This is a genomic window from Paracoccus sp. (in: a-proteobacteria) (assembly GCF_030604785.1).
Lineage (GTDB): Bacteria > Pseudomonadota > Alphaproteobacteria > Rhodobacterales > Rhodobacteraceae > Paracoccus.
Genome location: NZ_JAUVVF010000031.1, coordinates 1 through 42,390 on the forward strand (window position 1 = coordinate 1; position 42,390 = coordinate 42,390).

The 42,390-nt window shown below is 68.0% G+C and carries 46 protein-coding genes and 1 tRNA gene; 28 read left to right on the plus strand and 19 right to left on the minus strand.

All coding sequences use genetic code 11. The features are described from left to right. From QAR72_RS10905 to QAR72_RS10915, 3 genes are all read left to right on the plus strand, one after another. On the plus strand, nucleotides 1–785 hold a 785-nt coding region (locus QAR72_RS10905; RefSeq protein WP_304617405.1), incomplete at its 5' end, for a LysR substrate-binding domain-containing protein. A gap of 72 nt (nucleotides 786–857) precedes the next feature. After that, a complete protein-coding gene (locus tag QAR72_RS10910; RefSeq protein WP_304617406.1) occupies nucleotides 858–1,649 on the plus strand; it encodes an inositol monophosphatase family protein in 792 nt (263 codons plus the stop codon). A 99-nt stretch (nucleotides 1,650–1,748) separates the two neighbouring features. Next, a complete protein-coding gene (locus QAR72_RS10915) occupies nucleotides 1,749–2,735 on the plus strand; it encodes a DMT family transporter (RefSeq protein ID WP_304617407.1) in 987 nt (328 codons plus the stop codon). On the opposite strand, the gene QAR72_RS10920 is transcribed toward QAR72_RS10915, so the two are convergent. Continuing rightward, nucleotides 2,671–4,743, minus strand: coding sequence for a lytic transglycosylase domain-containing protein (locus QAR72_RS10920; protein WP_304617408.1), 2,073 nt, complete (start codon nucleotides 4,741–4,743; stop codon nucleotides 2,671–2,673). The genes QAR72_RS10915 and QAR72_RS10920 overlap by 65 nt on opposite strands. A 117-nt stretch (nucleotides 4,744–4,860) precedes the next feature. On the opposite strand from QAR72_RS10920, the gene dapA reads away from it, so the two are divergent. Then, nucleotides 4,861–5,736, plus strand: a complete 876-nt coding sequence (dapA, locus tag QAR72_RS10925) for a 4-hydroxy-tetrahydrodipicolinate synthase (protein ID WP_304617409.1) — start codon at nucleotides 4,861–4,863, stop codon at nucleotides 5,734–5,736. A 92-nt stretch (nucleotides 5,737–5,828) separates the two neighbouring features. Next, nucleotides 5,829–6,002, plus strand: coding sequence for a hypothetical protein (locus QAR72_RS10930; RefSeq protein ID WP_304617410.1), 174 nt, complete (start codon nucleotides 5,829–5,831; stop codon nucleotides 6,000–6,002). On the opposite strand, the gene QAR72_RS10935 is transcribed toward QAR72_RS10930, so the two are convergent. The 4 genes from QAR72_RS10935 to QAR72_RS10950 all read right to left on the minus strand — a co-directional run bounded on the left by QAR72_RS10935 (nucleotide 6,003) and on the right by QAR72_RS10950 (nucleotide 8,746). Further along, a complete protein-coding gene (locus QAR72_RS10935) occupies nucleotides 6,003–6,602 on the minus strand; it encodes an HNH endonuclease (protein WP_304617411.1) in 600 nt (199 codons plus the stop codon). It lies immediately after the preceding gene. A gap of 237 nt (nucleotides 6,603–6,839) precedes the next feature. Further along, nucleotides 6,840–7,496, minus strand: a complete 657-nt coding sequence (locus QAR72_RS10940) for an alpha/beta hydrolase (RefSeq protein WP_304617412.1) — start codon at nucleotides 7,494–7,496, stop codon at nucleotides 6,840–6,842. Next, the gene (locus QAR72_RS10945) at nucleotides 7,493–8,116 is read right to left on the minus strand and encodes a DNA-3-methyladenine glycosylase family protein (RefSeq protein ID WP_304617447.1); all 624 of its coding nucleotides are present in this window, start codon (nucleotides 8,114–8,116) and stop codon (nucleotides 7,493–7,495) included. Before QAR72_RS10945 ends, QAR72_RS10940 begins: the two co-directional genes overlap by 4 nt. Nucleotides 8,117–8,122: 6 nt before the next feature. Then, complete coding sequence (locus QAR72_RS10950) at nucleotides 8,123–8,746, minus strand: GntR family transcriptional regulator (protein WP_304617413.1); 624 nt, start codon at nucleotides 8,744–8,746, stop codon at nucleotides 8,123–8,125. Between the two features lie 64 nt (nucleotides 8,747–8,810). Between QAR72_RS10950 and QAR72_RS10955 the strand changes: the two genes are divergently transcribed. The 4 genes from QAR72_RS10955 to ilvD all read left to right on the plus strand — a co-directional run bounded on the left by QAR72_RS10955 (nucleotide 8,811) and on the right by ilvD (nucleotide 12,969). Continuing rightward, on the plus strand, nucleotides 8,811–9,497 hold the full coding sequence (locus QAR72_RS10955; RefSeq protein ID WP_304617414.1) for a pyrimidine 5'-nucleotidase: 687 nt from the start codon (nucleotides 8,811–8,813) through the stop codon (nucleotides 9,495–9,497). Nucleotides 9,498–9,539: 42 nt separating this feature from the next. After that, a complete protein-coding gene (locus QAR72_RS10960; RefSeq protein WP_304617415.1) occupies nucleotides 9,540–9,731 on the plus strand; it encodes a hypothetical protein in 192 nt (63 codons plus the stop codon). A 15-nt stretch (nucleotides 9,732–9,746) separates the two neighbouring features. Then, nucleotides 9,747–10,946: a UbiH/UbiF family hydroxylase gene (locus tag QAR72_RS10965; protein ID WP_304617416.1), complete on the plus strand. Its 1,200-nt coding sequence runs from the start codon at nucleotides 9,747–9,749 to the stop codon at nucleotides 10,944–10,946. 184 nt (nucleotides 10,947–11,130) lie between these two features. Further along, nucleotides 11,131–12,969 (plus strand): dihydroxy-acid dehydratase, encoded by a 1,839-nt coding sequence (gene ilvD, locus QAR72_RS10970; protein ID WP_304617417.1) that lies wholly within the window; start codon nucleotides 11,131–11,133, stop codon nucleotides 12,967–12,969. A gap of 79 nt (nucleotides 12,970–13,048) precedes the next feature. On the opposite strand, the gene ettA is transcribed toward ilvD, so the two are convergent. Genes ettA through rimO form a run of 3 tightly spaced genes read right to left on the minus strand, consistent with a single transcriptional unit; the run spans nucleotide 13,049 to nucleotide 17,031 of the window. After that, the gene (gene ettA / locus QAR72_RS10975; RefSeq protein ID WP_304617418.1) at nucleotides 13,049–14,704 is read right to left on the minus strand and encodes an energy-dependent translational throttle protein EttA; all 1,656 of its coding nucleotides are present in this window, start codon (nucleotides 14,702–14,704) and stop codon (nucleotides 13,049–13,051) included. A 55-nt stretch (nucleotides 14,705–14,759) separates the two neighbouring features. Then, entirely contained in the window at nucleotides 14,760–15,689 is a 930-nt protein-coding gene (locus tag QAR72_RS10980; RefSeq protein WP_304617419.1) for a sulfotransferase family protein, read from the minus strand. Beyond that, complete coding sequence (gene rimO / locus QAR72_RS10985; protein ID WP_304617420.1) at nucleotides 15,664–17,031, minus strand: 30S ribosomal protein S12 methylthiotransferase RimO; 1,368 nt, start codon at nucleotides 17,029–17,031, stop codon at nucleotides 15,664–15,666. The genes QAR72_RS10980 and rimO overlap by 26 nt, the downstream gene beginning before the upstream one ends. A gap of 232 nt (nucleotides 17,032–17,263) precedes the next feature. Here rimO and QAR72_RS10990 point away from each other — a divergent pair, with 232 nt between their 5' ends. Beyond that, a complete protein-coding gene (locus QAR72_RS10990; protein WP_304617421.1) occupies nucleotides 17,264–17,746 on the plus strand; it encodes a hypothetical protein in 483 nt (160 codons plus the stop codon). On the opposite strand, the gene QAR72_RS10995 is transcribed toward QAR72_RS10990, so the two are convergent. From QAR72_RS10995 to QAR72_RS11005, 3 genes are all read right to left on the minus strand, one after another. Next, nucleotides 17,743–18,504, minus strand: a complete 762-nt coding sequence (locus QAR72_RS10995; RefSeq protein ID WP_304617448.1) for an ABC transporter permease — start codon at nucleotides 18,502–18,504, stop codon at nucleotides 17,743–17,745. The two genes, QAR72_RS10990 and QAR72_RS10995, sit on opposite strands and share 4 nt — an antisense overlap. 5 nt (nucleotides 18,505–18,509) lie before the next feature. Further along, entirely contained in the window at nucleotides 18,510–19,439 is a 930-nt protein-coding gene (locus QAR72_RS11000) for an ABC transporter ATP-binding protein (protein ID WP_304617422.1), read from the minus strand. A gap of 64 nt (nucleotides 19,440–19,503) precedes the next feature. Then, entirely contained in the window at nucleotides 19,504–20,772 is a 1,269-nt protein-coding gene (locus QAR72_RS11005) for a 4-aminobutyrate--2-oxoglutarate transaminase (RefSeq protein WP_304617423.1), read from the minus strand. A 125-nt stretch (nucleotides 20,773–20,897) separates the two neighbouring features. Between QAR72_RS11005 and QAR72_RS11010 the strand changes: the two genes are divergently transcribed. Then, on the plus strand, nucleotides 20,898–21,314 hold the full coding sequence (locus QAR72_RS11010; protein WP_304617424.1) for an META domain-containing protein: 417 nt from the start codon (nucleotides 20,898–20,900) through the stop codon (nucleotides 21,312–21,314). Between the two features lie 51 nt (nucleotides 21,315–21,365). Here QAR72_RS11010 and QAR72_RS11015 read toward each other — a convergent pair. After that, nucleotides 21,366–21,441: transfer RNA gene (locus QAR72_RS11015), tRNA-Lys, on the minus strand. 94 nt (nucleotides 21,442–21,535) lie between these two features. On the opposite strand from QAR72_RS11015, the gene dapF reads away from it, so the two are divergent. The 6 genes from dapF (at nucleotide 21,536) to dxs (ending at nucleotide 27,736) form a co-directional block, all read left to right on the plus strand. Beyond that, the gene (gene dapF / locus QAR72_RS11020) at nucleotides 21,536–22,366 is read left to right on the plus strand and encodes a diaminopimelate epimerase (RefSeq protein ID WP_304617425.1); all 831 of its coding nucleotides are present in this window, start codon (nucleotides 21,536–21,538) and stop codon (nucleotides 22,364–22,366) included. After that, nucleotides 22,363–23,628 carry a tRNA (N(6)-L-threonylcarbamoyladenosine(37)-C(2))-methylthiotransferase MtaB gene (gene mtaB / locus QAR72_RS11025; RefSeq protein ID WP_304617426.1) on the plus strand — a complete coding sequence of 422 codons (1,266 nt, stop codon included), beginning with the start codon at nucleotides 22,363–22,365 and terminating at the stop codon, nucleotides 23,626–23,628. The genes dapF and mtaB overlap by 4 nt, the downstream gene beginning before the upstream one ends. A 147-nt stretch (nucleotides 23,629–23,775) precedes the next feature. Then, nucleotides 23,776–24,696: a histone deacetylase family protein gene (locus QAR72_RS11030; RefSeq protein ID WP_304617449.1), complete on the plus strand. Its 921-nt coding sequence runs from the start codon at nucleotides 23,776–23,778 to the stop codon at nucleotides 24,694–24,696. Then, nucleotides 24,693–24,929: an exodeoxyribonuclease VII small subunit gene (locus QAR72_RS11035; protein WP_219829032.1), complete on the plus strand. Its 237-nt coding sequence runs from the start codon at nucleotides 24,693–24,695 to the stop codon at nucleotides 24,927–24,929. Before QAR72_RS11030 ends, QAR72_RS11035 begins: the two co-directional genes overlap by 4 nt. Further along, nucleotides 24,929–25,792: a polyprenyl synthetase family protein gene (locus QAR72_RS11040; protein ID WP_304617427.1), complete on the plus strand. Its 864-nt coding sequence runs from the start codon at nucleotides 24,929–24,931 to the stop codon at nucleotides 25,790–25,792. Before QAR72_RS11035 ends, QAR72_RS11040 begins: the two co-directional genes overlap by 1 nt. A 27-nt stretch (nucleotides 25,793–25,819) precedes the next feature. After that, on the plus strand, nucleotides 25,820–27,736 hold the full coding sequence (gene dxs, locus QAR72_RS11045; RefSeq protein WP_304617428.1) for a 1-deoxy-D-xylulose-5-phosphate synthase: 1,917 nt from the start codon (nucleotides 25,820–25,822) through the stop codon (nucleotides 27,734–27,736). 2 nt (nucleotides 27,737–27,738) lie between these two features. On the opposite strand, the gene fliP is transcribed toward dxs, so the two are convergent. Genes fliP through fliF form a run of 4 tightly spaced genes read right to left on the minus strand, consistent with a single transcriptional unit; the run spans nucleotide 27,739 to nucleotide 30,849 of the window. After that, the gene (gene fliP / locus QAR72_RS11050; protein ID WP_304617429.1) at nucleotides 27,739–28,452 is read right to left on the minus strand and encodes a flagellar type III secretion system pore protein FliP; all 714 of its coding nucleotides are present in this window, start codon (nucleotides 28,450–28,452) and stop codon (nucleotides 27,739–27,741) included. Beyond that, complete coding sequence (locus QAR72_RS11055; protein WP_304617430.1) at nucleotides 28,449–28,706, minus strand: FliM/FliN family flagellar motor switch protein; 258 nt, start codon at nucleotides 28,704–28,706, stop codon at nucleotides 28,449–28,451. Before QAR72_RS11055 ends, fliP begins: the two co-directional genes overlap by 4 nt. Beyond that, the gene (locus QAR72_RS11060) at nucleotides 28,694–29,260 is read right to left on the minus strand and encodes a hypothetical protein (RefSeq protein ID WP_304617431.1); all 567 of its coding nucleotides are present in this window, start codon (nucleotides 29,258–29,260) and stop codon (nucleotides 28,694–28,696) included. The genes QAR72_RS11055 and QAR72_RS11060 overlap by 13 nt, the downstream gene beginning before the upstream one ends. Before the next feature lie 8 nt (nucleotides 29,261–29,268). Further along, nucleotides 29,269–30,849, minus strand: a complete 1,581-nt coding sequence (fliF, locus tag QAR72_RS11065) for a flagellar basal-body MS-ring/collar protein FliF (protein ID WP_304617432.1) — start codon at nucleotides 30,847–30,849, stop codon at nucleotides 29,269–29,271. A gap of 116 nt (nucleotides 30,850–30,965) precedes the next feature. Here fliF and QAR72_RS11070 point away from each other — a divergent pair, with 116 nt between their 5' ends. Genes QAR72_RS11070 through QAR72_RS11110 form a run of 9 tightly spaced genes read left to right on the plus strand, consistent with a single transcriptional unit; the run spans nucleotide 30,966 to nucleotide 37,805 of the window. Next, nucleotides 30,966–31,439 (plus strand): flagellar basal body-associated FliL family protein, encoded by a 474-nt coding sequence (locus tag QAR72_RS11070; RefSeq protein ID WP_304617433.1) that lies wholly within the window; start codon nucleotides 30,966–30,968, stop codon nucleotides 31,437–31,439. Continuing rightward, nucleotides 31,436–31,825, plus strand: coding sequence for a hypothetical protein (locus QAR72_RS11075; protein WP_304617434.1), 390 nt, complete (start codon nucleotides 31,436–31,438; stop codon nucleotides 31,823–31,825). Before QAR72_RS11070 ends, QAR72_RS11075 begins: the two co-directional genes overlap by 4 nt. Continuing rightward, a complete protein-coding gene (locus QAR72_RS11080) occupies nucleotides 31,818–32,360 on the plus strand; it encodes a MotE family protein (protein ID WP_304617435.1) in 543 nt (180 codons plus the stop codon). Before QAR72_RS11075 ends, QAR72_RS11080 begins: the two co-directional genes overlap by 8 nt. A gap of 11 nt (nucleotides 32,361–32,371) precedes the next feature. Continuing rightward, nucleotides 32,372–33,238: a flagellar motor stator protein MotA gene (gene motA / locus QAR72_RS11085; protein WP_304617436.1), complete on the plus strand. Its 867-nt coding sequence runs from the start codon at nucleotides 32,372–32,374 to the stop codon at nucleotides 33,236–33,238. Beyond that, complete coding sequence (locus tag QAR72_RS11090) at nucleotides 33,235–33,516, plus strand: hypothetical protein (RefSeq protein ID WP_304617437.1); 282 nt, start codon at nucleotides 33,235–33,237, stop codon at nucleotides 33,514–33,516. Before motA ends, QAR72_RS11090 begins: the two co-directional genes overlap by 4 nt. Next, a complete protein-coding gene (locus QAR72_RS11095; RefSeq protein WP_304617438.1) occupies nucleotides 33,513–35,615 on the plus strand; it encodes a flagellar biosynthesis protein FlhA in 2,103 nt (700 codons plus the stop codon). The genes QAR72_RS11090 and QAR72_RS11095 overlap by 4 nt, the downstream gene beginning before the upstream one ends. Then, nucleotides 35,612–36,367, plus strand: a complete 756-nt coding sequence (locus QAR72_RS11100) for a flagellar biosynthetic protein FliR (protein WP_304617439.1) — start codon at nucleotides 35,612–35,614, stop codon at nucleotides 36,365–36,367. The genes QAR72_RS11095 and QAR72_RS11100 overlap by 4 nt, the downstream gene beginning before the upstream one ends. Further along, the gene (gene flhB, locus QAR72_RS11105; RefSeq protein ID WP_304617440.1) at nucleotides 36,364–37,425 is read left to right on the plus strand and encodes a flagellar type III secretion system protein FlhB; all 1,062 of its coding nucleotides are present in this window, start codon (nucleotides 36,364–36,366) and stop codon (nucleotides 37,423–37,425) included. The genes QAR72_RS11100 and flhB overlap by 4 nt, the downstream gene beginning before the upstream one ends. Then, entirely contained in the window at nucleotides 37,419–37,805 is a 387-nt protein-coding gene (locus QAR72_RS11110; protein WP_304617441.1) for a hypothetical protein, read from the plus strand. The genes flhB and QAR72_RS11110 overlap by 7 nt, the downstream gene beginning before the upstream one ends. Nucleotides 37,806–37,979: 174 nt before the next feature. On the opposite strand, the gene QAR72_RS11115 is transcribed toward QAR72_RS11110, so the two are convergent. The 3 genes from QAR72_RS11115 to leuC are packed head-to-tail and all read right to left on the minus strand — an operon-like array spanning nucleotide 37,980 to nucleotide 41,038. Next, a complete protein-coding gene (locus QAR72_RS11115; protein ID WP_304617442.1) occupies nucleotides 37,980–38,999 on the minus strand; it encodes an endonuclease/exonuclease/phosphatase family protein in 1,020 nt (339 codons plus the stop codon). Further along, complete coding sequence (leuD, locus tag QAR72_RS11120; protein ID WP_304617443.1) at nucleotides 38,990–39,595, minus strand: 3-isopropylmalate dehydratase small subunit; 606 nt, start codon at nucleotides 39,593–39,595, stop codon at nucleotides 38,990–38,992. The genes QAR72_RS11115 and leuD overlap by 10 nt, the downstream gene beginning before the upstream one ends. 9 nt (nucleotides 39,596–39,604) lie before the next feature. Beyond that, nucleotides 39,605–41,038 (minus strand): 3-isopropylmalate dehydratase large subunit, encoded by a 1,434-nt coding sequence (gene leuC, locus QAR72_RS11125; protein WP_304617444.1) that lies wholly within the window; start codon nucleotides 41,036–41,038, stop codon nucleotides 39,605–39,607. 390 nt (nucleotides 41,039–41,428) lie between these two features. Here leuC and rsfS point away from each other — a divergent pair, with 390 nt between their 5' ends. Further along, nucleotides 41,429–41,779 (plus strand): ribosome silencing factor, encoded by a 351-nt coding sequence (gene rsfS, locus QAR72_RS11130; protein WP_304617445.1) that lies wholly within the window; start codon nucleotides 41,429–41,431, stop codon nucleotides 41,777–41,779. A gap of 10 nt (nucleotides 41,780–41,789) precedes the next feature. Beyond that, nucleotides 41,790–42,257 (plus strand): 23S rRNA (pseudouridine(1915)-N(3))-methyltransferase RlmH, encoded by a 468-nt coding sequence (rlmH, locus tag QAR72_RS11135; protein WP_304617446.1) that lies wholly within the window; start codon nucleotides 41,790–41,792, stop codon nucleotides 42,255–42,257. Nucleotides 42,258–42,390 lie beyond the last annotated feature (133 nt).

The window sequence follows — 42,390 nt, forward strand, 5'->3', positions numbered from 1 at the left end:
AGGCCGGGGTCGAGCTGTTCGTCCGCCGCGCCAAGCCCATGCGGCTGTCGGCGGCGGGGATGCGCCTTCTGCGGCTGGCCGAGCAGGTGCTGCCCATGGTCGCCGCCACCGAGGCCGAGTTCAAGGGTGTCGAGGCGGGCCGGATCGGTCGTCTGCACATCGCGATGGAGTGTCATGCCTGTTTCGACTGGCTTCTGCCGGTTCTGGACATCTTCCGCCGCGCCTGGCCGGATGTGGATGTCGACATCCGCCAGCGCCTGGCCTTTGGCGCGCTGCCCGCCCTGGTGCGCGAAGAGGTCGATCTGGTCATCTCGTCCGATCCCGAGGATCTGCCTGACGTGACCTTCCAGGCGCTATTCGATTACGCGCCGACGCTGGTCGTGCCGACGGGGCATCCGCTGGTCGCCAAGGGCTACGCCGACCCGGCCGATCTGGCGGCCGAGACGCTGATCACCTATCCGATGGACCGCGCGCGGCTGGACGTGTTCAGCCAATTCCTGACCCCCGCAGGGATCGAGCCCGCCCGCCAGCGCACGGTCGAGCTGACCGCCGTGGCGCTGATGCTGGTCGCCTCGGGGCGCGGGGTGGCGGTGATGCCCGACTGGGTGCTGCGGCGCGAGGCGGCGAACCCGGAACTGGCGCTGCTGCCGCTTGGGCCGCAGGGCATCCGGCGCAGGCTTTACGCAGCGGTGCGGAGTGGCGATCTGGCGCAGCCCTATATGGCGCATGTCCTGCGACTGTCGCGGACCGAGCCGTTGCGGATGCTGCGCGGCGCCGCCAGCTAGGGCCGGACGCCTGCCGCTTGGCTTTCCGGCGCGCCTGCCCTATGACGCGCCCAACCCCTATTCCCGGAGCATGTGATGGCAAGCGCCAATCTGAACGTCATGATCAAGGCCGCCCGCAAGGCCGGGCGCGCGCTGGTCAAGGATTTCCGCGAGGTCGAGAACCTGCAGGTCAGCGTCAAGGGTGCGGGCGATTTCGTCACCCGCGCCGACCGCGAGGCCGAGCGTCTGATCAAGGAAGAACTGCGCGGCGCACGCCCCAGCTATGGCTGGCTGGGCGAGGAGACCGGCGCAGAGGATGGCGATGACCCCACCCGCCGCTGGCTGGTCGATCCGCTGGACGGCACGACGAACTTCCTGCACGGCCTGCCGCATTGGGCCGTCAGCATCGCGCTGGAACACAAGGGCGAGATCGTCGCCGCCGTCATCTTCGACGCGGCCAAGGACGAATTGTTCGTGGCCGAAAAGGGCGGGGGTGCCTTCATGAACGATCAGCGGCTGCGCGTCTCGGGGCGCACGCGGCTGGCCGATTCGGTGTTTGCCACGGGCATTCCCCATTCCGGCACCGGCCCGCTGCCCGCCATGATCCAGGACCTGGCACAGCTGATGCCGACGGCGGCGGGCGTGCGGGGCTTCGGTTCTGCGGCGCTGAACCTGGCCTATGTCGCCTCGGGGCGGTTCGACGGTTACTGGGAACGCGGCACCAAGCCCTGGGACGTGGCCGCAGGCATCCTGATGGTGCGCGAGGCGGGCGGTTTCGTCCAGGGCATCCGCGACGGCGACAACCCGCTGGAATCGGGCCGCATCATCGCCGCGAACCCGACCCTGCTCGAGCCTTTCGCCAAGATCATCCGCGCCCGCGACTAGGCCGCAACAGGCGCGGCCTTGCAGGACGTGCAAGGCGGCGCGTGGCTTGACCTTGGGACAGGCGGGGCGCAGACCGGGCGCGACCCGAAAGGCGCGCCCATGTCCGACGACCGATCCCACCCGCCCTATGCCGCATCGGCCGCCACGGCGTCGGCACCGCCTCCGATCCCGCCGGTGACGCCGCCTCCGCCGCGCGACCGCCCCGGGCTGGCGATCATCCTGATGTGCGCGGTCAGCTTCATCTTCGCGCTGCAGGACCTGTTCTCGCGCATTCTGGGGGGCGAATATCCGCCCGTCCTGATCGTGATGATCCGCTACTGGGTCTTTGCGGTCTTCGTGATCGCGCTGGTCTCGCGCCAGCCGGGCGGGCTGCGCCGGGCGATCCGCACCAAGCGCCCGCTGACCCAGATCGCGCGCGGCGTGATCCTGGCCTTCGAGGTGATGATCATGGTCGAGGCCTTCGTGCGGCTGGGCCTGATCGAGACCCATGCCGTCTTTGCCGTCTATCCCTTGCTGGTCGCGGCGCTGAGCGGCCCGGTTCTGGGCGAGCGCGTCGGCTGGCGCCGGTGGAGCGCCATCGGCATCGGCTTCGCGGGGATCCTGGTGATCCTGAATCCCGGCGGCGGCGTCCTGACAATCGAGGCGCTGCTGCCTTTGATCGCCGCGCTGCTCTTCGCGCTATATGGCCTGCTGACGCGGCATGTCTCGCGCGATGATCCGGCGATGGTCAGCTTCTTCTGGACGGGCATTGCGGGGGCGGTGGCGATCACGCTGGCCGGGATCTGGGAATGGCAGTGGCTGGCCCCGATGGACTGGGTCTGGATGGGGCTGCTCTGTGTCTGCGGGATGACCTCGCATTACCTGATGATCCGCAGCTACGAGATGGCCGAGGCCTCGGTCCTGCAGCCCTTCGCCTATACGCAGCTTGTCTGGGTCAGCATCATCGGCGTGCTGGTCTTTGCCGAAAGCCTGCGCCCGAATGTCGTCGTTGGCACGGTGATCGTGGTCGCGGCGGGGATCTTCACTCTGCTTCGGCAGCGGCTGAGATCACGGCAGGCCAGTCGGGCGGCAGGACCGGACCGATAAACCGCGCCGGGTTCGGGGCGGGCCGCGCCGACAAGGCCAGCGTCAGCCGCAGCGGAGGCGGCGGCATCATCCCCCCTCCCGACAGGTCCCAACGCGGCACGATCGGCGCCGGCCGGCCATGGATGCGCGAGCGATAGACCGGCAGCGCCTCGGCCACGCGCATGACATAGTTGCGCGTCTCGTCGAAGGGGATCAGTTCGACCCACTCGACCGGGTCGGCACCCCTGCGGATATCGCCGAAGTCCCCGATCCAGCGCGCCGGGCGGCCCGGCCCGGCATTGTAGCCCGCCGCGATCAGCGCGACCGAGGGGCCGAAGCGGTCCGTCAGGTCCAGCAGGTATTGCGAACCGATCCGGGCGTTGTAGGCCGCGTCCCCGGACAGCCGCGCGGGATCGTAGGGCAGGCCGATCTGGCGCGCGACCTGTTCGGCGGTCGCGGGCATGACCTGCATCAGACCTTGCGCGCCTACGGGACTGGAGGCCGTGTGGTTGAATTCCGATTCCTGCCGCGCAATAGCCATGACCAGTTCCGGGGGCGGGCCCAGATCCTCGGTCTCTAGCCCGGTCAGGGGGAAATGTGCGACGGGCCAGATCACGCCCTGATTGGCCGATTGCTTGGCCAGCCGCAGCCCGTGCCAAGGATAGCCCGCCTCGTACATCAGGCGCGACATGCGGGCGATATCCTCGGGGGCGGCATCCTGCGCCAGATGCAGGAAGAAGCGCTGCGCCTCGGCGGCGCGGCCTGTCGCCAGCAGCCACAGGCCCGCGCGATAGACCGCATTGTCGGCCAGGGCCGCGCCGCGCCAATCGGGCAAGGTGTCATGGGCGGGGCCGGGGATGGCGTAATCCGCGGGCAGAGGGACGCCCGCGCGTTCGGCGGCCAATTGGCCGTAATAGACGCCCGGCCAAGCGGCGGCGCGGCGGAAGGCGGCTTCGGCCTCTGCCGGGTCGTCCAGCGCCTCATGCGCGCGGCCCTGCCAGTAATGCGCCCGCGCCAGGCTGATCGCGCTGCCGACCACGGTTTCAAGATGGCGGAAATGATCCAGCGCACGGGCCGGATCGCCGGTCCGCAGCGCGGCCCAGCCCGCCAGCCATTCCAGATCGGCATAGTGGCGGTTGTCGGGGGTCAGGAAATGCGGCGTGGCCAGTTCCAGCGCCCGTTGCCAGTCGCCGTTCCGCATCGCCAGCCGAGTGTAATCGACCCGCATCGAGGCCCATTGTGCCGGATCGCGCAGCGCCTCGGCGCTGGTCGAGGCTTCCAGCATCAGCGCCTGCGCCCCGTCATGCATCCGCGCGCCGACGCGCCACAGATAGCGGTCCATCGTCAGGCCGGGATCGGCCCGCGCCTCGTCGGACAGGGCCAGGATCAGCGCGTCCACCCCCTCGCGCCCGGCTTGCAGGGCAATGCGGGCGGCGGGCAGGGCGCGGTCCTCTTCGGGCAGCCGGTCCAGCAGGCGTTCGGCCTGTTCCCATTGGCGGCGGTCCAGCATCCGCGTGATCCGCTCGGGGATCAGGGGAACCAGCGCATCGGGATGGGCGGCCAGCAACGCGGCCTCGTCGGCGGGCTCCAGCGGCGTCTCGATGACGAAGCGCGCGAGTTCGGCCTCGGCTTCGGCGGGGGGCAGGGCGGCGATCAGCGCCTCGTGGGCGCGCAGGGTGGCGGGCCGGCGATCGGCGAACCAGATCGCGGCCTCGTCCGGGGTCAGCGGGCGAAGCTTGCCGTCGCCGCGCTGCCGGATCTGGTCAAGGCCGGGCCAGTCGGGATTGCGGGCCACGAAATCCAGGAAATCGGTGAAGTCGCCATGGCCCGCGCGCAGGGCCTGCCAGCCGATCAGCGCCTCGGCCAGGGGGCCTGCGCGCTGCGCGGCGGCGCGCGCGGTCGTCCAGTCGCGGGCATCGGCGGCGGCCAGCGCCAGCGCCATTGCGCCGGGTTCCTCGGCCCGCACGGGGGCGGCCAGCGGCAGGGTCGCCAGCATCGCGGCCAGCATCATGTCACGCAGAAGTCGCATCACCACCCTGTGTCGCGGCCAAAGCCCGCCGATGCAATACACATCCTTGGCAAGTGCCGCGCCCCCCGCTAGTGAGAGCGGCGCAACCAACCCCGATATACCACCAAGGAGCGTGTCATGTTCAAAGGGTCTATGCCAGCCCTCGTCACGCCGTTCACCCCGGACGGCGAGCTGGATCTGGACGCGCTCAAGAAGCTGGTCGAATGGCATCTGGACCAGGGCAGCCACGGCATCGTGCCGGTCGGCACCACCGGCGAAAGCCCGACCCTGACCCATGACGAACACCGCCTGGTCATCGAGGAAGTCGTGCGCGCGGTCGATGGCCGCATTCCGGTGATCGCGGGGGCGGGGTCGAACTCGACCCGCGAGGGGATCGGGCTGCTGCAGCACGCCGCCAGCGTCGGCGCGGATGCCGGGCTGGTCGTCACGCCCTATTACAACAAGCCCACCCAGGCCGGCCTGATCGCGCATTACACCGCCCTGACCGAAGCCTGCGACCTGCCGATCGTGATCTACAACATTCCCGGCCGTTCGGTCGTGGACATGACTCCCGAGACGATGGGCATTCTGGCGCAGCTGCCCACGATCATCGGCGTCAAGGACGCGACCGGCAAGCTGGAGCGCGTGAGCCTGCAGCGCATGACCTGCGGTCCGGATTTCGTGCAGCTGTCGGGCGAGGATGCGACCGCGCTTGGCTTCAACGCGCATGGCGGCGTGGGCTGCATCAGCGTCACCGCGAATGTCGCGCCGCGTCTCTGCGCGCTGTTCCAGGAGGCGACCTTGCGCGGCGATTACCGCACCGCGCTGGAATATCAGGACCGTCTGATGCCGCTGCATCACGCGATCTTTCTTGAACCGGGGCTGGTCGGCGCGAAATACGCGATGTCGCGGCTGGGCCTGTGCAATGAACGGGTGCGCCTGCCGTTGACGCCGCTCAGCGACGGGGTGCGCCGCCAGATTGATGCCGCGATGGAGCATGCGGGTCTGCTCTGATCATCTTTCGGGCAGGATATCGCGCATTTGTCGCATGGTCTTTTCAAACCCCTCGGCGAAGCTCATATTGAGCCCAAGGAGAGGAGTCGCCCATGCCGCTGCCGCATTTCCTTCTGCTGATCGCCGCGGTCATCCTGGCTGCCGGGCTGACCCTCTGGGCGACCTTCGCCTCGGGCGTGCCGCTGGCGGTTCTGGCGCTGGTCGCGCTTGGCGCCGCGCTGGTCCTGCATCTGGGGCCGCGTGACCATCGCGACCCGCATGCCTGATCAGCTTTCCAGCTCGGCATCCCAGTAGAGGTAATCCATCCAGCTGTCATGCAGGTGGTTCGGCGGAAAGCGCCGCCCGACTGCATGCATCTCTTCGGGGGTGGGCTGGCGCGGCTTGCGGCGCAGGCTCATGCCGGAATGGCGCAGGCTGCGATTGGCCTTTTTCAGGTTGCAGGGCGAACAGGCCGCCACGACGTTTTCCCAGCTGGTCACACCCCCGCGCGAGCGTGGCACCACATGGTCAAAGGTCAGGTCGCCCTTGGCCCCGCAATACTGGCAGCAGAATTCGTCCCGCAGAAAAAGATTGAAGCGCGTGAATGCCACGCGCTTCTGGGGTCTGACATAATCCTTCAGAACGACGACCGAGGGGATCCGGAAGACCTGCCTCTGACTTCGCACCACCTCGTCATATTCGGCGATGATGCTGACCCGGTCCAGAAAGACGGCCTTGATCGCCTCTTGCCAAGGCCACAGCGACAGGGGGTAATAGCTCAGCGGGCGGTAATCGGCATTGAGCACCAGGGCGGGGTGGTGGCGCAACGCCGCAGGCTCGCGCACGAACTGGGTCCGGAATTCTGTCTGATGATGGTCGTCCAGCATGTCGCCCGTCCTGCCTGCCCCGCAGATCGGCCGGGGGCATCCCACAGATCCATGGGCCGACTATATATCGTGCAAGCCGTGTGGCAAGCCTCTGCATCTATAGCGGCCAGCATGACAGATAGCCGCATCAGGTAACAGCGCCATGACGCGCCGTGCCTGAAATTGCGGCAGTTCCTGTCGGGGCAGGGGGCGGACGGCGACCGGATCGGCTGCGCGCCCGGGCTGTGATCGGGGGCTTCAGGATTGCAGCTTGTCGCGGATGAAGGCCAGGGCCACCGACAATCCGTCGGGCGAGATGCCGTGGCCGGTTCCCTTCATCACATGGCCATAGACGGTGAAGCCCGCCGCCATCAGCGCGTTGCCGGCAAGACCCATATCCTCGAACGGAACCATCTGGTCCTCGTCGCCATGGACCAGCAGCACGGGCGGCTTGACGCGGGCCTCGGCCTCCAGCGTCTCGGGCGCAAGAAGCCGCCCCGAGAAGCCGACGATCCCGGCCACGGCCTTGTCGCGGCGGGGCGCGACATGCAGCGCCATCATCGTGCCCTGGCTGAAACCCACCAGCACCAGCCGGTCCGGCGTCAGCCCCTCATCGGCCAGCACGCTGTCGATATAGGCGTCCAGCATCCCCAACGAACGCTCCATCGAGGAACGCGCATCGGCCTCGGACGAGCCGTCCAGCCAGGGGATCGGAAACCACTGATAGCCCATCGGATTGTTCCGGCAGGGCTCGGGCGCGTTCGGGGCGAAGAAGGCCGTGCGCGGCAGGTGCGGCGCCAGGGGATCGGCCAGACCCAGAAGGTCGGCACCGTCCGCGCCATAGCCGTGCAGGAAGATCACCGCCGAATCCGCCTGTTGCGGACCCTTGCGGTCGGATGTCAGTCGGTCGGTCATGTCACTCCCTCGCGGCCCTTGGCCAGCCGGTAATAGGCCCAGAGCCCCCGCGCCGCAACCGCCCGCCAGGGCCGCCAGGGTTCGGCCAGCACCCGCAGCGTTGGGGGACCGGGCCGCTCGGGCAGCCGGTAAAGCAGCCGCGCGCCTTCCTGCAGGGCCAGATCGCCCGCCGCGAAGACATCGGCGCGGCCAAGCGCGAATTTCAGGTAGATCTCGGCCGTCCAGACCCCCACGCCGGGCAAGGCGGTCAGGCGGGCGATCGCCTCGTCATCGGGCAGGGCGGCCAGCCCGTCCCAGTCCAGCCCCGCCTCGGCGATGGCGGCCAGATAGCGCGCCTTGGGCCGCGACAGGCCGGCCGCGCGCAGGTCGTCGGGCGTGGCGGCCCGGATCGCCGCCTCGGAGAACAGGCCCGCCGCCTCGAGCCGCGCCCGGATCGAGGCGGCCGCCGCGACCGAGATCTGCTGCCCGATGATCGCATCGGCCATCGCGGCGAAACCGGCCTCGCGGCGGCGCAGGGGCAGGGGATCAATCAGCGGCAGGACCTCGGCCCAGACGGGACAGACGCGCGCCAGATGGGCGGCGCCCTCGGCCAGATCAGCCTCGGTCCGGATCAGGCGGATCACGGCCTAGCCATGGGCTTGGGCTTCCAGCTTCAGCCGCGTCTCCCACGCCATCGAGATATGCTGGCGCAGCGCCTTGTCCGCGGCCGCCCCGTCGCCCGAGGCGATCGCCTCGACGATGCGCGAATGTTCGGACAGGGCCGCCGCGCTGCGGCCCTCGGCGGCCAGCGAGGTCTTTTCCATCAGCGCCATGCTGCGATGGACCAGATCAAGCTGCTGCACCAGATAGCGGTTGTGCGACGCCAGGTGGATCTGCCGGTGAAAGCGACGGTTCGACCGGGCCAGAGCCTCGGGGTCGTGCTGGTTCTGGCGGTCCTCCTCGACCATCTGGCTGAGGACGCGCACCTCCTCGGGGCTGGCATGGCGGGCGGCGAGGCGCGCGGCCAGCGCCTCGAGCTCGGCGCGCACCACATAAAGCTCGGCCAGCTGGTTGTGATCCAGCGAGGCGACGATCAGGCTGCGCCCGTCGCGGACCAGCATGGCCTGCGTTTCCAGCCGCTGGAGCGCCTCGCGCACGGGGGTGCGGCTGACGCCGAAACGGTCGGCCAGCTCGGATTCGACCAGCCGGTCGCCGGGGCGATAGGTCCCGCTTTCGATCGCGGTCAGGATCAGGGAATAGGCGTCCTTCATCGCGCCACGATTGGCCGCGGCGGCGTGAATTGCAAGCGCGGCGGTGCGGCGCTATGTCGGGCGGATGGATTTTTCGCATGTTCGCGTCTGGATCTTCGATCTGGACAATACGCTCTACCCGCCCGAGGCCCAGCTTTTCGCCCAGATCGAGCGGCGCATGACGGCCTACATGATGCGCGTCCTCGGCGTGCCGCAGGGCGATGCCGACCGGCTGCGGGCCGAATATTGGCGGCTGCACGGCACGACGCTGGCCGGGCTGATGGCGGAACACCGGGTCGATCCGGGCCATTACCTCAGCGACGTGCATGACATCGACTTTTCGGTGCTGCGGCCGGACGCGGCCCTGGCCGATGCCATTGCCGCGCTGCCGGGGCGGCGGATCATCCACACCAATGGCGATGCGGCCTATGCCCGCCGGGTTCTGGCCGCGCGCGGTCTGGAACATGACCTGTTCGAGGCCGTCTACGGGATCGAGGAGACGGGCTTTCACCCCAAGCCCCGCCCCGAAGCCTTTCACAGCGTTCTGGACGCGGCGCGGATCAACCCGCGCGAGGCCGCCTTTTTCGAGGACGACCCGCGCAACCTTGCCGTCCCGCATGCCCTAGGGATGCGGACAATTCTGGTCGGCCAGGGCTTTGACGGGCCCGACCCGATCCTGCGCGGCGCGCCCGTGCCCGCCCATGTCCAGCATCAGACCGACGATCTGGCCGCGTTCCTTGGTCGCATTGCAACCGGCACCGCGTCGGGCTAGTTGGGTTTGGAACGCGCGCAACTTGTTCGAGGAACCGAAGCAATGACTGCGCATGACAACACCGACCTTTCCAACCGTGCCGCCTTTGGCCTGATCCTTGGGGTGCTGGCCCTTCTCGTGGCGCTGCTGGCGGCCTGCGTGATCCTGTTCGGCGTGGCGGGTCTGGGGATCTTCGGGCTTGTGGCGACCTTGGTGATCTTTGGCGTCATGCTGGCCTTCACCGCCGGAAACTGACGACAGGAGCCCGCCTTGCCCGCACCAGCGATCGAAGATGTCGATATCCTTGTGTCGGGCGGCGGGATTGCCGGGCTGATCGCGGCGGCGGCCTTCGGGGCCGAGGGTTTCTCGACCCTCTGCATCGATCCGGCCCCGCCGGTGACGGACGAGGCCGCCGATGGTGCCGATCTTCGCACGACCGCGATCCTGACCCCGTCGGTCGCATTGTTGCAGCGGACCGGGCTTTGGGACCGTCTGCAGCCCCATGCCATGCCCCTGCAGGTCATGCGGATCGTCGATGCGGGCGGGGCCGAGCCGCGCGCCAGGCTGACCCGCGATTTCGACGCCGCCGAGATCGGTGATCAGCCCTTTGGCTGGAACCTGCCCAACTGGCTGCTGCGCCGCGAGATCCTAGGCCGACTGGAGGCGATGCAGACCGTGCGCTTTCAGCCCGGCATCGCCACCGCCGCGGTGCTGGCCCGTGACGAGGGCGCCATCGTCACCCTTTCGGATGGCTGCCGCCTGCGGGCGCGGCTGCTGATCGGGGCGGATGGACGCGATTCGCCGGTGCGGCAGGCGCTTGGCATCGGCGCGCGTAGGTTGCGCTATGGGCAGAAGGCGCTGGCCTTCGCGGTCACGCATGAATTTCCGCATGACAACGTCTCGACCGAGGTGCATCGCTCGGGCGGGCCCTTCACCCTGGTGCCTCTGCCCGACCGCGAGGGTCGACCCTGTTCCGCCGTGGTCTGGATGGAGAACGGCCGCGAGACTGCCCGCCTGCGCGCCCTGCCGCCCGAGGGCTTCGAGGCCGAACTGAACGCACGTTCGGCCGGGGTTCTGGGGCATCTGCGGCTGGCCACGCGGCTGACGGAATGGCCGATCATCAGCCAGATCGCGGACCGCTTCACCGCGCCGCGCACCGCGCTGATCGCCGAGGCCGCGCATGTCGTCCCGCCCATCGGCGCGCAGGGGCTGAACATGAGCCTCGCTGATCTGGCGCTGCTGGTCGACTTGAACGGCAGCGATCCCGGCAACCCTCGGGCGTTGGCGCAATACGAGCGCGCCCGCCGCCCCGAGGCGATGGCGCGGATGCTCGGGATCGACGCGCTGAACCGCGCCAGCCAGGCCAGTCTGCGTCCCCTGCGCGATTTGCGCGCCGCCGCGCTTGGCGGGCTTTACGGTGTCGCCCCCGTCCGGCGGCTGATGATGCGCGCGGGTCTGGGCCTGCACTGACCGGCAGCAGCCTGTTGCGTCCCGCGAAGCCCCGGGGGGCTGCACCCCCCCGGACCCCCCGCAGAGCGCCCGGTGCAGCCGCCGTTGCAAGGGCGACATAAAACATCGTGAATTGGCGCCCGAGGGCAATTTCCTTCCGCTGAAATGGATGCTAAACGCGACTGCCAGCAACAGGAGATGACCCATGCCCGCCTATCGTTCCCGCACCACCACCCATGGCCGCAACATGGCCGGCGCGCGTGGCTTGTGGCGCGCGACGGGCGTGAAGGACAGCGATTTCGGCAAGCCGATCATCGCCATCGTCAACAGCTTCACCCAGTTCGTGCCGGGCCATGTCCACCTGAAGGACCTGGGCCAGATGGTCGCCCGCGAGGTCGAGGCCGCAGGCGGGATCGCCAAGGAATTCAACACCATCGCCGTCGATGACGGCATCGCCATGGGCCATGACGGGATGCTCTATTCGCTGCCCTCGCGCGAGATCATCGCCGACAGTGTCGAATACATGGTCAACGCCCATTGCGCCGATGCGATGGTCTGCATTTCGAATTGCGACAAGATCACGCCGGGCATGCTGATGGCGGCGCTGCGGCTGAACATCCCGGTCGTGTTCGTCTCGGGCGGGCCGATGGAGGCGGGCAAGGTCGTGCTGAAGGACGGCACCGTCAAGGCGCTGGACCTGGTCGATGCGATGGTCGCCGCCGCCGATGATTCGATCAGCGACGAGGATGTTTCCGCCATCGAGCAGGAGGCCTGCCCGACCTGCGGCTCGTGTTCGGGGATGTTCACCGCGAATTCGATGAACTGCCTGACCGAGGCGCTTGGCCTGTCGCTGCCGGGCAACGGCTCGACGCTGGCCACCCATGCCGACCGCAAGCAGCTGTTCCTGCGCGCCGGTCGTCTGATCGTCGATCTGGCGAAACGCTATTACGAGGGCGACGACGCCTCGGTCCTGCCGCGCAGCGTGGCCAGCTTCCGCGCCTTCGAGAACGCGATCACGCTGGATATCGCGATGGGCGGCTCGACCAACACCGTGCTGCACCTGCTGGCCGCCGCGCACGAGGCGGGCGTGGATTTCACCATGTCGGACATCGACCGCCTGTCGCGCAAGGTGCCGGTCCTGTGCAAGGTCGCACCCGCGAAGTCGGACGTCCATATGGAGGACGTCCACCGCGCGGGCGGCATCATGGCGATCCTGGGCGAGCTGGAGCGCGCGGGCCTGCTGCATACCGATGTGCCCTGTGTCCATTCGCCCAGCATGGGCGAGGCGCTGGCGAAGTGGGACATCAAGCGCAGCGACGACGCCGAGGTGCATCACTTCTTCCGTGCGGCGCCGGGCGGGGTGCGGACGCAGACGGCGTTCTCGCAGGACCGCCGCTACGACGCGCTGGATCTGGACCGCGAAAAGGGCGTGATCCGCAGCGCCGAACACGCCTTTAGCAAGGATGGCGGTCTGGCCGTGCTTTACGGCAACCTGGCCGAGGATGGCTGCATCGTGAAGACCGCGGGCGTCGATGAATCGGTCCTGACCTTCGAGGGGCCGGCGCATATCTTTGAAAGCCAGGATGACAGCGTCAGCGCCATCCTGACCGGCAAGGTCAAGCCCGGCGAGGTCGTGCTGATCCGCTACGAAGGCCCGCGCGGCGGTCCCGGCATGCAGGAGATGCTGTACCCGACCAGCTACCTGAAATCCAAGGGCCTGGGCGCCGCCTGCGCGCTGGTGACGGATGGGCGCTTCTCGGGCGGGTCGTCGGGGCTGTCGATCGGCCATGTCTCGCCCGAGGCGGCCGAGGGCGGCACGATCGGTCTGGTCGAGCAGGGCGACCTGATCCGCATCGATATCCCGAACCGCACCATCGAACTGGTCGTGGACGATGCCACCCTGGCCGCCCGCCGCGCCGCGCGCGATGCCGAAGGCTGGAAGCCCGCCAAGCCGCGCAAGCGCAAGATCACGACCGCCTTGCGGGCCTATGCCGCCATGACGACCAGCGCCGCCAAGGGCGCCGTGCGCGTGGTGCCGGAGTAAGCCCCGGCCGCGCCAGCGCCGGCGTCGGAACGAAAAACGCCGCCCCGAAGGGCGGCGTTTCTGTTTGCCGTGCTGCAGATCAGCGGGTGAACTTCTTGTATTTCACGCGCTTGGGCTCGATGGAATCCGGGCCGAGGCGACGGACCTTGTCTTCCTCGTAGGCCTGGAAGTTGCCCTCGAACCATTCGACATGGGCGTCGCCTTCGAAGGCGAGGATGTGCGTGCAGAGGCGGTCGAGGAAGAAGCGGTCGTGCGAGATGATCACCGCGCAGCCGGCGAAGTCCTCGAGCGCGGCTTCCAGCGCCTGAAGCGTTTCCACGTCAAGATCGTTGGTCGGTTCGTCCAGCAGCAGGACGTTGCCACCTGATTTCAGCAGCTTGGCCATGTGGACGCGGTTGCGTTCGCCGCCCGAAAGCTGACCGACCTTCTTCTGCTGGTCGCCTCCCTTGAAGTTGAAGGCCGAGCAGTAGGCGCGGCTGTTCATCTGCGCATCGCCCAGAACGATCTGCTCGGCGCCGCCGCTGATCTCCTCCCACACGGTCGCGTTGGGGTCCAGCGCGTCGCGCGACTGGTCCACATAGGACAGCTGCACCGTGTCGCCGAAGGTGATCGTGCCGGCATCGGGGGCCTCGTTGCCGGTCAGCATCCGGAACAGGGTCGATTTGCCCGCGCCGTTCGGGCCGATCACGCCGACGATGCCGCCGGGCGGCAGGCTGAAGGACAGATCCTCGATCAAAAGCTTGTCGCCCATGGCCTTTTTCAGGCCCTGGACCTCGATCACCTTGTTGCCGAGACGCTCGCCGTTCGGAATGATGATCTGGGCGCGCGACAGCTTTTCACGCTCGGACTGGCTGGCCATCTCGTTATAGGCGTTGATCCGGGCCTTGGACTTGGCCTGGCGCGCCTTGGCGCCGGCGCGGATCCATTCCAGTTCGCGTTCCAGAACCTTCTGCTTGGACTTGTCCTCGCGGGCTTCCTGTTCCAGCCGCTTGGCCTTCTGTTCCAGCCAGGCCGAGTAGTTCCCCTCGTAGGGGATGCCGCGGCCGCGATCCAGTTCGAGGATCCAGCTGGTGATGTCGTCGAGGAAATAGCGGTCGTGCGTCACCGTCAGGATCGTGCCCTGATATTCGATCAGGTGCTTTTGCAGCCAGGCGATGGTTTCCGCGTCGAGGTGGTTCGTCGGTTCGTCCAGCAGCAGCATGTCGGGCGCTTCCAGCAGCAGCTTGCACAGCGCGACGCGGCGGCGTTCGCCGCCCGACAGGGTCGTCACGTCGGCATCGTCGGGCGGGCAGCGCAGGGCCTCCATCGCGACGTCGATCTGGCTGTCCAGATCCCACAGGTTCTCGGCGTCGATCTGGTCCTGCAGGGCGGCCATCTCGTCGGCGGTCTCGTCCGAGTAGTTCATCGCCAGATCGTTGTAGCGATCCAAAATGGCCTTCTTCGCCGCGACGCCCAGCATCACGTTGCCGCGCACGTCGAGGCTTTCGTCAAGCTGGGGTTCCTGCGGCAGATAGCCGACAGTCGCGCCCTTGGCGGCCCAGGCCTCGCCGGTGAAATCCTTGTCCCAGCCCGCCATCACGCGCAGCAGGGTCGATTTCCCCGCGCCGTTGACGCCCACGACGCCGATCTTGACGCCGGGCAGAAAGTTCAGGCGGATGTTCTCGAACACCTTCTTGCCGCCGGGATAGGTCTTGGACACGCCGTCCATGTGGTAGACGAACTGATAGGACGCCATCGGGAACTCCTGTGAATTTGGCGTCTTTTAGGCGATTCCGGCGGCCGGGAAAAGGTCAGCGGAGGCTGGCGGCGAAATCATCGCCCAGGATTTGCCGGATCGCGCGGATCTGGGGCGCCATCCGTTCCTCCAGCGCCTCGACGGCCTCGGGCGGGGGCATGAGGCCGGGGGCGTTGGCAAAGACCTTCTGGTTCATGTTGGCATAGAAGCAGGGACCGACGCCCAGATGCGCCTCGACCGCGTCCATGACGGCGCCGGGATTGCTGGCGATGCGGCCGAAGGGAATGACCAGCATGTCGGGATAGCGCGCCAGCCAGCGCGGCAGATAGGTCGCGTAATCGCCCCGGTCGAACAGGACCGGATTCGCGATCTCGGCCATCCAGTCGTCCAGCGTCGCGGGATTGCGTTTCTCGCGGCGCAGGTTCATCCGCAATTGCGACACGGCCCGGTCGACCGGGTGGCGGATCAGGTAGATCACCTTGGCCTTGGGCAGGAATTGCGCGACGGCATCCACGCCCTCTTCGGGCAGGGTGGAATATTCGGGCGTGAAATCCATCGGCATGGCGTGTTCGGGCGCGGGGGCGAAGACGCGCTTGTACCATTGGTTGTGGAACATCTTGCCGCTGGTGATGGCGGTCAGATATTCGTCCAGCGCCGGTTCCAGATCGACCTTGCGCATCTGGTGGCGGTCGCGGATTTCCTGCGGTTTGTTGCGGTAATGCCAGCCGATCCAGCGCCGATGTTCGGGAATGTGCAGGTGGTTGAAATACTGCACTTCCTTGAAGGGCGGGATCCAGACCTGCGGATGCTGGCCCAGCATCTGCGCCAGCCAGCTTGTCCCGGCCTTTTGCGCGCCGATGCACAGCGCGCCGGGCTTCTTTGGCTTGCCCTCGGGGTCGAAGGCCGGGCTGATCGCCAGAACCGTCAGAATGCGCGCCAGCGCGGCATCGCCTGCGCTGTCAGTCGCGTCGTCCCCAGAGGTCATATTCGCCTGCCTCGTCCACAATCACGGACACCATATCGCCGGGTTTCAGGCCGTCAAACCCTTCATCGATAAAGAGGTTGCCGTCGATTTCGGGGGCGTCGGCCATGGTGCGGCAGGTGGCGCCGTCCTGATCGACCTCGTCCACGATGACCTGCAGGCGCTGGCCCACCTTGGCGGCCAGTTTCGCGGCGCTGATCGCCTGGGCCTTTTCCATGAAGCGATCGTAGCGGTCCTGCTTGACCTCGGGGGCGACATGGTCGGGCAGGTCGTTGGCGCGCGCGCCCTTGACGTTCTCGTACTGGAACGCGCCGACACGGTCGAGCTGCGCCTCGTCCAGCCAGTCCAGCAGGGTCTGGAACTCGGCCTCGGTCTCGCCCGGATAGCCGACGATGAAGGTCGAGCGCAGGGTGATCTCCGGGCAGACGGCGCGCCAGGCGGCGATCTCGTCCAGCGTCCTTGCGGCAGCCGCCGGACGGGCCATGCGCTTCAGCACGTCGGGGTGCGCGTGCTGGAAGGGGATGTCCAGATAGGGCAGCACCGCGCCTTCGGCCATCAGCGGGATCAGGTCGCGCACATGCGGATAGGGATAGACATAGTGCAACCGCACCCACGCGCCCAGACTGCCCAGATCGCGGGCCAGATCCGTGATATGGGCGCGATGCCCCCGGTCGGTCGCGTGCTTCAGGTCCAGCCCATAGGCGCTGGTGTCCTGAGAGATCACCAGAAGCTCGCGCACCCCGGCCTGCACCAGCTTTTCGGCCTCGCGCAGGATCGCATGGGCGGGGCGGCTGACCAGACGGCCGCGCATGTCGGGGATGATGCAGAACTTGCACTTGTGATTGCAGCCTTCCGAAATCTTCAGATAGCTGTAATGGCGCGGCGTCAGGCTGACGCCCGAGGCCGGCAGAAGGTCGATGAACGGATCAGGCCGGGGCGGGACCGCGCCATGGACCGCGTCCAGAACCTGTTCGTATTGATGGGGCCCCGTCACCGCCAGCACCTTGGGATGCGCGCCGGTGATGTAGTCGGGCTCGGCCCCCAGACAGCCGGTCACGATGACGCGGCCGTTCTCGCGCAGCGCCTCGCCGATGGCATCGAGGCTTTCGGCCTTGGCGCTGTCGAGAAAACCGCAGGTGTTCACGATCACCGCATCCGCGCCTTGATAATCGGCGCTGATCGCGTAGCCCTCTGCCCGCAGGCGCGTCAGGATGCGTTCGCTGTCGACCAGCGCCTTGGGGCAGCCGAGGCTGACCATGCCGATGGTCGGCTGACCCTCGCGGCGGTCATCCGGGATGCGGGCGCGGGCTAGATCGGGGCGAAGATCGGGCGGGTTCTGCTGCATCCGCCGCAGATAAGCGATTCGGCCGCGCTGGAAAAGCCATATCGACGCTTTGGACTAGCGACGGCGCCCCTTGCGCGCACGTTGGAACAGCTTGAAGATCGCGAACAGCTTGATCAGGCGGAACATGGCATTTCTCCGTTGTGTCGGGGCCTAACGCGGGCGGACGCGCAAGGGTCCCGCCGTCGCCGGAACGTGATTTCACCCCCCGCGCGTCCGGGATCATGATCGCGCCATGAAACGCATCCTCGCCCTTGTCCTGTCGCTTGGCGTTCTGGCCGGGCCGGCCCTGGCCCAGCCTTCGGGCATCCAGCGCAACGGACCCTATATCGACGTGTGGAACCATCGCGGCGGCAATGTCGTCCAGATGCTGCAAACGCGCGAGGATCTGGGCCGCAGCGGCCGCGAGGTCCGCATCCGCGGCTATTGCCGGTCGGCCTGCACCATGCTGATCACGCTGCCGAATGCCTGCCTTGGCCCTCATGCCAGCGTGGGCTTCCATGCGCCCCGACTGCCCGGGACGCGCATCATCCCGCCGCATGTCGACCAGATCATGGGCAGCACCTATCGCAACGGTATCCGCGACCGCTGGTTCGGGGGCTGGAACCGGTCGATCAACATGCAGGTGATCTCGGCCCGCGACTATGTGCGGCTGGACCCGCAGACCCGGATCTGCGACAGCCTGGCCACGCATGAACAGCGCACGCGTAGGAACTAGTCGCGCAGCCGCCAGCCGGTCGCAAAGATCCAGCGGATGATGGCCAGGCAGATCACCACCATCAGCCCCACCGCGGCCAGCGACACGCCCACCGGCACATCGGCCAGCCCGAAGAACGACCAGCGGACACCGGAGATCAGGTAGAGGACCGGATTCAGCTTGGCCACGGCTTCCCAGAAGGGGGGCAGCATGCTGGCCGAGTAGAAGGCCCCGCCCAGAAAGACCAGCGGCATGATGACCATCATCGGCACGATCTGAAGCTGCTCGAAGGACTTGGCCCAGAGCCCGATGATGAAGCCCAGAAGGCTGAAGCCAAGCGCCGACAGGGTCAGGAAGGCCAGCATCCAGAACGGGTGCAGGATATGGACGCCGACAAAGGCAAAGCTGGTCAGCAGGATCACAAGCGCGATCAGCAGCGCCTTGGCGGCGGCGGCACCGACGAAGCCCATCGTGACCTCGACCCAGCCCACGGGCGAGACGAGGTATTCGTAGATCGTGCCGCTGAACTTCGGAAAGTAGATCCCGAAGCTGGCATTGCTGACCGATTGCTGCAGGACGGTCAGCATCATCAGGCCCGGCACGATGAAGGCCCCGTATTCGACCCCCTCGACCGACTGGATGCGCCCTCCGATGGCCGCGCCGAAGACGACGAAGTAAAGGACCGTGGACAGGACGGGCGAGGCCAGCGACTGCCAGATCGTGCGGAAGAAGCGCATCATCTCGTGGTGGAAGATCGCGCCCACCCCGCGCCAGTTGATGCCGGTCATGCCGCATCCTCCGAAACAAGCGAGAGGAACACGTCCTCGAGGCTGGATTGCCGGGTCGAGACGTCGCGCACGCTGATCCCCTGCGCGGCCAGATCGCCCAGAAGCCGCGCGATGCCGGTGCGGTCGGCGCGCGTGTCGTAATCGAAGCTGAGCCGGCGCCCGTCATCCGACAGGCCAAGGCCGCGGCCGTGCAATTCGGCGGGGATCGCCTGAAGCGGCTGGTCCAGCTCGATCGTCAGCGTCTTGCGGCCGAATTCGCCGATCAGCTCTGCCGTGGGGCGCACCAGCAGCAGGCGGCCCTTGGCGATCACGCCGATCCGGTCGGCCATCTGCTCGGCCTCTTCAAGATAATGCGTGGTCAGGATGATGGTCACGCCCTCGCGGCGCAGATCGGCCACGACCTCCCACATCTCGCGGCGCAGCGCGACGTCGACGCCCGCCGTCGGTTCGTCCAGGAACAGGACACGCGGCTGATGGGCCAGCGCCTTGGCGATCAGCACGCGGCGCTTCATCCCGCCCGACAATTCGCGCGTGGCCGCATCGCGCTTGTCCCACAGCGACAGCGCCCGCAGGATGCGTTCGACATACGCCTCGTCGGGCGGCATGCCGTAGAGCCCGCGCGTGAAGCGGACGCAGTTGATGACCTTCTCGAACGGCTCCAGCGCGATTTCCTGCGGTACCAGCCCGATCAGGCGGCGCGCGGCGCGCCAGTCGGTGCGGATGTCATGGCCGCCGACCCGGACCGTGCCGCCGGTCGGCACGACCAGCCCGCAGATGATCGAGATCATCGTGGTCTTGCCCGCGCCGTTCGGCCCCAGCAGGGCGATGATCTCGCCCTCGTCGATGGACATGCTGACATTGTCCAGTGCCCTGGTGCCGCTGCCATATTGTTTGGAAAGCCGGTCGATCTCGATGATGGCAGCCATGCCGCGCCCTTTCTGAAACCCGAGGGCACATCTATGTCGCCCGATCCGGCTTTACCAGTCGCGCCTAGCTGCGTGCCGCGATCAGCGAGGCTTCCAGCACATCCAGCGCCTCGTCAAAGACCGGATCGGGGATGGTCAGGGGCGCCAGAAAGCGGATCACGTTGCCATGGACGCCGCAGGTCAGCAGGATCAGGCCGCGGGTCAAAGCCTCTTCGCGGACGCGGGCGGCGAAATCGGGGGCGGGGCTGTCGGTGCCGGGCAGGTTGAATTCGACCGCGTTCATGAAGCCGGGGCCGCGGATATCGACGATCTCGGGCACGGTGTCGCGGATGCCCGCCAGACGCTGCTTCAGCCGGTTGCCAAGGCGCGTGGCGCGCTCGCACAGGCCCTCGTCCTCGATCACGTCCAGCACGGCATGGGCCGCTGCCACCGCAAGCGGGTTGCCGGCGTAGGTGCCGCCCAGCCCGCCGGGATGGGGCGCGTCCATCACCTCGGCCCGGCCGGTCACGGCGCTGATCGGCAGGCCGCCGCCCAGACCCTTGGCCATCGTGACCAGATCGGCCTCGACGTCGTGATGCTCCATCGCGAACAGCTTGCCGGTGCGGGCAAAGCCGGTCTGCACCTCGTCCGCGATCAGCAGCATGCCATGCGCGTCGCAAAGGCCGCGCAGTTCCGCCATGAAGCTGGCGGGAGCCTCGTAGAAGCCGCCCTCGCCCTGCACCGGCTCGACGATGATCGCGGCGACGCGTGCCGGTTCCAGATCGGCCTTGAACAGCTGGTGCAGCGCCTTCATCGAATCCTCGGCCGAAACGCCGTGGAGCGGGTTGGGAAAGGGCAGGTGCCAGACATCCGGCATCATCGGCCCGAAGCCCGCCTTGTAGGGCTGGACCTTGCCGGTCAGCGCCATCCCCATGAAGGTGCGCCCGTGAAAGCCGCCCGCGAAGCTGACGATGCCGGGGCGGCGGGTGTGGTAACGGGCGATCTTGATCGCGTTCTCGACCGCCTCGGCGCCGGTCGTGGCAAAGATCGTCTTTTTCGGGAAATCCCCCGGCACCAGCGCGTTCAGCCGTTCCGCCAGCGAGACGTAGTTCTCGTAGGGGACGACCTGATGACAGGTATGGGTGAAGCGGTCCAGCTGGGCGCGCACGGCCTCGACAATGCGGGGATGGCGGTGGCCGGTATTCACCACCGCGATGCCTGCGGCAAAGTCGATATAGCGGTTGCCGTCCTTGTCCCAGATCTCGGCATTCTCGGCGCGCTCGGCATAGATCTGGGTGGTCATGCCCACCCCGCGCGAGATGGCGGCATTCTTGCGATCGGTCAGGCTGGACATGGCATGCTCCGTGGTTTGGGATGAATGTCTAGCGGGCGCGGGCGTTTTGCAACTGCTGTTGCACGGCCTTGCGGCATGGCGAAAGCCGGGGCACAGTCGCGGCCGTGTCTGACGCGAGGTTCGCCATGTTTCGCCTGTCGCTTCCACTGCTTGCCGCCGTTGCCGCCCTGGCCGCGTGCCGGACGCCCGCCCCCGCGCCCACGCCCTTTGCCCTCGAGAGCGGCCAGCGTTTCGCCGTGACGCAGATCGAGGGCCAGCCCGCCCCCGCCGATGTCACGCTGGAAGTGGTCGAGGCCGGTCGTCTGGCCGGTCAGGGCCCGTGCAACCGCTGGTTCGCGAATTTCAACCAGGATGGCGCCATCCTGCGCATCGGTCCGGCGGGCGCCACCCGCATGGCCTGTCTGGACGAGGCGCGGATGGATGCCGAGAACGGCTTTTTCGCCGCGCTCGAGGATGTCGACGGAATCACGGCCGGTGATGGCGACGAGGTCGCGCTGACCAAGGCCGGCAAGCCGCGCATCACGCTGAGAGCGGCCCCCTGAAGGGGGCGCCGCCGCGGCGTGTCGTGATCATTTCCGGGGGAAAGGATACAGTGGTGAGCCCAACAGGATTCGAACCTGTGACCCACTGATTAAAAGTCAGTTGCTCTACCAACTGAGCTATGGGCCCAACACGAGGCGCTTCCTAGGGGGGGTGGCCGGTGGCGTCAAGCGAAAAAATGAACGCGCTGGCGGAATCGTTTCCGCGGGCCTATATCGCGCCCATGACACAGCCCCCTGAAACCGGCCTGCCCTTTCTGAAGATGCACGGCCTTGGAAACGACTTCGTGGTTCTTGACCTGCGCGGCGGCCTTGCCCGGCCCGATGCGGGCCTTGTCACGCGCATCGCGGACCGCAACAGGGGTGTCGGTTTCGACCAGCTGGCGGCGATCGAGGATTGCGCGGATGCCGATGCGCGGCTGGTCTTCTGGAATGCCGACGGCTCTTTCTCGGCGGCCTGCGGCAACGCGACGCGCTGCATCGCGCGCTGGCTGATGGATCAGGGCGGCGTGGCCCGGCTGCACCTGCGGACCGATCACGGCGTGCTTCTGGCCGAGGATGCGGGGGACGGGCTGACGCGGGTGAACATGGGATCGCCGGTGCTGGACTGGCAGGCGATCCCGCTGGCGCAGCCGGTCGATATCGACCATCTGCCGATCGCGGGCGACCCAGCCGCCACCGGCATGGGCAACCCGCATGTGACCTTTTTCGTCGATGATGCCGCGGCGGTCGATCTGGCCGCCTTCGGCCCCGAGATGGAGCATCACCCGCTTTATCCGCAGCGCACCAATGTCGAGATCGTGCAGGTCCTGTCGCGCGATGCGATCCGGCTGCGGATCTGGGAACGCGGCACCGGGCCGACGCTGGCCTCGGGGTCGTGCTCCTGCGCGGCGGCGGTGGCTGCGGCGCGGCGCGGGCTGACGGATCGCCGCGTCCGGGTCGAGGTGCCGGGGGGCGTTCTGATGATCGACTGGCGCGAGGACGGCGTCTGGATGGAGGGGCCGACCGCCCTGGTCTTCGAGGGGCGGCTGACGCCCGCATGGCTTGCAGCATGAGCGCGCCCGCGAAAGCACCGGTCTTTTCCACGCTCGGCTGCCGGCTGAATGCCTACGAGACCGAGGCCATGCGCGAGATGGCCGAGGCTGCGGGCCTATCCGGTGCAGTGGTGGTGAACACCTGCGCGGTGACCGCCGAGGCCGTGCGCAAGGCCCGGCAGGAGATCCGCCGCCTGTCGCGCGAAAATCCGGGCGCCCCGGTGATCGTGACCGGCTGCGCCGCCCAGACCGAGCCCGAGACCTTTGCCGCCATGCCGGAGGTGACAAAGGTCATCGGCAATCACGAGAAGATGCAACCCGAGACCTGGGCATCCCTGCGCGCCCCCGACCTGATCGGCGAGACGGAAAAGGTCGTCGTGGACGACATCATGTCGGTTCGGGAAACGGCGGGCCACCTGATCGACGGCTTCGGGCGGCACCGGGCCTATGTGCAGGTCCAGAACGGCTGCGATCATCGCTGCACCTTCTGCATCATCCCCTATGGGCGCGGCAATTCGCGCTCGGTCCCGGCTGGGGTCGTGGTCGAGCAGATCAGGCGGCTGGTCGGGCGGGGCTTCAACGAGGTCGTGCTGACCGGTGTGGACCTGACCTCGTGGGGCGCCGATCTGCCCGGCACGCCGCGTCTGGGCGATCTGGTCATGCGCATCCTGCGGCTGGTTCCGGACCTGCCGCGGCTGCGGATCTCGTCGATCGATTCCATCGAGGCGGACGAGAACCTGATGCTGGCCATCGCCACCGAGAAGCGCCTGATGCCCCATCTGCATCTGTCGCTGCAGGCGGGCGACGACATGATCCTGAAGCGGATGAAGCGCCGCCATCTGCGCGACGATGCCATCGCCTTTTGCGAGGAGGCGCGGCGGCTGCGCCCCGACATGGTCTTTGGCGCGGACATCATCGCGGGCTTTCCGACCGAGACCGAGGCGATGTTCGAGAATTCGCTGAAGCTGGTCGGGGAATGCGGGCTGACATTTCTGCACGTGTTCCCCTATTCGGCGCGCAAGGGCACGCCCGCCGCACGCATGCCCGCCGTGCCCGGCCCGGTGATCCGGGACCGTGCCGCGCGTCTGCGCGCGGCGGGCGACGCGGCCCTGCGCGACCATCTGGAGGCGCAGCGCGGTCTGACCCATCGCATCCTGACCGAGGGCCCGCGCCTCGGCCGCACCGAGCAATTCACCGAGGTGGCCTTTGCCGAGGATCAGCCCGAAGGCGCGCTGCTGACGCTGAGCATCGCCGGGCATGACGGGCAGCGGCTGACCGTCTGACCGAGGCTCGGCTTGTCGGGCCGGGCAGGGGGGCGCTGCCCCCCGTCCTGCGGACTCCCCCCGGGATATTTTCGCCAAGGCAAAGGGGCGGGGTTGTGGCCCTTGGGGCGGACTTCTAGGCTTGGTCCGAAGGGGAGGGACATGCGGATGGGAGTGATCGTCTACAGCCATGAGGCCGCCGCCGGGCATGTGACGCCCGAGGGGCATCCCGAGCAGGTGGCGCGTCATGCGGCCGTGATCGGGGCGCTGGACGGGTTGGCGCTGGACCGGCGCGAGGCCCTTCCCTGCGCCCACGAGGAGGTGCTGCGCTGTCATCCGGCATCCTATCTGGCCGGGCTGCGCGACGGGGCGCCGCTGGACGGGGTGCGGATGCTGGATGCCGATACCTGGCAATCGCCCGGCTCGCTGGAGGCGGCTTTGCGCGCCGTGGGCGGGGCCTGCGCGGCGGTGGATGCGGTTCTGGCGGGCGAGGCGGGCGCTGCGTTTGTCGCCATGCGTCCGCCCGGACATCATGCCGAGCGCGAGACCGCAATGGGGTTCTGCCTGTTCGGCACCGTCGCCATCGCGGCGAAGCGGGCGCTGGATCATCATGGCCTCTCGCGCGTGGCGGTTCTGGATTTCGACGTGCATCACGGCAACGGCACGCAGGACCTGCTGTGGGACGAGGCTCGGGCGCTGTTCGTCTCGAGCCACCAGATGCCGCTTTACCCCGGCAGCGGGGCGGCCAGCGAGACCGGATCGCATGGCCAGGTGATCAACATCCCGCTGCCCGAAGGCAGCGACGGGGTTCTGGCCCGGCGCGAATGGGCGCTGGCGCTGGAGGCGGTGGAAGCGCATCGGCCGCAGCTTGTGCTGGTCTCGGCCGGGTTCGACGCACATGGGGCCGACCCGCTGGCCGGGCTGGACTGGGACGAGGAGGATTTCGCCCTGCTGACGCGCGACATCTGCGACATGGCGGCACGGTGCGGGGCACCGGTGGTATCCTGTCTGGAAGGTGGCTATGATCTGCCGGCTCTGGGCCGGTCTGTGCGCGCCCATGTGAAGACGCTGATGGAGGCCACTGGATGAGCGATATCAACACCCTCTCGTTCGAGGAGGCCATGCGCGAGCTGGAGGCCACGGTCGGCAAGCTGGAGACCGGCGAGGCGACGCTGGAGGAATCCATCGCGCTGTATGAACGCGGCGCCGCCCTGCGTGCGCATTGCGAGGCGCGGCTGCGCGAGGCCGAGGAGCGGGTCGAGAAGATCACCTTGGCCGCGAATGGCCAGCCGACGGGAACGGAACCGGTCGAGGGTCTGTGATGCAGGATCGGCTGGGCGCCGTTCAGGTGCAGGTCCAGGCCGCGCTGGATCATGCGATCGATGCTCTGCCCGGCGGGGCCCTGGCGGATGCGATGCGCTATGCCGTGTCTGGCGGCAAGCGGCTGCGGGCCTATCTGGTGATGGAATCCGCGCGACTGCACGGGGTGCCTGATCGGGCGGCCCTGCCGGTGGCGGCTGCGGTCGAGGCGCTGCATGCCTATAGTCTGGTCCATGACGATCTGCCCGCGATGGACGATGACGACCTGCGGCGGGGCCAGCCCACCGTTCATGTGAAATGGTCCGAGGCGACGGCGATCCTGGCGGGGGATGCCCTGCAGACGCTGGCCTTCGGCTTGCTGGCCGATCCGGTGATCGGCGGGGCCGAGGCGCGGCTGCGGCTGGTCGCTTCGCTGGCCCGTGCGGCCGGGGCCGAGGGGATGGTCTGGGGGCAGGCACTGGATATCGAGGCCGAAACCGCTGCCCAGCCCTTGGACCTGGCGGCGATCATGCGTCTTCAGGGCGGCAAGACGGGCGCGCTGATCCGCTTCGCCGCGACGGCCGGGCCGCTGATCGCGGGCGACGATCCCGCCGCGCTGGACCTCTATGCGGCCGAGATGGGCCTGGCCTTCCAGATCGCGGACGACATTCTGGACGTGACCGGCGACGAGGCGCGGACCGGCAAGCGCGTGGGCAAGGATGATGCGGCGGGCAAGGCGACCTTCGTGTCGCTGCTGGGGCTTGAAGGGGCGCGCATCGCCGCGCGGGACCATGTGGCCGCCGCCGAGGCTGCCCTGGCGCAATATGGTGCGACAGCGGGGAACTTGCGCGCCCTGGCGCGCTTCGTTATCGAGCGCGACACCTGAAAACGCCCGCCCGGGAGGGGGCCAGCCATGACAGACCGACCCAAGACGCCGCTGCTGGACCGGGTGAGCCTGCCTTCGGACCTCAAGGACCTGAACGACCGCGAATTGCGGCAACTGGCCGATGAATTGCGGGCCGAGACGATCAGCGCGGTCAGCGTGACGGGCGGACATCTGGGCGCGGGTCTGGGCGTGGTGGAACTGACCGTCGCGCTGCACGCGGTCTTTGACACGCCGCGCGACAAGATCATCTGGGATGTCGGGCATCAATGCTATCCGCACAAGATCCTGACCGGGCGGCGCGACCGCATCCGCACGCTGCGTCAGGGCGGCGGCCTTGCGGGCTTCACCAAACGCACCGAGAGCCCCTATGACCCGTTCGGGGCCGGGCATTCCTCGACCTCGATCTCGGCGGCCCTGGGCTTTGCGATGGCGCGGGAACTGGGCGGCGATCCGGGTGACGCGATCGCGGTGATCGGCGACGGCGCGCTCAGCGCGGGCATGGCCTACGAGGCGCTGAACAATGCCGGCCATCTGGGCAAGCGGCTGATCGTGATCCTGAACGACAACGAGATGTCGATCGCGCCCGCGGTCGGCGCCATGTCGTCCTATCTGACGCGCCTTTATACGGGCGGCCCGTTCCAGGAACTGAAGGCGGCCGCCAAGGGCGCGGTCGGCCTGCTGCCCGAGGCGCTGCAGGAGGGCGCGCGCCGCGCCAAGGAAATGCTGAAGGGCATGACGATCGGCGGCACTCTCTTCGAGGAGCTGGGCTTTTCCTATGTCGGACCGGTCGACGGGCATGACATGGACCTGCTGCTGCCGCTTCTGCGGACGGTCAAGGCCCGCGCGACGGGGCCGATCCTGATCCATGCCGTCACGAAGAAGGGCAAGGGCTATGCCCCCGCCGAGGAGGCCGCCGACCGCGGCCATGCGACCGGCAAGTTCGACGTGATCACCGGCGTTCAGGCCAAGGCCAAGTCGAACGCGCCCAGCTACACCGCCGTCTTCGCGCAGGCCCTGATTGACGAGGCCACCCGCGACGAGCGCATCCTCGGCATCACGGCGGCCATGCCCGACGGGACGGGTCTCAAGCAGTTCGCGCAGCGCTTTCCGCGGCGCTGCTTCGATGTGGGTATCGCCGAACAGCATGCCGTGACCTTCTGCGCGGGTCTGGCGGCGGGCGGGATGAAGCCCTTCTGCGCGATCTATTCGACCTTCCTGCAGCGCGGCTATGATCAGGTCGTCCATGATGTCGCGGTCCAGAACCTGCCCGTGCGCTTTGCCATCGACCGCGCCGGGCTGGTCGGACAGGACGGGCCGACCCATGCGGGCGCCTACGACATCGCCTTTCTGGCGAATTTGCCGGGATTTGTCGTCATGGCTGCCGCCGACGAGGCCGAGCTAATGCATATGGTGGCCACTGCCGCCGCCCATGACAGCGGGCCCATCGCGTTCCGCTTTCCGCGCGGTGAGGGAACCGGTGTCGATTTGCCCGAACGCGGCCAGGTCCTGCCCATCGGCAAGGGCCGCATGATCGCCGAGGGCAAGGGCGTCGCGATCCTGTCCTTCGGCACCCGCCTCTCGGAGGTGATGGCCGCGCGCGAGGCACTGTCGGCCCGCGGCATCCAGCCCACCGTGGCGGATGCGCGCTTTGCCAAGCCCCTGGACCGCGACCTGATCATGGATCTGGCCGCGCGGCACGACGCGCTGATCACGATCGAAGAGGGCGCGGTCGGCGGTTTCGGCAGCCATGTCGCGCAATTGCTGGCCGATGAAGGCGTCTTTGACCGGGGGCTGCGGTTCCGCTCGATGGTGCTGCCGGACAGCTTTGTCGATCACGACGCGCCGGTCGCCATGTATGATACGTCGAAGCTGAACGCGCAGCATATCGTGGACCGTGTCCTTTCGGTGCTGGGTGTCGAGACGCTGGATACGCGACGCGCCTGATTTCATTGGTAACTTCGCACCAGGGCGGCGGCGATCAGCGTCCAGCCGTCCACCGCGACGAAGAAGGCGAGCTTGAAAGGCAGCGACACCACGACCGGGGGCAGCATCATCATGCCCATCGACATCAGCACCGCCGAGACCACCAGATCGATGATCAGGAAGGGCAGCGCGATCAGGAAGCCGATCTCGAAGGCGCGCTGGATCTCGGACAGCATGAACGAGGGGACAAGGACGGAGAGCCGATCCTCGGGGGCACCCTGTCCGGGCGCGATCTCGGCCAGACCGGCCAGGGTCGAGGGATTGGTGCGCGCCATCATGAACTGGCGGAAGGGCTCGATCCCACGGGCGAAGGCCTCGCCGATGCCGATCTCTCCGGCCTGAAGCGGCTGGCCGGCCAGCTGCCATGCATCCCGCAGGACCGGGTCCATGATGAACCAGGTCAGAAACAGCGCCAGGCTGATGATCAGCATGTTCGGAGGCGCCTGTTGCAGCCCGATGGATTGCCGCAGGATCGACAGGACGGTGACGATGAACGGAAAGGCTGTCACCATGATCGCCAAGGCGGGCGCCAGCGACAGCGCGGTCAGAGCCAGCAGCAGAAGGACCGCGTTCTGGCCCAGCCCCGCCCCCAGCCCCTGGGCCAGCCCGGCCTCGAGATCCTGCGCGGCGGCCGCACCCGGGATCAGCAGCGCCAGCAGCAGGATGGCCGATCTCACGCCAGCCCCGTCGTGCCGAGGATGCGGACGCACAGCCTGTCCTCAACGCCTTCGTCGCCGGTCAACTCGCCCCGCGCGATGACCTTGTCGCCCACGCAGATCTCGACCCCGTCCTCGATCGGCTGGTCCAGCATCAGGACGTCATCGGGCTTCATCCGCGCCAGTTCGGCGACCGTCCGGCGGGTGCGGCCCAGACGGATCGTGATCTCGACCTGGATGCCGTCGGTATCGATCAGGGTCTTCAATGCGTCCATGATGCGCTCTCCTGCGTGATTTCGGCGATGAGGGCCGCGATCTCTGTTGCGGCCTGTGCGGGGTCCAGCTCGATCCGACCGCCTTCCAGCGAGATGACCACCTGCGGACAGGCCGCCTGGCTGATCTCGATCCCGGACAGGCCGTGCCGGTCCAGCAATTCCCCCACCAGCGCCATCAGCCCGGCCCCGCACGAGATGCGCGCCCGCAGCGGCGCCGCGCGTTCCGACAGCCGGGCCAGTTCCGCCGCAAGCGCCTGTTCAAGACGCTGCGAGACCGCAGCCGGCGCCATCACGTCAAGAACTTGCGACAGCAGCGGCAGCAGCGCCGCGACGGCTTCGGCGCGCAGAACGGCGCGCCGCGCCTCGTCATCGGCAAGGCTGGCCGCCAGCAGCGCGATCGCCTGAGACAGCTCGGCCACTTGCGCCTCGCGCGTTTCGGCCTGACCCGCGCCGTAGCCGTCCATATAGGCCTGATCGACCGCGTCGCGAGAGAAGACCTGTTCCCCAGGCGCAAGCTGCTCGGGCTGGCGGGAAAAGGATTCCAGTTTGAACATGGCAAGGCTCAATTCGCTTTCTCCTTCTCGGCGATCCAGCCGGCGAGGATCTTGACGCTTTCCTCGTGGCGCTCTCGCATCATGCTGCGCAGCCGCGAGACCGGGTCGGCGGGGGGCAGCTGCAGCGGGTCGCCGGACATCAGGGGCAGCGGCTCGATCAGCATCGGGCTGGGGTTAATCGGCATGTCGTCCGCCAGCATCCCGCCAAGCGGCGTCAGGAAGGGGGGGCTGTCCTCGGGCTGCGGCAGGCGCGGGGTCTCGGGCTCGGGGCGGCTGCGCAGCAAGGGGCGCAGCACCAGCAGGAAGGCCGCCAGCAGGAACATCCCGATCAGCACCAGCCGCACGAGGTTGTCGAGGTTGAGCCGGTCAATCAGCGCGGGGCGCGCCAGCGTCCCCTCCTGCCCAAGCGCCACGAAGGGCAGCGACTTGACGGTAATCTGGTCGCCGCGCGCCGCGTCATAGCCCACCGCCGAGGCGACCAGCTCGCGCAGCACCTGAAGCTCGGCCTCGGGGCGCGGCACGAAGACCGTCTCGCCTTGCGCGTTGGTCTGCGCGGTGCCGTTGACCAGAACGGCGACGGTCATGCGGCGCGTCGATCCCGGCTGGCGCGAGACCTCGCGCGTGACGCGGCTGACCTCGAAATTCTGCTGCTGCCGGTTTTCCTGCCGCGCGCTCTGGCTGTTGTCGCCGGGCTGCGCCTGTGCGTCCGGCAGGTTCGAGGCCGCCGTCACCGGCCCTGCGCCGGTCGAGTTGCTCTGATCCGAGGTCTCTTCGGTCACCTGAGAGATCATCGCGCGCTGATCGGGATCGAAGCGCTGTTCGGTCAGCAGCTCGGTTTCGGTGATCAGATCCAGGTTCAGTTCGACGATGGCGTTGCCGATGCCGACATGGGGTTCCAGGATCCGTTCGACATTGCGCTTGATCTCGGCGGCGCGGTCGCCGCCCGTCCGGTCCTCGGTTGCGGCGATGATACCGCGCTGCGTGTCGATGACCGTCACGCGGTCGGGCTGCATGCCCGGCACGCCCGACGAGACCAAGTATTTCAGCGCCGCCGCCTGTTCGCGGGTGATCGTGCCGCCCGACATGGTCAGCGTGACCGAGGCGCTGCCGTTCTGGTCGCGCCGATAGCCGCGCCCGCTTTCGACCGCCAGATGCACCCGCGCGGCCTGGACATTGGGCAGGGCCAGGATCGTGCGCGCGAGCTCCCCCTCCTTCGCCCGCCAATAGGCCGCGTCGAACATCTGCGAGGTCGTGCCGAAGCCCGTCATCCCGTCCAGAAGCTCGTAGCCCGTGCTGCTGGCGGCTGGCAGGCCCTGCGCGGCCAGATCCATGCGCAGGCGGTCGCGCTGCGTCGCCTCGACCCAGATCGCGTCGCCGCGCACCTCATAGGCGATGCCGGCGCGTTCGATTCCGGCGATCACCTCGCCGGCCTGTGCGGAATCCAGCCCGCCATAGATCAGCGCCATGCCGGGCCGGTTCACCAGCCAGGCAAACGAGGCGACCGCCATGAAAGTCGCCGCGAATGCTGCCACCAGAAGCAGCCTTTGTTGCGAGCTTCGCTCGTTCCAGTAGTCCTGCAGTTTTTGCAAAACCCATCCTCTCGAATCAGCACGTTCTGTCTGTCCCGGTCTTCATGGCATGGCCGGGCTTAAGAATTGGTTAGTCGCAACTTGGTATTCCGGTCCCATCAGAACGGAGAATCACCATGGCCGACGCCATCGCCCAGACCGAGGACACCCCGCCGCGATCGCGCGGCATGCTGCTTGCCATCATCGCGGCGCTGGCGCTTGGCGGGGGCGGCTTCGGCTCGACCTTCGTAGGGCTCTGGTCGCCCTCGGACCTGCTGCACCGCGAGGCGGCGCCGGCCAAGGCCGCGATTCCGGCGGTCGAATTCGTCAATGTCCCGCCGGTCGAGGTGATCGTGCCCGGCCCGAACAGCCGCACGCTGATCGTCCAGGCCGCGATCGAGACCGACGCCGCCCATCGCGCGCAGGTCGAGCATCTGATGCCCCGCATATCGGACCTGTTCACGACGTTTCTCTCGGGTGTCGATCCGGCGGCCTATCAGCGGCGCGGCGTTCTCGAGGTGATCCGCGCCGAACTTGTCACGCGCACCCGCCTCGTGCTGGGCGAAGAGCCCGTGCGAGACCTTCTGATCACGGAGTTCCGCTTCAAATGAGCATTGATCATCTTCTTCAGGGGGGGCTGCTGCTTGCCTGCCTCGGGCTTGCGGTCTTCTGCATCGCGCTGGCGCGCAGGCTGCGGCGGCTGAACGACCTGGAAACCGGGCTGGGCGGCGCCATCGCCGTCATGGCGGCCGAGGTGGACCGGCTGGAAAGGGCCATCCGCTCGGCCCGGGACGAGGCGACCTCTGCCAGCCGCGCGCTGGCCGATGAGGTTGCCGCCGCAAGACGCGAGCGCGCCCTTTGGGATCTGCGCCAGAAGATCGCGGCCGCCGCGATGGCGCCTGCCGATGACGCGCCGCCGCCTGCGCCCGCCCGCAAGGCCGAGGCCGAGCTGCTGCTGCGCCGCCGCCGCAAACGTCAGGAGGCAGGCCATGGCTAGGCGCATCCTTCCCGTTCTGGCGCTGGCCTTCGCGGCGCCGGTCGCCCTTGCCTTGGCCGCGCGCTTCGAGGTCCGCGACCTCTTCGCCGCCGTCGCCGCGCAGGACGAACTGCTCAGCGGCTGCGGCGATGTCCCCGAGGCGGTGGCCCTGGCCGGAGAGCTGCGCGACCGCGCCCTGCGGATCGAGCGCTACATGCAGGCGCTCGACGCCCGCAAGGCCGAGATCGCCACCGCCGAGGCCAGTCTGCGCGAAAGGCTGATCGAATTGCGCAGCCAGCAGGACGGCGTGCGCTCGCGACGCGAGGGCGCCACCGCCGCCATCCGCGACGACATCGAACGCCTGATCGCCGTCTACGACCAGATGAAACCGGCCGAGGCCGCCGCGATCCTGGCCAACCTGCCGCCCGACTTTGCGGCCGAGATCCTGATGCGCGTGCAGCCCGCGACCGGGGCACGCATCATCGCTGCAGTCGAGCCGGCGCAGGCCGCGCTGCTGACCGCGCAAATGGGCGCGCGCAGCGTCAGAAACCGCTAGAGGGGCCAGTCATGTTCGGTATCGTCGGCATCGTCTTCACCATCGCGATGGTCTTCGGGGGCTACCTGCTGGCAGGCGGCAAGATGGGCGTGATCATGCACGCCCTTCCCTTCGAGATGATGATGATCATGGGCGCCGCGATCGGCGCCTATCTGCTGGGCAATGACAGCCATGTCCTGAAGACGACCCTGTCCAGCATCATCCGCGCCATCAAGGGCCCGAAATGGACCGCGCAGGATCACCAGGACGTCTTGTGCCTGCTGTTCCAGCTACTGAAGCTCGCGCGCGAGAACCCGGTCGGCCTCGAGCAGCATATCGAGAACCCGCACGAATCCTCGATCTTCTCGGCCTATCCCAGGCTTGCGGAGGATCACGACGTGGCCTCGCTGATCGCCGACACGCTGCGCTCGGCCAGCCTGAACTACGACGATCCCTATCAGGTCGAGGACATGCTGTCGCGCCGCATCGCCGCCCTGCGCGAGGAAGAGATGCACGTTCCCCACGCGCTGCAGAACATGGCTGACGCGCTGCCCGCCCTGGGGATCGTGGCGGCGGTGCTGGGCGTGATCAAGACGATGAGCTCGATCGACCAGCCGCCTCCGGTGCTGGGCAAGATGATCGGCGGCGCGCTTGTCGGCACATTTCTGGGGGTGTTCCTGTCCTACGGTTTTGTCGGGCCGCTGGCGAACCGGTTGGGAACGGTCGTCAAGCAGGACATGGGCTTTTACGAGGTAATCAAGTCCGTCCTCGTCGCGGGCCTTCACCAGCATGCAACCTCGCTCTGCGTCGAGGTCGGAAGGCAGGCGGTCCCCGAGCATTGCCGGCCCAGTTTCGACTCGCTGGAAACCGCACTGCGCGACCTCAAGAGGGCAGCATGACCGCGCCGGCGGCTGCCCTGATCCTGGCCCTTGCGCTGTCTGCCGCCGAGCCGGGCGCGACCGATCCTCTGGAGGCGTTCGTCGCCAACGCGAAGGGCTGGCTTCTGGAGGGCAGGCCGCTGCCCCGGGATTATCGCCTGCGCCTGCTGGCGATGGAGCCCGCTGACCGGGTCGCGGCTCTTGCGCAACTGCGCCGGATGGGTCTGCTGACTGGTGCCTCATGGCCCGTCGGAGATCTGCTGCGCCCCGCCACGCCAGCCAGAAAGGCAGATGAATGACCCCCGTTGCCGCGATCACGCGCAAGTCGAACAAGCTTCTGGACGCGCCCCTGCTGATCACCGGAGGGCTCGTCCTCGTCGTGATCTCGCTGGTCGTTCCGCTGCCCGCCTCGGCGCTGGATGCCGGGATCGCGCTGTCCATCGCGACCGCCACACTGGTTCTGGTGATGGCCTCTCTGGTGGACAAGCCGACCGATTTCCAAGCTTTTCCGGTGCTGCTTCTGGTCAGTCTCGTCATCAGGCTGTCGCTGAACGTCTCCTCGACCAGGCTGATCCTGACCGAGGGGCATAACGGCACGCAGGCGGCCGGACAGGTGATCAATGGCTTTGCCAAATTCGTGGCGGGGGGCTCGATCCTCGTCGGCCTGACGGTCTTCGCGGTGATTTCGGTGGTGAACTTCATGGTCATCACCAAGGGTTCGGGCCGCATGGCCGAGGTTGCCGCGCGTTTCGCGCTGGACTCGCTGCCGGGCAAGCAGCTTGCCATCGACGGCGACCTCAATGCCGGCGCGATCGACCACCAGGAGGCCAAGCGCCGCCGCGCCCAGGAACAGCGCGAAATCAGCTTTTTCGGCTCGCTCGACGGTGCCTCGAAATTCGTCAAGGGCGACGCGATCGCCGGGATCGTCATCACGCTGATCAACCTGCTGGTGGGGCTTGGCGTCGGCATCTTCGTGCATGGGATGCCGGTGGCCGAGGCCGCCTCGACCTATTCTCACCTGACCATCGGCGACGGCCTGGTCAGCCAGATCCCCGCATTGATCACCTCGATGGCGGCAGCGCTGCTGCTGTCGCGCGGCGGCGCGACCGAGACGACGGCGCATCTGCTGTCGCATGAATTCGCTCGCAACTGGCGGCCCGCGGCGATGGTCGCCGCCGCTCTTGTGGTGATCGCGCTGGTGCCCGGCATGCCCAAGCCGATCTTCTTCGCGCTGGCCGGGATCCTCGCGGCCGTCGCCTGGGCGATCTGGCGCCGCGCCGCGCAGGGGCCCGCCATGGACGAGGCGCTGTCCGCGCCAGAGCCCGCGACCCGCCCCGCTGCGCGGATCGGCGATGTCCTCGACACGGACGAGATCAGCGTCGAGATCGGGGCCGATCTGGTGCTGGCCGCACTGGATCAGGCGCGGGGTCTGGGCAGCCGGGTCACGAATCTGCGCATCCATGTCGCCCGGACCTATGGGCTGATCCTGCCCGACGTGCGCATCACCGACACCGACGACCTGCTGCCGGGCGAGTATCAGATACGGGTCCAGGGCGTGGTGCGGGGCCGCGGCACGCTGCGCCACGACCAGATCCTTGCGCTTGGCGGCGATCAGCTACTGGCGCAGCTGGGCGGCACTGCGGTCCGCGAGCCCGTCTATGCCAGCCCCGCCCGCTGGATCGCCGCCGACAGCCAGGAAGAGGCCGCCCTTCTGGGCGCGACCGTCGTGACGCCGATGGAGGTGCTTTCGACGCATCTGATGGAGGTGGTCAAGTCGAACCTCTCGGCGCTGATGAACCTTTCGGCATTGCAGCGCCAGATCGAGGAGCTCAAGAACATCTCGGATCCGGTTCGGGCCGAGCGGTATCGGAAGTATTTCGACAGCACGATCCCCGACAAGGTGTTGCCGGAGACGCTGCTGGCGATCCTCAGGGCGCTGCTGGACGAGCGGATCTCGATCCGCAACCTGCCGATGATCGTGGACGCGATCAGCGAGTTCCGCAGCATCGAGCAGCCTGAGATGGTCTACGAACTGGTCCGCAAGCGCCTGCGGGGCCAGATCACGCAGCAATTCGCCGACGATGCGGGTCGGGTCGCGGCCGTCCAGTTGCATCCGGGATGGGAGGCCGAATTCGTCCGCGCCGATGCCGAGACCGGCCGCCCCGGCAGCGGGGCGATGACGCCCGCGCTTTCCGCCCGCTTGCTGGAGGCGACGCGCAAGGCGCTGGCCTCGGTCGATCCGGTCGAGCGCTGCGTCGTGGTGGCTCCGGATCACCGCCGCCGCATGGTGCGCGCGGTTCTGGGCGCGAACGGGCTGGGCGTGCCGGTGCTGGGCTTGGAAGAGATCGACCCGGGCGCCGAATTGCGGCTGCTGGCCACGATCGAGGCCGCCCCATGATGCAGCAGGTCCTTGCCGCCATCCCTCAGATCGACTGGGCGCTGGTGCTGGTCTACGCACGGGTGCAGGCCTGCATCCTGATCCTGCCCGCATTGGGCGAGCGGATGCTGCCTGCGCGTCTGCGCGTGGCGCTGGCCCTTGCGGTCACACCCCTGCTGGCGGATCTGGTGGCCCCGCGGCCCATCCCCGAAGCGCCTCTGCCGATCCTGACCGACATCGCCTCGCAGATGGTGATCGGCTTTCTGACCGGGGCCTTCCTTCGGCTGCTGGCGCTGGCGCTTGACGTGGCGACGACCGCCATCGCGGCGACTGCCTCTCTGTCGCAGATCATGGGCATCCAGAACGAAACCTCGCCCCATCCGGTCGGAAACCTGATCCAGCTTTCTGCGCTGGCCGTGCTGATGGCGCTTGGCTTGCCGGTGATGATCCTCGAATTGCTGGCCGACAGTCTGCGGATCTGGCCGCCCGGCGCCTTTCCCGATGCGGATTACGTCCTGGCCAACGGGGTGCGCGTCGTCGCCGACAGCTTCTGGCTGGCGATGATGCTGGCCGCGCCCTTCACGATCGGCGGCTTTCTCTTTCAGGCGCTGTCGGGCGTCATCAACAGGGTCATGCCCAGCCTGCCCGTGATCTTCATCGGGGCGCCGGTCTCGATCCTGCTGGCGCTGGTCGCGCTGGCCATTCTGGCGCCGCTGCTGATCTCGCTCTGGGCGGATCGGGTTCTGGGCTTCATGCTGCCGGTGGCACCATGAGCGACGACAAGGACGACAAGCAGTTCGAGCCGACCGAGCAGAAGCTGCAGAAGGCGCGCGAAAAGGGCGACGTTCCTCGCTCGACCGAGCTGACGACGGCGGCGATGTATCTGGGCGCCTGGCTTGCCTTTGCCATGATCGCGGGCCTTGCGGTGCGGCAATGGCTGGGCATGGCCGCGCGGGCGATGGGCGCCGAGGGCTGGCCGGTCGGCGGCGTCTTCAGGCTGGGCCAGACGCTGGCGCAGCACGCGGCCCTGGCTTTCGTGATCCTGGCCTGCCTGCCGGTGATGGCCATCGTCGCAAGCCTGTTCATCCAGCGGGGCTGGGCTTTTTCGGTCCAGAAGCTGGCTTTTGATGTCAATCGGGTCAATCCGGTCAAGAATGCCGCGCAGAAATTCGGCGCCTCGGGTCTGATGACGTTCGCGATCTCGGTCGGCAAGGCGGTGCTGGTCTGTCTGGGCGGTTGGTTTCTGTTCGCCGCCCTGCTGGACGAGATCGGCGCCTCGGCCATGACTGGCGAGGCCTGGATATGGGCCTTGGGGGACATGCTGGGCCGGGTGCTGCTGCTGGGTCTTGCCGTCTCGGTGCTGTTCACCGCGCCCGATCTGGGCTGGAAGTGGTTCGATCACCGCCGCAAGAACCGCATGAGCCGCAAGGACATGCAGGACGAATTGAAGGATTCCGAGGGCGATCCGCACATGAAGGCCGCGCGCAGGCAGCGCGCCGTCGATCTGGCGATGAAGCAGATGCTGGCCGAGGTCGCGCAGGCGGATGTCGTCATCGTGAACCCCACCCATTACGCGGTCGCGCTGCGATGGCAGCGCGGCTCGGGGCGGGCGCCGGTCTGCGTGGCCAAGGGAACGGACGAGATCGCGGCGCGGATCAGGGAAAAGGCGCGGGAAAACAATGTCCCGATCTGGTCCGATCCGCCCTGCGCACGCGCGATCCACGCCAGCGTCCGCATCGGCGACGAGGTCCGGCGCGAGCATTTCGCCGCCGTGGCCGCCGCGATCCGGTTTGCCGAGAAGATGCGCGCCAAGGCGCGGCGCGCATGGTGAGGCCCGGCATGCTGAGCGCGCTGGAGCGCGTCGCCCGTCTACGGGCCGAGCAGGAGTTGAAGAAGCTCGCGGCCTTTCGGCGGCACGTGCTGGCCGCGCACGAGCAGGTCGAGGCATCCCGCGCCGCGATGGCCCAGAGCTATGCAGCCGACGCACCGCTAAGCGTTCCCGAGGCGCGGATGGCCAACGCCCAGGCCGGACGGGCGGCTCGGGATCTGGCGCGCGCGCAGGCGGAACTGGCCCGGATGCAGCCCCGCTTTGACCAGATGCGCGAACGCGCAGGGCGCGAGTTCGGACGTGCAGAGGTGCTGGCCGAAATGGCCGACGCCGCTTTGACCCGGGCGCGACAGAAGCGGGACAGGGAGCTGTCGGGGGAATAGGCAAGGCGTAATGCGCCGCAGATCGGGGGATAGGACGCGGCGAGGAAGCGTGTGCAGGTGGCTCTCTGCCCGAAAGTTCGGCTCCCGCCTTGGGCCGACGCGCGGTGGCCCGGTCTCCGGGATGGCGTTTGCCTTGGTCATGCAGACGAAGGCCGCACGATCGGGGCGCGGGCGCTATTCCGTGGGCAGGCGAAGGTCGGTCCAGACAAGCTTGCGGTGGGACGCGCGCGCCGCGGCGTCGGCCAGGGGATCGTCGGGCGAGGGCCAAAGCACTGCCGCGCCTGTCACGGAAAGCATTCGGGCGGGCAGGATGTAGTCGAGGCGCAGATTTCCCGGCGCGCGGGTGTATTCCGCCGTGTCCAGCGCCGGATCGCCGCGATGCCCGGCATTCGGCCCGGTCTGTGGGGGCTGCCACGCCCCACGGGGCTGCGGGTCCTGCGCGACCGCGAGCAGGGCGTGCAGGGCGGCCGGGTCTCCGTCGCCGTCCATCGGGTCCAGATTGAGGTTGCCGATGATGGCAAAGGGCGCGTCGGGCAGGTGGTGCAGCCAGAACGCGGCCTCATCATGGTTGCGCGCCGGGTTGCGCGGCTCGAAGGCCGGCGGCGTCGCGGCGAAGGCCAGAAGATGAAGCGGCCCCTGCGGCGTTACGAGCGTCACGTCCCAATGCGCGGTCGAGGACAGGCGCTGCAGGTCGGCATGGTCGTCGTCGGGCATCCGGTGGTCCGGCAGATCGCGCCAGAGCGTCGCGCTGTGATCCGTGACCCCGGCGATCGGCAGTCGCGACAGGATCGCCAGGCCGCCCTGGCCCGTGAAGGCCCCGTAGCCTTGGGCGTCGCGCGGCCCGCCGATCCGGCCATCGCCATCCAGATCGGCCCCGCTGTCCATGCCCGAATTGGGCTGGCCAGCATGGGCATGGCGCATCGCATGGCCGTGTTCGGCCACCAGTGCGGCAAAGGCGGACAGCGCGCGCCCCTCCAGATCCCAGTCGAAGCCGGTCAGCAGGATCGCGTCGGGCGCGCTCGCGGCGATCACCTGCGCGGCGGCCAGAACCTGCGGGTCACGGGCCGTGATGTCGCGCAGCAAGAGCCCCGGCCCGTCGCGTGAGAGGCCGGGGTTCCATGTGGCAAGGCGAAGGTCCTTGGCGCTGGCGGGCAGGGCCAGCGCCAGAAGGATCAGCGCAAGCCTCAGACCCAAGGGCGGGCCTGGGCCATCTGCGTCTCGTAGCTGTCGATCGAGGGAGCCTTTTCCATCGTCAGCCCGATATCGTCCAGCCCGTTCAGCAGGCAATGCTTGCGGAAGGGGTCGATCTCGAAGGACCAGCTGCGCCCGTCCGAGGCGGTGACGGTCTGCGCCTCAAGATCGACGGTCTGACGGGCATTCGCGCCGTTGCGGGCATCCTCCATCAGGGCATCCACGGCGTCTTGCGGCAGGACGACCGGAAGGATGCCGTTCTTGAAGCAATTGTTGAAGAAGATGTCGGCGAAGCTGGTCGAGATCACGCAGCGGATGCCGAAATCCAGAAGCGCCCAGGGCGCGTGTTCGCGCGACGAGCCGCAGCCGAAATTGTCGCCCGCGATCAGGATCTGCGCATCGCGATAGGCCGTCTGGTTCAGGACGAAATCGGGGATCTCGTTGCCGTCGCGGTCATAGCGCAGCTCGTCGAACAGGTTGACGCCCAGACCCGAGCGCTTGATCGTCTTCAGGAACTGCTTGGGGATGATCATGTCCGTGTCGATATTGACCAGCGGCATGGGCGCGGCGATCCCGGTGAGGGTGGTGAACTTGTCCATGATCTGTCCTTACGCGGGCTGGGCTGCGAATTCGCGGATATCGACCAGACGACCGGCCACGCCCGCCGCCGCGGCCATGGCCGGGCTCATCAGATGGGTGCGGCCCTTGTAGCCCTGACGCCCTTCGAAATTGCGGTTCGAGGTCGCGGCGCAACGCTCGCCCGGCGCAAGCTGGTCGGGGTTCATGCCAAGGCACATGGAACAGCCCGCCAGACGCCATTCGAAGCCGGCATCCTTGAAGATCTGGTCCAGCCCCTCTTCCTCGGCCTGGGCGCGCACGAGGCCCGAGCCGGGCACGACCATGCCGCGCACGCCCTCGGCCAGATGGCGGCCCCGCAGCACGTCGGCGGCGGCGCGCAGATCCTCGATCCGGCCGTTGGTGCAAGAGCCGATGAAGACGGCGTCGATGGCGATCTCGGTCAGGGGCGTGCCCGCGATCAGGCCCATGTAATCCAGAGACCGGCGCGCGGCCTCGACCTTGCCGCCGGTGAAATCCTCGGGTGCGGGAACGCGGGCGGTGATGGGCAGCGCATCCTCGGGACTGGTGCCCCAGGTCACGGTCGGGGCGATATCCTCGCCGCGCAGCGTCACGACCTTGTCGAAATGCGCGCCGTCATCCGAATAGAGCGTCTTCCACCAGGCCAGCGCCGCTTCCCATTGGGCGCCCTTCGGCGCGTGGGGGCGGCCCTTGACATAGGCGAAGGTCGTCTCGTCCGGGGCGATCAGGCCCGCGCGGGCCCCGCCCTCGATGGCCATGTTGCAGATCGTCATGCGGCCTTCCATCGAGAGGTTGCGGATCACCTCGCCGCAATATTCGATGACATGGCCGGTGCCGCCCGCCGTGCCGGTCTCGGCGATGATGGCCAGCACCACGTCCTTGGCGGTGACGCCGGGGGCGAGGCGGCCGGTGATCTCGACCTTCATGTTCTTCGACTTGCCCTGGATCAGGGTCTGGGTGGCCAGGACATGCTCCACCTCGGAGGTGCCGATGCCGTGGGCCAGCGCGCCGAAGGCGCCGTGGGTCGCGGTGTGGCTGTCGCCGCAGACCACCGTCATGCCGGGCAGGGTCCAGCCCTGTTCGGGGCCAACGATATGGACGATGCCCTGCCGGATGTCGTTCACCGGATAGTAGACGACGCCGAATTCGCGGGCATTGCGGTCCAGCGCATCGACCTGGATGCGCGATTCCTCGTTGTCGATGCCCTTTTCGCGGTCCCAGGTGGTGGGGACGTTGTGATCGGGCACCGCGATGGTGCGTTCGGGGGCGCGGACCTTGCGGCCGGTCATGCGCAGCCCCTCGAAGGCCTGCGGGCTGGTCACTTCGTGGACGAGGTGCCGGTCGATATAGAGAAGGCAGGTGCCGTCCTCTTGCCGGTCCACCACATGGGCGTCCCAGATCTTGTCATAAAGCGTGCGCGGCGCTGCGGCTGCGGGAATGGTCATGGCTGAGGTCTTTCGGCTGTGATGCAGGAATGGGGGCAGGGCCGGGCAAATGCCCGTGCGCCGTCAGCCCCGCGCCGTCACGCAGAGCGTTTCGCCATAGAATCGCTGCGGCAGGCGCGCGCGGTCATGAATGTCGAAATAACGCATCATGGGCCGACCTTAGGACGTGCCGTCACGTCTGGCAAGGCCGCTGAGGGGCCCGTTTCCGCCTGCTGCGCGCGAATCCGGCCCGCCAGAGATTGAGATGGCCCGAAAAGATGCTATCTTTGCACCATCCCTGCGCCGGGGCCTTCGGCGCGACGACCGGAGGATGAAACCCTGTCACAAGACGTCCCGTCGGCCCAAGGGCCGGCCAAGACCACCGCCAATCCGGCCTCGGGCGAGGATCGGATGCTGTCGCTCGTTCTGACGTCGCTGGATGACGACAAGGCCGAGGATGTGATCAGCATCGACCTGCGCGGCCGTTCCGCCATCGCCGACCACATGGTGATCGCCTCTGGCCGCAGTTCGCGCCAGGTCGCCTCGATCGCCGAGAAGCTGGCCGAGCGCGTGAAGCAGGCCACCGGCCGCAGCCCGCGGATCGAGGGCAAGGATGCCGGCGACTGGGTGCTGATCGACACCGATGACGTGGTCGTGCATGTCTTCCGCCCCGAGGTCCGCGAATTCTACCAGCTGGAAAAGATGTGGCTGCCCGCAGACGCCCTGACCCGGCTGCGCGACACCGACCGCCCGGCGCCCTGACGGCGCCGGAATGCGGATCGACCTTGCCGCCGTCGGGCGGCTGAAGAAAGGCCCCGAGGCCGCGTTGGTCGAGGATTACCTGACGCGCTTTGCCCGCACGGGCCGCGCGCTTGGCCTGCCCCCTGTCACCCTGCACGAGGTCGAGGCGCGCGCCGGAGGCGGCATGGCCGCCGAGGCCGAGCTGCTGACGCGCGCGGTCCCTGCGGGGGCGGCGCTGGTTATGCTGGACGAGCGGGGCGACCTGCCGGACTCGCCCGGTTTCGCGGCGCGCCTGGCCGCCTGGCGCGACGAGGCGCGCGACGTCTGCTTCATCATCGGCGGCGCGGACGGGATCGATCCCTCGCTGCGCGCGCGGGCCGATTGGCAGATCAGTCTGGGTCGCATGGTCTGGCCGCATATGCTGGTGCGCGTCATGCTGGCCGAGCAGCTTTACCGCGCAGCCACGATCCTGGCCGGCTCGCCCTATCACCGGGTCTAGTCGCCGCGGGCGGGCGGAGGCGTAGAAGGGGAAAAACTCGGCGAGGCAGAGATGAGCAAACCCGTTATCCTGTGCATTCTCGACGGCTGGGGCCTGTCGGACCGGCCCGAGCAGAGCGCGCCCGACCGCGCCG

Bases quoted from the DNA above. Each gene is read 5' to 3' on its own strand.
- QAR72_RS10915 (WP_304617407.1), top strand. From the start codon at position 1,749: ATGTCCGACGACCGATCCCACCCGCCCTATGCCGCATCGGCCGCCACG.
- QAR72_RS10920 (WP_304617408.1), bottom strand. From the start codon at position 4,743: ATGCGACTTCTGCGTGACATGATGCTGGCCGCGATGCTGGCGACCCTG.
- dapA (WP_304617409.1), top strand. From the start codon at position 4,861: ATGTTCAAAGGGTCTATGCCAGCCCTCGTCACGCCGTTCACCCCGGAC.
- QAR72_RS10930 (WP_304617410.1), top strand. From the start codon at position 5,829: ATGCCGCTGCCGCATTTCCTTCTGCTGATCGCCGCGGTCATCCTGGCT.
- QAR72_RS10935 (WP_304617411.1), bottom strand. From the start codon at position 6,602: ATGCTGGACGACCATCATCAGACAGAATTCCGGACCCAGTTCGTGCGC.
- QAR72_RS10940 (WP_304617412.1), bottom strand. From the start codon at position 7,496: ATGACCGACCGACTGACATCCGACCGCAAGGGTCCGCAACAGGCGGAT.
- QAR72_RS10950 (WP_304617413.1), bottom strand. From the start codon at position 8,746: ATGAAGGACGCCTATTCCCTGATCCTGACCGCGATCGAAAGCGGGACC.
- QAR72_RS10955 (WP_304617414.1), top strand. From the start codon at position 8,811: ATGGATTTTTCGCATGTTCGCGTCTGGATCTTCGATCTGGACAATACG.
- QAR72_RS10960 (WP_304617415.1), top strand. From the start codon at position 9,540: ATGACTGCGCATGACAACACCGACCTTTCCAACCGTGCCGCCTTTGGC.
- ilvD (WP_304617417.1), top strand. From the start codon at position 11,131: ATGCCCGCCTATCGTTCCCGCACCACCACCCATGGCCGCAACATGGCC.
- ettA (WP_304617418.1), bottom strand. From the start codon at position 14,704: ATGGCGTCCTATCAGTTCGTCTACCACATGGACGGCGTGTCCAAGACC.
- QAR72_RS10980 (WP_304617419.1), bottom strand. From the start codon at position 15,689: ATGACCTCTGGGGACGACGCGACTGACAGCGCAGGCGATGCCGCGCTG.
- rimO (WP_304617420.1), bottom strand. From the start codon at position 17,031: ATGCAGCAGAACCCGCCCGATCTTCGCCCCGATCTAGCCCGCGCCCGC.
- QAR72_RS10990 (WP_304617421.1), top strand. From the start codon at position 17,264: ATGAAACGCATCCTCGCCCTTGTCCTGTCGCTTGGCGTTCTGGCCGGG.
- QAR72_RS11000 (WP_304617422.1), bottom strand. From the start codon at position 19,439: ATGGCTGCCATCATCGAGATCGACCGGCTTTCCAAACAATATGGCAGC.
- QAR72_RS11005 (WP_304617423.1), bottom strand. From the start codon at position 20,772: ATGTCCAGCCTGACCGATCGCAAGAATGCCGCCATCTCGCGCGGGGTG.
- QAR72_RS11010 (WP_304617424.1), top strand. From the start codon at position 20,898: ATGTTTCGCCTGTCGCTTCCACTGCTTGCCGCCGTTGCCGCCCTGGCC.
- dapF (WP_304617425.1), top strand. From the start codon at position 21,536: ATGACACAGCCCCCTGAAACCGGCCTGCCCTTTCTGAAGATGCACGGC.
- mtaB (WP_304617426.1), top strand. From the start codon at position 22,363: ATGAGCGCGCCCGCGAAAGCACCGGTCTTTTCCACGCTCGGCTGCCGG.
- QAR72_RS11030 (WP_304617449.1), top strand. From the start codon at position 23,776: ATGGGAGTGATCGTCTACAGCCATGAGGCCGCCGCCGGGCATGTGACG.
- QAR72_RS11035 (WP_219829032.1), top strand. From the start codon at position 24,693: ATGAGCGATATCAACACCCTCTCGTTCGAGGAGGCCATGCGCGAGCTG.
- QAR72_RS11040 (WP_304617427.1), top strand. From the start codon at position 24,929: ATGCAGGATCGGCTGGGCGCCGTTCAGGTGCAGGTCCAGGCCGCGCTG.
- dxs (WP_304617428.1), top strand. From the start codon at position 25,820: ATGACAGACCGACCCAAGACGCCGCTGCTGGACCGGGTGAGCCTGCCT.
- QAR72_RS11055 (WP_304617430.1), bottom strand. From the start codon at position 28,706: ATGGACGCATTGAAGACCCTGATCGATACCGACGGCATCCAGGTCGAG.
- QAR72_RS11060 (WP_304617431.1), bottom strand. From the start codon at position 29,260: ATGTTCAAACTGGAATCCTTTTCCCGCCAGCCCGAGCAGCTTGCGCCT.
- QAR72_RS11070 (WP_304617433.1), top strand. From the start codon at position 30,966: ATGGCCGACGCCATCGCCCAGACCGAGGACACCCCGCCGCGATCGCGC.
- QAR72_RS11075 (WP_304617434.1), top strand. From the start codon at position 31,436: ATGAGCATTGATCATCTTCTTCAGGGGGGGCTGCTGCTTGCCTGCCTC.
- QAR72_RS11080 (WP_304617435.1), top strand. From the start codon at position 31,818: ATGGCTAGGCGCATCCTTCCCGTTCTGGCGCTGGCCTTCGCGGCGCCG.
- motA (WP_304617436.1), top strand. From the start codon at position 32,372: ATGTTCGGTATCGTCGGCATCGTCTTCACCATCGCGATGGTCTTCGGG.
- QAR72_RS11090 (WP_304617437.1), top strand. From the start codon at position 33,235: ATGACCGCGCCGGCGGCTGCCCTGATCCTGGCCCTTGCGCTGTCTGCC.
- QAR72_RS11095 (WP_304617438.1), top strand. From the start codon at position 33,513: ATGACCCCCGTTGCCGCGATCACGCGCAAGTCGAACAAGCTTCTGGAC.
- QAR72_RS11100 (WP_304617439.1), top strand. From the start codon at position 35,612: ATGATGCAGCAGGTCCTTGCCGCCATCCCTCAGATCGACTGGGCGCTG.
- flhB (WP_304617440.1), top strand. From the start codon at position 36,364: ATGAGCGACGACAAGGACGACAAGCAGTTCGAGCCGACCGAGCAGAAG.
- QAR72_RS11110 (WP_304617441.1), top strand. From the start codon at position 37,419: ATGGTGAGGCCCGGCATGCTGAGCGCGCTGGAGCGCGTCGCCCGTCTA.
- leuD (WP_304617443.1), bottom strand. From the start codon at position 39,595: ATGGACAAGTTCACCACCCTCACCGGGATCGCCGCGCCCATGCCGCTG.
- leuC (WP_304617444.1), bottom strand. From the start codon at position 41,038: ATGACCATTCCCGCAGCCGCAGCGCCGCGCACGCTTTATGACAAGATC.
- rsfS (WP_304617445.1), top strand. From the start codon at position 41,429: ATGCTGTCGCTCGTTCTGACGTCGCTGGATGACGACAAGGCCGAGGAT.
- rlmH (WP_304617446.1), top strand. From the start codon at position 41,790: ATGCGGATCGACCTTGCCGCCGTCGGGCGGCTGAAGAAAGGCCCCGAG.